Raw genomic sequence first — 57,253 nt, forward strand, 5'->3', positions numbered from 1 at the left:
GCGAGGCCGAACACCCGCTGCCCGACCGAGAGACCCGTCGTGCCGTAGCCGAGAGCGGTGACCACTCCGGCCAGCTCGTGACCGGGGATCGACGGTGTCTTGTCACGGCCGGCGCGATCGGCCCAGGTGGACGGCCACTCCATCTCTGTGGGGACGAAGCCCGATGCATGGATCCGAACGATGACGTCATTGATCGCCGGGAGCGGCTCAGGCCGCTCCGTCAGCGTCATTCCGGCCGTTCCCGCGGCCTGGTCGGTGACCACAATGGCTTTCATCGAAATGACTCTTCCTCGTAGGTGTGCGGGATATTGGTTACCGGGTGGGTTTTCAAATGAAGGTGAACAAGCTGGTACGCGTCGAAGCGCGAGACCCGGGCCGGGGCGGCCGAGGGTCGGAAGCACCGTTTCACCGATGACAGGCGTGGAGGACCGCAGCAGCAGCTGAAGGGTATCCTCCGGAATGGCCTTGCTGGGGTGGAAGTACCTGGCAGTGCTTTCTCAGCCTATCGAAATTCATGTCGATCTGCCTTCTTCTTGCGGCTGGACAAGACGACGGCGCTGCGCCCTTCGGGAAGGTGAGTTCACGGCGGCGCAGCCTGTCTGTTCCGCCCGGATGGACGACTGCCAGGTCCCCGGGTTGGACGCGACGCCCGTCCGAGCTCCGTGGCCCGCGCTGCCGGGCCGACATCGTTGCTGCCGCATTCAGCCCGCAGCGCTGAGATGTCCGCCGGCCATCAGCCGAGCCCGCAGTTTCCTACGGGCGTCGAACATCGTCTTGTAAAGCGCGTTGCGGTTCGTCTTCAGCTCACTGGCCAGCGTATCCAGGGGAACCCCGTTGATGACGGCGGTGAAGACCCGCCGCTGGCGAGCGGTCAGTACTGTCTCGACCGCGTCCCGCGTGGCTTCGACCAGCTCTCTCGCCTGCCAGTGGCCCGCGGGGTCGATACCGGAGCGGTCGGACACTTGCGCCAATTCGTCAAAGTCGAGCTGGGTGTTTGAAACACGCCAGAAGTGGCGGCCCAGCGCGTTGGAAACTTCGAGTACCACGAATCGGAATGCCCATGTGGTGAACCTGGCGTCGCCTCGAAATTGCTGAATTTTTTTCGTAATTCTCATCAGTGCGTCGGCTGCCGCCTGGTAGGCGAGATCGTTCAGCTCGGGCCCGCCAATTCGGTATCGGGGCCCCCGGTGGAACATTTCGTCCATGGCAATCCGCACCAGCAGTTCGTGAAGCCGCGTGCAGGCCTGTTCGTACTGCGGCCCGCGACCGCCATCGAGCGCGTCCACCCATGCGGCGGACTCCGGGTCGAGTTGCCCTCGGCTCATGGCGAGTCCCGCTGCCGGGGCGCTGCCGCTGCTTCCGGCTTGTGCGTCCGGAGCAGGGTGGCACGATTTTTCAATGCCTGCACAGTGCATGGTCCTCAGTCCCCAGGTCCTCTTGTGCGGACAAGCCAATCACGTGACCATCTACGGGCCGTCTACGCGAAATCGCTGTTTTTTCTCTCGCCACACCCGTATCCCAAGTATTCAGGACGGGGTTACGGCGTATTTCGACGAGCGACTCGCGCGCAGCGTGGGACACGTTTTCCCGTACTGTCGAGACTGGCTACAGCCGTGGAGGTCTTCGACCCTCCAGGCCGGTAGCGGGCGGTCACGCTGCGCGTAGCGGGCGTGAGCGGCGGTAGTCGCCAGCCGAGTTGCCAGGCTCCCTGCGGATGCAGGACATCACGGCGCCCATGTTGTCCCAATCGTCTCCGCGATCTCGCGGTGAAAGAGACCCTCGGAACTGGTGTGGGCGATGCCCTGCTCACGCAGCCAGGTGCGGATGGCCCGGGATCCATAGCCCTTGTCGCCGATGACGTGCGAGGGCAGGATCCGGGGCCGACCTGGTCCGATCCGGGGCACGCGGATGGCTTGCATCAGGGCGGTGAACTGGGTGCAGTCGTTGGTGTTGCCGCCGCTGATCGTGAAGCCGAGGGGGCGGTCCAGGCCATCGTAAGTAAGGTGGATTTTGCTGGTCAGGCCGCCTCTCGACCGTCCAAGTCCCGGGCTGCGGAGCCCAATTTTCGGGGCCCGGCGGCCTGCTGGTGCGCTTGCACGATGGTGGAGTCGACCGACGCCATCCAGTCGACGGCACCGGCAACATCCGTCGTCGCCTGGAGGGCTCTTAGCATCCGATCGAAGGTGCCGTCGGCCGCCCACCCACGGAACCGCGTATGCAAGGTGGCCCAGGACCGATATCGCTCGGACACGTCCCGCCAGGCGGACCGTCGGAACTTCCACACGATCCCTTTCAGGATCATCCGGTCGTCCCGCCGCTTCCGCCTCGACTCAGCATGCGGTAGCGGCTGCCGTACGAACTCCCGCTCGGCATCGGACAGTTTATGGCTTCGCATGCCCCAACCATGATCTACCAGGCACGATCGTTTGACGACACGCTCCAGCTGGCCCAGCAGTCACTCAGGAGCCCCTCGGGTGTCGGGCACCACGTGGATGGCCGCCTCCTCGGCGGAGGCGGCGCCGTTGTCAATGCCCACATCCCGCGCCCAGTAGTCGTCGCCGTCGTATCCTGCAGCGAGAACGTCCGTGTCCCGGCCGAGGAGACGTCCCGCGCGCTCGTCGCCGACCTGGTCGTCGATGAGCTCTCCGTCCGTGCCGATCGTGTCGCCCAGCCCGTCACCCTCGTCCGATGAGCTGACTTCCGGCACCTCGCGCCTAAGTCGATGCGCGAGATCCTCGTGGGAGGCGCCCTCCCGCGCGGTGACGCCCCAGTCGTAGACGGCGAGGGGCCTGTCGGCGGGTGAATAGCCCCGGTCCAGGACGTCCTCGTCCAGCTCGTCCTCGTCGTACTCCTCCTGCGAGCGCAGGGGGTTGGAGGCGGCAAGGTCTTCGTAGGGCGGGGGGTTGTCTGGTGAAGTCATTACGGCCTCCATGCCGTCGGAGCCCCGTGACGGCTCGGTGTCGGCGCCTCGGTGTCGGCGCGGCGGGAGAAGACTATTCAAGCGGCCCGGTATCGACGCGGCGTCTATCCGGCATGGTCACCCGGGCGGCAAGCCGGCGGCCCCTCCGATGCAAGCGCCTGCTCGACCTGCCGACGGGGCGCGTCCTCGGGGGCCGCGGCCAGGGCGCGGCTTGTGGCCTTCAGCCACGGTGCACGAGGAAAGGCGGCGAGGTCGGGGCTGCCTGGGATCAGGTCGTGGCAAGGGTCGCCGGATCGATCGGGCGGTCGAGCCCGCGAAGCTCGGCCGCGTGATCATCCTGTCTGCCACGAGTGCGCCCGAGCCTCCGCGGCCGGTTAAGCCATCCCCCGGCGACGAGGTCGGCATAGACGTCGGCCACGGTGTTGCAGGTGCGGCCGAGGTCGGTGGCGAGCTGGCGGGAGGAAGGCACCGTGTCGCTGGGGCGAGGTGGCCGGTGCGACAGCTTCGCGCACGGCTTCGCCCAGTGGGCGGCGCAGATCGCTGGCCTCTACTACGGACGCCGTCTCAGCCTCCACCGTCGCCGAAGCGCTCGGTACGCACTCGCTCAGGTGCATGACCCAGGAGCACCAAGTAGGCAGCCGCCTTCTCGACGAACCCCGTGGGCCCGCAGACATAACAGGTCGGCTCGAAGTCGGGGGGCCAGCCGCCGCGGACCAAGTCCTCGGGGGCGATGCGCCCCGGCGGGCGCGGTGAGTCTTCCGGGACCTCTCTGCTGTACAGGTACGTCGTATCCAGCCCAGGCGCCCCCTGGCGGAGCTCCGAACGGTACAGCAGGTCCGACGGGGTCCGCACTGCGTACAGCAACCGGAACGGGGCCCGGCTGCCGGTCGCCTCCCGTGCGCGGACCATGCACATGAGAGGCACGAGTCCCGATCCGCCCGCTACCAGCAGAATTGGCTCCGTCTGCCGCTGCCTCCAGATGAACCACCCGCCGACAGGCCCGCGCAGCTCCAGCCGGTCACCGGGCACGAGCTCGTCCACGAGGTAGGGCGACACTTCCCCGCCGGGCGTGCGCTGGACTGTCAGGTCGAGGATCCGGCCGTTGGGGGCCGAGGCGATCGAGTAACTGCGCTGGGTGCTGTAGCCGTCCTCTGCCGTCAGCCTGACGTCCACATGCTGGCCGGCCAGGTGCCCGAGCCAACCTGGCACATCCAGTGTCAGGGTGACGGCCGTCGCCGACTCCACGCGCCGACCCGTTACCTCGGCGGTCCGCCAACGGAGTCGGTCGCCTAGTCTCCCTGGTACCGCTGTTCTCGCCATGGGTCTCCGTAGTTGTGGTACCCGGCGCTTTCCCAGAAGCCGGGCACGTCGCTCTGCCGCAGCTGGATCTCGCGGACCCACTTCGCGGACTTCCACAGGTACAAGTGCGGGACCAGCAGCCGCGCGGGGCCACCGTGTTCGGGGGTCAAGTCCCTGCCTCCGTAGCCGTAGACGACCCATGCTTTGCCGTCGACCAGGTCGGCGAGGGGGATGTTCGTGGTGTAGCCGCCGTAAGAGGTGACGAGAACGTGCTCTGCCGCCGTCTCCATGTCCGCGAGCAGAACGTCCAGCGACACGCCCTGCCATTGGGTACCAAACTTCGACCACTTCGTCACACAGTGCAGATCGACGGTAGGAGACTCCGCCGGCAGTGCCATCAGGCCTGCCCAGTCCCACACGTGCTGCTTCCCGGCCTCCGTGGTCACGGACAGCTTCCAATCGTCTTGCCGGATCCGGGGAGTGGGCCCGGCAGACAGCACCGGAAAGCCAGTCGTCTCGTACTGCCCGGGCGGCAACTTCGTGCCCGCCGACGGCCTTCGCCCATGGAAGCCACGCGATATCAACGCCATACTCTTCACCGTCCCTGTTTCGTCCAGTGGGCCCCTACGGGTCCCATCGGAGGTAAGCGCCCGGCGGAGGGGACTTCCTACCTGTACCGGCGCGGAGAAAGATGGCCATTCAAGCGGCGGTCTCGTCGGTCACGCTTCTCAGATCGCCTGCCATACGGCTCCTTCGTGCGCGGGCAGCCTTCATCGACGCCTTTTGGCCGCCCCGCCCGGGTAGGTATCAGGTGGCCGCCCCGGGCGGGGCGTGAGAGATACATCTAGTAGCGGCCTGCCATGACTCCGCCGTCGACGTTGAGGATGGCGCCTGTGATCCAGCTAGAGGCCGACGAAAGGAGGAAGACGATCGCGGAGGCCACGTCCTGCGGGGTGCCGACCCGGCCAAGCGGGTGCAAGCCGCTCAGCTGGTCCATCGCATCCTCCAACTGGTCCGCGGGAAAGACCTTCTCGAACAGGGGCGTCCTAGTGACAGCAGGAGCCACGGCGTTCACACGGATGCCCTCGCTGGCGAGCTCGATGGCCAGGTTGTGCGTAAGGGCGTGCAGGCCGGCCTTGGCCATCGAATAGGCCGATGACGGTGTCACGGCGAGGGCCTGGTGCGCCCACATGCTCCCCACGTTCACGATGGCGCCGCCCTGACCGCCGGCGACCATGGCCCGAACGACGGTCTGAGTCAAGAAGAACGTCGCCCTGTTGAGGTCGTGGTAAGAGTCGTAATGCGCGACCTCGTAGTCGAGGAAGAGCTTGGGCAGGAAAAACCCTGCCGAGTTGACGAGGAGGGTGGCGTCGGGGTGGTCCTCTGCCAACTGCTTCTGCGCCTCGACGACCTGGTCCCAGTCCGCCAGGTCGGCCTCGATCGACCATGCGCTGCCGGAGCGCGACAGGCTTGCGACGGCGTCATTGAGCTTCCGACCCGGGCGGCCGACGATCACCGCGCTGCCGCCCGCCGCCATCACGTCCTCGGCGGCCTTGAGGCCCATGCCGCTGGCGCCACCGATCACGACGATCTTCTTACCTTCGAAGTCCGTGGCCATACGAATCACTCTCCACTGAGCGGCGAACACTACTTGCCTGTGTGCTTGCCTGTGTGCACTCGAGCCTGCCAGGACAGGATCTACAGCAGCTCTACAAGGCATCTACGGCGCCAATCGCAGCCGGCCCCGCGGTCCGGCAAACGGGAGCTGCGTAGCCCCGTCCTGCCGGCCGCCTCTGGTCTTCTGCGTTCTACCGCGCGGAAGCAGTGACGCCGGTGCCGATCACCACGGCCTGCGAGACCACCCGGTGGTTGACCCGGGCCTTGTAGTAGGTGGCTTCGGGAACACATACGGAAAGGTGGTGTGGCCCAGCGGCCGCTCGCGGAACATCCGGACTTCCTCGTCCAGGCCCGCGCAGATCCGTGAGACCTCCGACTTGGAGATGCCGCTGTCCGCGCCGAGCGCCTTGACCAGGTCGTCCACGCTGCGGGTGGACACCCCGTGCAGGTGGGCCTCCATCACCACGGCGAACAGGGCCTGATCGATGCGGCGACGGCGCTCGAGCAGGGAGGGGAAGAACGAGCCGGCCCGCAGTTTCGGGATCTGCAGTTCGATGTCGCCGACTGCGGTGGTCAGCAGCCTGTCGCGGTGGCCGTTGAGCTGCGTCTGATGCGGGGCCGCCCCGATCACCGCGGTGGCCCCCGCCTCAATCAAAACCTTCAGCACGGCCTGCAAGGCACACGGCGGATCACGTCATCGCTGTCCGATGCGCGCAGTGACTCCAGTAACTCCAACAGGGCAGACCGGTCGAGAGCCATCGTGTGGTCCTTCGCGTCGAGAACCTTGGTCGGATCTCGCTGACCGTCACACGATGGCTCGCCCCCACGCCAGGGGCCTCACCAAGACCATCCCGGAGTTACACCACGCCAAGGGACTCGATCCACGCCACCCGCCGGGCGGCGTATGACGGCGCCGACCGACAGGGCATGCCCCCACTTCGGGAACTGCTCGGTCCCGGCTACTGACCGTGGCGTCGTCTCCGCAGGGTGCCTGTGACAACAACCTGGATGCCGGCCCCGGCTCGCCCTACAAACGGGCCAGCTTGCCCTGTTCGAATAACCCTCGCCCTGCCTGCTCCGCTGCGTACGCGGCAACAAGCCGGTTCCAGCAGTACCGGCCCGGGCCGATCTCCGAGACGAGGTGCGCTCGAATGAGGCGCGACAGAACCTGGCGGACCCTGCCCTCGGGCCGTCCGCCCAGGTCTGCGACCTGCGATGCCGTGAACATGGGGTTTGGGTGGGCGCTCAGATCGCGGAAGAGTGCGGCTGTCTCCGTGTCGAGCAGGCGGTACGAGCGGGTGATGGACGCGCGCACGTCGAGCGCCTGGTCCTCGTCGGTCGCAAAGGCGTCCAGGGTGTTGTGCTCCGGTGCCTCGTACTCGTCGGCCAGGCTCGCCAGACGCAGCTGCGGCCGATATGCCGCGCGGGCGGCGACGTTGGCCAGGGCCAAGGGGAGCTGCCCTGCCAGCCGGATGATGCGGTCGACGGCCTCTGGCTCAGCCGCTGTCCTCGCTGCGCCGAGTCGGAGCGCGAGGAGGGTGTGTGCGTCCTTCAGGCTCAGGGGCATGAGTGTCAGGGGAAGTGCCTGGTAGGCAGCGACGAGCGCGTGCAATTGCATGCGGCTGGTGACCAGGGCCATGGAGCCGGCGCTTCCGGGGAGGAGATGCTTCAGCTGGTCGGTGTTCCAGGCGTTGTCGAGCACGACGAGGACTCGCCGGTTGGCCAGCAGGCCACGGAACACGAGCCCTCGTGCCTGCGCGGTATCGGGCATGTCCTCGAGGCGGACCCCGAGGGACTGCAGGAAGCCCCCCAGTACGTGCGCGGGGTCCCGCGGCTCCGCCTCTGGTCCGGCTCCCTGTAGGTCCGCGAAGAGCTGGCCATCCGGGAACCGGTCAGCCAGACGGTGGGCGACGGTGATGGCGAAAGCCGTCTTGCCCACGCCGGCCAGTCCGCCGACCGCGCAGATGGCCACAGAGGACGACTCCTCCGCATTGGCGAACAAACATTCGACCTGCTCCTGCTCACTCTCGCGACCGACGAGGCTCGGCAAGGCAGCCGGGAGCTGAGCCGGGACGTGAGGACGCGGCGTCCGTGTCGCGCCCTTCGGGCGCTCGGCGCTTGGTACCAGCTGAATTCGGCCGGAGAGGATGCGCTCGTGGACGTGCTGGAGTTCTGGCGACGGGCTGACGCCGAGGCGCTGACGCAGCAGATGGCTGGTCGAGTGGTAGATCGTCAAGGCCTCGGACTGCCGCCCGGCACCGTAGAGCGCAGTCATCAGGAGGCCGCATACGCGCTCTCGAAGCGGGTGCTCCACATGCAGGGCAGACAGTTCTGTGACGGCCTCGGTGTAGCGCCCTCTCTCCACGTCGCAGGCGAGCTGCTCCTCCGAACAGGCGAGACGCAGCTCGCCGAGGACGCTGCGCTGCTGGTCCGCGAACGGCCCGGGGACCCCCGCGAGGGGCACTCCTTTCCACATCTCGAGGCCCTCCGTCAGCAGGCTCGCCGCGGACGCCAGGTCGCCGGTGCCGCGGGCCTCCCTCGCCCTTGCCATCGTTGCCTTGAACCTATTCAGGTCCAGAGCGTCCGGTTGGATGCGCAGCAGGTAGCCCCCGTCGACCCGACTCACGGAGCTGTCGGCGTGCTCCCCCAGTGCCTGCCTGAGCCGGTAGACGTACGTGCGCACGGAGCCCACGGCCGACGGTGGGGCGTCATCGCCCCACACGTCCTCCACCAGTCTCGAAAGGCTTACAGGCCTGCCCGCCCGGAACAACAGCGAAGCCAGCACGGCGCACTGCCTCGGCTGGCCGGCTCCGGCCTCGACCCCCTCTTTGTGCAGCCGGACTGGGCCGAGCACTGAGAACTCGACGCCTGCATGCATGGTGACTACCGCCCTGGAGATCCTTGTGAGGCTTCGCTGCTTGGCCGTCCGCAGGGAACCGCCTTCCTCAAACCTACCGCAGATCGGCCATTTTTTCGGACCAAATGGTCCTCTAAGATCAGGCGGGCATGGGCTTCTATACAGGTGGGCCCGCATGAGGAGACTGGGGCCCGGGAACCAATGGACGAAAGCGTTCTCCATCGGTGACGCACCCCGCCGGGCCCCCTTCGCCCGCCGGGAGAAGTCTGGTCCCGCACGGAGTCCGCGACGAAACCCCGTGCGGCGCGTACCGGGACTTGGCGCCGCCCCGCCCAGATGATCGATTCCAAGGGCTACTGGTCGTAGGCGGTCAGCGGGCGCAGGATCGGCTGGCCGGTGTGGTGGTTGTGTCAAACGGCGTCGGTCAGGGCGAGGAGTCGCTGCAGGATACGCACGGCCACGCCGCCGGGTGTGCGACAGCCGTGTCGTTCCAGTTCAGCTGGTCCTTGAGTGTGCCGCTGACCGACTCGATCACCTGCCGTAGCGGCCTCAACAGGTGCACTCCGACCCCTTCGGGTTCGCCCTTGCGGGCCGGGCCGCGGTAAGCGCACCCGGCCCGTCGACGCCACCTCCCGTGCTGCGGCCAATGTGCCGCGCGCTTCGGATGCAGTCACAGGCAACCACGTCCGAACAACGGAGAGCTAGGCCAGATCGCGCTCAATCGCGGTGAGCTCGTCGTCGTCGCTGCCTTCCGCGGGTTCGCGCTTGGGGTAGGCGCCGGCGCCGGGATGGACCTTATCGATGAGGTCGGCATACTCGGGGTTGCGGTCGATGAACTCACCCACCACCGGGCAGATGATGGTGATCTTCTTCCCGCTCCCGCGAATTTCGTCCAGCACCCGAGAGATGAGCTCCGTGGCCACCCGATTCTTGCGGTAGGCGGGGGCGACCCAGGTCGTCAACAGCACGACGCGGCCGCCCACGAACCGGTACGAGAGCTCGGCAATCCCGTCATCACCGAGAGCGGCGATCCAGCGACCGTGCTCCGCGTCGTTGAGGACATCGAGCACCCAGCTGGACTCCACCTCGCTAGGACTTGCCTCGTCCAAAGCAGCGATGAGCGCAGCGTTGTTCTCTTCACGGGCGGACGCCTCGGCCCCAAAATTGAACGTCATTGTCACACTTTCTGTCGAAGAACCCGGTAGGTGGGTTCGGACACACACGTGCGGCCCTTGGTCACTCATAGGTTCGGGTCGCCTGCGAGGAAATCGGCATACTCCCGGTTGTTCTCCACAGCAGTCACCGCGCGAGCCAGTCCCGGTAGGCGGTCTTGCCGATGACGGCGCCGGCCTTGGCAATCAGAACGTCACTCGAGGCGGCGGCGTATATGCCGGCGTTGTTGTCGGTGACGACGGCTCGCCGGTCGCCACGGGCGGCCAGGGTGATCCGGCCCAGTTCGTCGAACGGGAAGACCTCAGGGCCGGCGATGTCGCGGGGGCCGCACCGGGGCTCCCACGCAGACCTCCGCCACGGCCTGCGCTACGTCGGCCGAGGCCATGGGCTGGATGCGCGTGGCGGGCAGGCGGACGGTCTTGTCGTCGGAGCTCCACGACATCACAGCGTCCGTGAACTCGGAGAAGTGCGCGGCGCGGACGATCGAGTACGGCACGGGACCGGCCTTGAGGACGTCCTCCTGCAGCACCTTGACACGGTAGTACACCAGGTCCGGCACCAGGTCGGCGCCGACAATCGAGAGCACTACCGCGTGGCCGACGCTCGCCGACTCGGCAGCCGGCCGGAGGTTGTCCATCGTCGTCTGGAAGAACGCCGTCGATGGTCGGCGAGTCCGTCAGGTTCACGACGACATCGGCTCCCGCCCACCGCTCCGACAGGCCTTTCCCACCCAACAAGTCCGGTCCGGTGGGCGGCGAGTGTGCCACCGTGTCGCACCCGCCCGCCTTCAGGATCTGCACCACCTGCGATCCGATGAGTCCGGTCCCGCCGATGACAGCGATCTTCATGCATTCGGCCTTCAATCTGTTCTGCCGGTAGTGATCGGAGTGCTGTGTCAGTTCTCGATCCTGACCTGGCGTACATCGAAGGCGACATAACCGCTGAAGTCGCGACCGACACGGGCCGCCGCCGACTCCTTGATGTCCGGGTAAGACCAGGCCCCGTCCTTGAGCACCATCTCACCGACCACGACGTCGTGGTACTGCGCCCGCCCCTTCCACGGGCAGGTATACGGGGTTGCGCTCTCGCGAAGCGCGCCGACCGCAAGTGAGGCCGGCGGGAAGTAGACATTTCCCTCGATGCTGATTACCGCCTCGCTCGCGGCCTCGGCCACGACGGTGTCCCCAACCACTGCCTTCATCAGTTTTCCCCTCATCGATCCCTCTGCTCGGGCCACATCAGCCCTCGTGTCCGCCCGCGTCAGCCCAAACGCACCATCCCTTGCGCGATGGCCCTCCAAGTCGCGATCACCGGTTGAGATAGCGGGCAGTCGGATGTCACGTTGGTGCAGTCACCGCCAGCTCGCGCATTCGTCCGGAGGTTCGCGTCGGGCGGACACCGCTTCTTACTCATGTCCTGACGCTACAAGCGATCAGGGCGACGTGAGCTCATCGACGTCGGCCGGCCGCGCCGAATCACCTGGCCAGCGGCTGGGCCGCTGTACGCCGCCACCAGGAGCACGGGGCAGCGTCCTCTCCAGGGCGAGCATGATCGTCATCGCTTCGGCCTCCACGCTGCCCCGCGCTCGCTCCACATCGGTGACCAGCTCTTTCGCGTTGCCCTCCCCCCTCTTTGTGGAGGATCTGGGCCTTGGCGATGAGGTCGGCACAGACAGCCGTCCACGTCAGGACAAACGCGCCGCGGCCGGATCCGGAGATGTAACAGCGGTGGGCCTCACGGACAAACGCAGGTCCGGTCCGGATTGAACACGTGGTTCACGCGCTCTTCAAGATCGATCATGTTGCCCTCCCGCCTCGTCCGTCCCATTGCCCCGGAGCATGATCCCGTCTCGCCCGTTCGAGGCGCACGAGCCCCCGGACCCGAATCCCGGTCTGCTATGCGCTGGTACCACCGCATAGCTATAGTGTGGGTATGGGAAAGCAGACGAATATCCGACTGGACGAAGCCGTCAAAGCGGCCGCTGAGGACCGGGCCAAACGCCGCGGCTTGAGCCTGCAGGGGTATGTGGCCGACCTGATCGAGGCCGATGTGAACCAGTCACGCGCTGCCTTCATGGCCGGCGCCGCGGCGTTCCTGGCTGCGTACACGGAAAAGTTCGAAGCGGAGGTCGGTGAGGACCGGTACCCCGGCCTCCCTGACAAGTCGACAAAGTCACGGGATGCCGCGTGAACCTTCGCATCGATCTTGCTTGGATCTTGGCAGTCGCACAGCAGATCCCGGGAGACCCCCAGGTCGTCGATTACGGCGTTCCGGTCGCGGCGGAAGCACGTCATCGGGCGGAGATCCTTGACCACGAGGTCTACCCCGAGCCCCATCACAAGGCAGCGGCGCTGCTGTGCGAGCTGGCAAGAAACCCCAGCCTGGAGGTGAGGAACCTGCTGTTCGCGGCCACCGTGACCGCGGCCTACCTGTCGGCATGCGGCCTGCCGGTCAGCCCTGGCCTGGACACCGTTCTCCCGCTGGCCCGCGCCGCCCGGGACGGGCTCCCGGTACGGGAAGTCGCCACTCAGATCAAGACCTGGACAAGCTGACTCACTCGTCGGGTGAGACCCCTCCGGAAGCCTGAGCCGAACTGGCGGTGACGTCGGATCGCCATAGCCCGACGAGATTCAGGGCAGGGTGCAGTCGAGGGTGAAGGCTGCCACGGATGCGCCCTTGAGCGCCCGCTGTGTGCGGGCTTGTTCCTGCTGGTGGCGGTCCGCTGATTCGAACGTGTGATGGGTCGCGGGGCACGACCGGCGTTTACCCGCCGAGGGAGAGCAGGGCCTGAGGTTCTTCGAGCGCCCGGACGCGTGACCCGTCGACGGTCCAGTCGCCGGCGTGCCACCTCGAAAGACAGGCCGGACACGGCTCCGCGCGCCAAAGCACCAGCGGATGGTCGTCCCGGTTGGCCAGGGCCTGGTGCGGTAGGTCCGGCCGCAGCGGTGAGAAGGCTGGGCGCCGACGGCGGATCGCCGTCACCCTCGTCCGCCGCCTGCTCCGACCACCCGCTACCGGACCCGCCCGGATTGCCCGCAAGCCGCGTCCGCCACCACCGCCGAACCCGCCACCGAATGCGTGCGCTGACCACCGCCCACCCGGCCCAGCACCTCCACAGGACCGGGCGCCAGCCCTACCCCGCCTTCACCCATCTGACGGGCCGGCACCCCACTGTGGCGCGCGCCTCGTTCCTCTTCCCCGACCCGGCACCCGCGGCCGAGCTCGTGGACCGTGCGGCTTCATGACGACCGCGGTCTTCGGCTCAGGGGCGGCTGGAGGCAGGCGGCCACCGCAGCCGCAGCGCAGGGAACGACCGCTGCGCTTGGGCCGCGCCGGGCCCACGAGACATCCGTGATCACCGGCCCGGAGCATCAGCCCGCGCGCCGCACCGCCTCGGGTTCCACGCTGGTGTCATGCGCGCTACGTGGACCAGCCATGTGAGCCGCCACCAGCACGCGGACACCCGGATACGGAATCGGAGATATCGGTGAGTAGACAACGGGCGCGGCAGCTTCCTGTGACCACGTGGCCAAAGCAGCGGCGGATGGCGCTCGATGGTGGCAGGCGGTGGTGGGGTGCGGGTACCGCTACGGCCCTGTGCATGGCGATGTCCGGACTCGTACCGGTCCCGGCGACTGCGGCTACGGCTACGCCGAAGGCACCTCGTGTGGTCACGCTGACACGGACGTTCACCTTCACCGGTGCCCCGGAGAGTTTCACCCTTCCGGCGAACGCGACGGCGACGATCACCGCGGACGGCGCCGGCGGCGGCAGCTCGCGCACCCCCCTCTGCGGCCTGGGCGGCAACACGGTCGGAGGGACAGGGGCACGGGTCGTCACCACCCTTCCGGCATCCGCGACTGCGACAACCCTCACCGTCAACGTGGGCGGAACCGGACACAAAGGCTGCGGCGGTGACGGTGCCGGGGGGTACAACGGCGGCGGCAACGGCGGCAGCGCCAACACCTCCTCAGCGGGTGGCGGCGGGGCTTCGAGCGTCGCGGCAGGCGGCAGCCTGCTGGTCGTGGCGGGCGGCGGGGGCGGAGCCCAAGGCCGCGCCGGCATCAACCCCACCTCCGGTGACGGAGGCAACGGCGGAACCCCGGACGCCACCCCCGGCGCCCACGGCACCAACAACGGCCCCAACACCAGCGAGGGACAGGGCGGCGGCGGAGGCAGCACCAGCACCGGCACCGCAGGTCCCGGCGGAGCGCCCGGGACCATCGCGCCGTGCCTGGCCACCGCCGGCAACGCCGGAGGCAGCTTCTCCGGCTCGACCGTGGGCAACGGAGGCACCGGAGGCAACACCGCGGGCTGCGCCGGTGACTTCAGCGGTGGCGGCGGAGGCGGAGGCGGCTACTACGGCGGGGGCGGGGGAGGCTCTGCCGCCGCCACCGTCAACTACGCCACCGGCGGCAGCGGCGGAGGCGGCAGCAGCTACGCCTCCCCGACAGGCACCGGCACCGCCTTCAGCCTCTCGCCCGTAGGCACCTTCGACGCGAACGGCCAAGTGACGATCAGTTACCAGGTTGCGGACCTGGCGTTCACCACGACCAGCCCGCTGCCCGACGCGACCCGGCACACCTCCTACTCCACCACCCTTCAGACCACCGGCGGCACCGGCAACCCCACCTTCGCCGTCTCCGGCGGCGCCCTGCCCCCCGGCCTCACCCTCAACCCCACCACCGGCGCCATCACCGGCACCCCGACCGCGACCGGCACCTTCACCTTCACCGTGACAGCCACCGACCCCGACGCCGGCGTCCCCGCGGCCGTACGGCAGTTCACCCTCACCGTGCTGGCCGCCACCTGCGCCACCGCCACCCCGACCATCACCGGCAACGACCGCGCCAACGTGCTCATCGGCACCCCCGGTGACGACGTCATCCTCGGCCTCGGCGGCAACGACTACATCGACGGCCGCGGCGGCAACGACATCCTGTGCGGCGGCAACGGCAGCGACAGCGTCACCGGCGGCGACGGCGACGACCGCCTCGAAGGCCAGGACGGCGCCGACGTTCTCACCGGCGGCAACGGCAACGACACCCTCTTCGGCGGCAACGGATCCGACGTCCTGGACGGAGGACCAGGCACCAACACCAACGACGGCGGCACCGGCCTCAACATCTGCGTACGTCCCGCCACCGGACCCGGCTGCACCCCCTGAGGTAGCTGACTGCCGTACAGCGGCGAAAGGACAAGCACCCCAACCGCAGCGCCGATCGCGGCGAACCGCGGCAACCCGACATCCCCCGCCGGCGCCGGCGTGATGCACAGTGACAGCGGCGGCGCCGGCCGTCTCGGTACGGGAACTGAGCGCCTGGGCCGCTCTCGGGGCGGATTCACCGCCATGATCCGACACCCAGGCCGCCCGCCTGCGCACAGGCTCACAGGGGCGGACAGCCAGTGACGTTCGACGAAGAGCGGCACAACCAACGCGACACCCTCGAACGAGGAAGGCGGCCGGTCAGCCGCGGGGGCCGCGCGCGTCGCGGTAGCCGAGTTCGAGGTAGCGGGTGCGACTGCTCCAGGACCCGCACGGCGGCCCTCGCCGCACCCGGGTGGAACTGCGTGCTGAAAGTGTCGGGCCACAGCAGCACGGTGCGGGCCCCGCCAGGCTCCGGCCGCGCTATACCGCGCGCGGCCCACCATTCGGTGATCGACTCCCGGGGGAAGGGCGGCGCGTCACGCTCCGCCGCCCACTCCGGCGAGTACCCTGCCCACCTGGGCCAGGCCCGGGGCGGTCAGTGCGGCGTTGACCAGCCGCGGCGCCAGCCGCGGCTGGCCGGGCCCACAGGGGCAGCCAGCCCATCGAGTAGTGGGCGGCTGGCCGGAACCTGGTAGTGGTGCGCCAGGAACTCCGCCTTGTAGGTGGCCACGTCGACCCCGACCGGACAGTCCGACTTGCAGCCCTTGCAGGCCTTGCACAGGTGGAGCGCGTCCCCGACCTCCGTGGAGCGCCAGCCGTCGGCCATCGCCGAGTCGGCGCGCCCGTGCAGCATCCCCCGCAAGGCTTGAGTCCTCCAGCCGGCTCGGCCGGCACCGCTGGACGATCGAGCGCACGATGTCCCGGCTGGGACACCGGCACATCGAACCGTCGCGGAGAGCCTGTGCCGACGAGGGCCTCGCGGCCTCGACTTCAACCCGATTTGCAGGAGCGCGCCCGAACACCCCAACCGCTTCGCGGCATGAGCCAAGACGGGGCCAGGCCGCCGGAAATTGTCGTCCGTTGCGGTGACCGCCATCTGCCGTTCATACCTGTCTCACCGCTCCGGTCGACCGTGCTTCCTAGCGTCCGTGAGTGGCGCACCGCCGACCTGCCGCAGCCCGCTGTCAGGTTCGGAGCGCGCTGTCCGGTCGGTGTGCGACTGCACCCGACGACGCGAAAGGCCCCTGGAATGTCGGAAGAACCCAAGCAAACCAGAATCTCTCGTCGCAACGCGCTCGGCCTGTTCGGCGCGACAGCGTTAGGCGCGCTCGTCTGCGTTACGCCGCTGGGTGGTCTTCGTCGGAGGCTTGCGGATGATGTCTTTGTCACCCGGCCCACGAGGTATGTAGGAGAAGCCGTCTGCCGTGTCCGGGTCATAGTGGACGACCGCGCCTTGCGTCTCGAGCATGGCGCGCCATGACTCCAGACGTTTGGCCTTGTCCTCGTCGAGTGGCAGGCCGGCTCGCCGACGGGCTTCTACGCGCAGCATGATCACCGGGTACAGCTGACGATGCTCCCTCTTCACGGCCCACGGAATCAGCTCGTCATCGCGCGCGATCCTGCGATCGAGTCCTCTCCTGTGCCGAAAGTTCCCCCACATCGAGGACACCGTGTCGATGCCGTACTTCCGCCGATACTCGTCAATCATTTCCTGATAGGTCCAGCCATCCTCGAACCATCGGATGACCTCTCCCTCGTCAACGATCTTCCTCTTCGGCACGGATCCCCTCCCTGAGCTGCAGTTGTGCACGATACATCGACCCCTGCAACCGCTACTTGGCCGGTCGAGGCGGCTCCGCCTGCCGCCACACCGGATGCTCGCGCCGACGGCCGGAGACCCAGCCGTCACCTGTCTCCGCCACCCGGTCGAGGAACGGAACCGGGCGGGCCGGACCCGCGGGGCCGGGCACACTGTGCGAAGAGCCGGTCGTGCAGTTCTTGGTCGCGTGCCACATGCGTCTACTGCGAGTACGGCAGCCAAGTCCGGCCACGAACGGCTCGGTCACCAAGGTCTGGCAGGCCCCGCAGAGTGCTGTCAACGGCTAGGGTCTGTGACGTGAGTGACCACTACGACCTGTTCCTAGCGGTTCACCTGCCGCCAGACCTGCCCGAACCGGTGCTTTCGGAACTGAGGTGGCTCCTGGGGCAGGCGGACATGCCGACCGAGTTGAAGCGGACCTCCTGGGAGGGCTCATCGCACGAGCCCTGGCCGGCGTTCGACGGTGGGTCGGCGAGCCTCTTCTTCGACGGGGCCGATGTGTCCCTGCTGGTCCGTGACGTGGACAGACCGAACCAACCGTGGGCCTTGACCGTCCGAACGTGCGTCCACGAGGACGACTTCGAGGTGACGATGAACATCGTCGGATGGCTTCTTCGACACGCGACAACGCAAGGATGGGTCGGATTCGTCCGTGACAACGGCCTGGGCCAGGTACACCATGTCGTGCGCCACGAGGACGGGTTCCATCTTGTAGAGGTTCGTCCGGCCAGCCAGCCGAGTGTTTCGTGGTCATCGCGGTAGCCCGCCTCAGGCGGCGCATGCCACTGGCGGTGTTCTCGACCCCGGCACACAGTGACGGCGACCGTTCCATGGGGCGCTCGCGGCGCCGGGGGGCGATCGCGCCCGGGGATTCCTAGTCGCCGTCGCCGCCCGTCCGGCTCATGCTCCGGCGCCGGCTCCTGTCCGATTGACGGACCAACCCGCCCGCAGCAAGCGTCACGGTCGCAACGACACGAACCCAGCGCGGCCCGCCGCGCTCCGCCCACACCACGCATACGCAGCCGCCGACGACGAGCGCCAGTACGCCGAGCAACACCACAACGAACATGTTCTCCATCTCCGCAAACAGAGGGTCCCCCCGAGCCATCATCTGGCCGGACGCACCTCACGAGCTGCCGGTTCCCGATCGCGCTCCGTCCGCGGCCCACCGCCACCAGGATCAGTGGTGGCGCACCACAGCATGAGGGGCAAGGTTACGTACTCGTGCGCATTCTGAGGCTGAGAACAGCACCGAGGAGCAGGCAGTGCCAAGGGGGGCTTGCGGGATACTCTCCCCCGCGCGTACGCGGGAGAACTTCGCCGGCCCCCAATTCCCCCGCACCTGCGGGGGCACCCCGGGGCAGCAGCAGGCGCAGGCGGCGGCTGCCGCGCAACAGGCTTCGGGCGCCGAGTGGGACGTTTCCCCCTGCCAGAGGGCTGGATCGCCCTCGTGCGGGCCATCAAGGAGACATCGGAGACGGAGCTGCGGGCTGCGGCGGTGGCGGTGACCGCAGCCGCCGGTGTGCCCAGGAGCTGGTGTACCGGCTGGGGCTGGCTGCGCTGCTCGACGAGCCTGCGCCACGGACCGGGCTGGGCTTGCCCATCGGCCCCGACACGCTGCCCGTCATGCTCGCCGACCCGATGTGGGCCGACTGCGGCCGCCACATCCCGCTGGAACTGAGCAGCGCCGCCGCGCCCGCGGTGCTCGGCTTCCAGGTCGCGCTCGCGGTGTGCCTGCCCGGGCGCACCGCTGGTAGGGCTGACTGCTGTGACGGCGTCTCAACCCAACGCGCCTCGGCTCGCCCAAGGCGGCAATGGGGTGTCGGCAAGCAGTGCGACGATGGTGTGTTTCTAGCGGGGAAGGGGTGGGGCCGTGGCCATCGAGTGGGACCGGATCGGGCAGCCGGTGTTCGACCGGGTGGTGGAGGCGCTGGTGCACCCGCCTGTACGACCAGACCGCGCGGGGTGCGCACGGTCAACGGGCGTGGCGGGGACGGCGGGATCGACATCGAGGTCGTCAGCGGCGGGCGGCTGCGGATCTTACACTGCGCGGTTCCACGACCCCGGAGGCGGACGGAGGGCGGCCCGGGCCCGTGGGGCACAGGCCGCCCTCAGTGGCATCCTCCATGCTCAAAGAAGCATGCGGTGGCTCCGGGAGGTGCCGTGGGCGGCGCCGAAGACCTCATCCCACCAGCGGTGGTCCCAGGGGCGCCCCTCGGGACGGCCGCCTTCGCAGCCGCCGTGGTCACGGTCCTTGCACGGGGTGCAGGCCACGACGGTGAGCCGGTTGCTGGTGGCGGTGACGGTGGGGCCACCGGGACCGCCCGCGATGGCGGTAGCGGTCGCGACGTCAGTGATCCTTCCCGCGGCGACGTCGGCCGCGGTCGTGGTGTAGGTGGCGGTGCAGACGAAGGTCGCACCCGGTGCCAGAGTGGTGGCCGGGCAGGTCACCGCCGGAGTGCCAGGGCCGTCGTCGGTGACGCTGAGGCCGGTCAGCGGCGCGTTGCCGGTGTTCGTGACCGTGAAGGTGTAGTGCAACTCCTGCCCCGCGGCGGAGAACGCGGTCTCCTCCACGCCCTTGACGACCTTCAGGCCGGCGAACGGGACGGTGACCCTGTTGCTGGTCGCCCTGACGGTGACGTTGCCGGGAGTCGTGGCGGTAGCGGTGGCGACGTCGGTGACCCTACCCGCGGCGACGTCCGCCGCGGTCGTGGCGTACGTGGCGGTGCAGACGAAGGACGCACCCGGTGCCAGAGCGGTGGCCGGGCAGGTCACGGCCGGAGTGCCAGGGCCGTCGTCGGTAACTCCGACACCGTTCAGCTGCACCCGACCGGTGTTGGTCACCGTGTACGTGTAGTTGATGGTCTGCCCGGCGGCGGTGAACAGGGAAGGCGTGGCATTCTTGGTGATGGACAGGGCCGCCAGGGGGACGGTCACCTCGTTGCTCGTCGCGGGTACGACCGGTCGTCCGTTGGCATCGTCGGCGTTGACGGTGCCCTCGTCGGTGACCTGTCCGGCCGCGACGTCCGCTGCGGTGGTGAGGTAGGTGGCCTCGCACGTGGTCACCCCGTCGGGAGCGAGTTCGGTGACGGGGCAGGAGACCTGGACGCCCGGGAGGGAATCGGTCACCACCATGGCGGTGATGGATTCCGGCCCGTTGTTGCGCACGGTGTACGTGAAGTGGAGCGTTTGACCCGCGGCCTGGAAACTCGACTCCTGAGCCGCCTTGGTGATCACCAGTTCTGCCTGGAGCAGCATCGTCGCGGAGCTGTCCCGGATACTGGAGGCGGCCAGGTCAAGGCGCCGGTCGCCATTGAAGTCGGCCACCGCGAGCGTCTCTGGGCCCGAGGTGACGGGAAGTTCGGTCTTGGCCGCGAACCTTCCGTACCCGTTGCCCAGCACTGCTGTCGCCGTGCCGGCGTCGTCCCCGTCGAAGTCACCCGGCGCCACCGCCATCGCCGGTGGGCCGGCGGCGATAGGACGGGCGACGTGCGAGGCGGAACCGGCGGAGCCCACGGCGACCTGCGCCGGGCCTGCGGCGACCAGGGCCAGCGGCAGCGCGGCCGCGGCAACCGCCAGGACAAGCCCGGGGCGTCGTGCCCTTTCGGGGCGGATCCGGCTGTATCTCGTTACGAACTGGGGCGGTATCATGATCGTCTCCATGGCGGTGGTGATGGGCGCATGACAGGTCCGGTTGCGGTCGCTGGCGACCTCGTGCCTCATGGGTTCACCCCGGGCAGGCAGCCCCACAGGCCGGATCCGCGGGCGCGTCGCTCCGTCATGGAGGGCGCGATCGGTCCTGCTTGCGGTTCAAGGGCGTACCGCTCGAAGCGAAATGCGGAGATCAGCAGATAACCGCAGATGAAACCGGGTTTCCGTTGATCCCGAACTCAGTACAAGCGCAGCCGCGACCCAGGGCAAACTGATGGCCGCCAGTCGTGGACCGCCCGTATGCGCCAGATCCGAAAAGGTGCGGCGGAAGGCCGGTCGGCGCCGGAGAATCACAGGCATGGGAAAGACCTGCGAACGCGTCGACGCGGCGTCTGCGCGCCTTCATCGAGGAGCAGAAGGTCTTCTTCACCGCCACCGTGCCCCTCGTTGGTGACGGACACGTCAATGTGTCACCCGAGGGCCTCGACGGGTCCTTCGCCGTCCTGGACGACCGCACCTTCACCCATGCCGACCTCAGCGGCTGCGGGGGCGTGCGGGTGCGGGAATCAGCTCGTATTGCCCGTCGATGGGCATCACCAGGCCGGGATTATCCCCGCGCGTGCGGGGAGCAGACTGCATGATCTGCGGCAGCGCCACTTGAGCAGCTGTTGTCTTTGCGACCTTCAGGAGTGCGCCAGGCGGCAGCTCGGCCGCCGCAAGCCCTTCCTGCGGGTAGCCGCGTGAAACAGCCCGCGGCTGAGGTGGAGAAACCTGTAACACCTTGCCCTCTGGGGTCCACGTCTTGTCTCGGTTGATGGTTGAGAGCCGTCTCTTGCAGGCATCGAAGCGGCGCAACAGCGCCCGGTGGGTGATCGCGCTCGCCCTCGGGCTACGACAGGGAGAGGCCCTGGGTCTGCACCGGAAGGACATCGGCCTGGAGACCGGATACCTCCGCATCCGCAAGAACCGCCTTCGCCCGAATTGCCCGCACGGCTGCAGCGGCGACTTCGGCAGGAAAGCCGGGTACGGGGCGAGCGCGAGGGATGCAGCGACCGCCCGTCCACCGCCGCTTGTGTATTCCGGGTCCGTGCCCGGCTCAGTCACTGTCGGCGGTGCCCGGAGGCCGAACGGCTTCCGGGCACCACGGTCGTACCGTTATCAGTTGCTACGGGCCAGCCTGAGGGTCACCATCTGGAAGGGGCGGAGCAGGAGTTCTACGGCGCCGTCGACCAACTCCGGACCGGCCGCCCCGGCCAACGGCCGCTCCAGCAGGTCGGTCGCGGTGACGTCGGCCGCCGTGAAGTCCGGCCGCAGCCGTGCGGTCGCCCTCCCGCCCCGGGACTCGTACACCCGGACGATCACATCGCCGCTCTCGTCGTCCGCGAGCTTGACCGCGCTCACGACCACCGCGTCGTCGTCCACGGTGACCAGAGGCTCGACCGCTGCGGTGCCCGGCACGCGGCGCTCGGGCAGGTTGATGCCGTAGCCCTCGGCGACCGCGTCGCCGATCGAGGCCCCGGGCGCCAGGGCGTGCCGGAAGCGGTGCACCCCCTGGTCGGTCTCCGGGTCGGGGAAGCGCGGAGCGCGCAGCAGCGAGACCCGCACGGTGGTGGTGGTCCCGCCGTCCTCGCTACGCACGGTGCGCGTCACGTCGTGCCCGTAGGTGGAGTCGTTGACCAGGGCGATCCCCCAGCCCGGCTCCTCGACGTGGACGAAGCGGTGGTTGCACGCCTCGAATTTGGCCGCGTCCCAGCTGGTGTTGGTGTGTGTGGACCGGAAGACGTGTCCGAACTGGGTCTCGGAGGCGTACCGCTCGGCGTGCACGTCCAGAGGGAAGGCGGCCTTGAGGAACTTCTCCGTCTCGTGCCAGTCCACCTCCGTGTCGATGTCGAGGCGCTTGGCGCCCGGAGCCAAGGACAGCAGCTGGGTGACCGAGGAGGAGCCGAAGCGGCGCACCACTCGTACCGACGCGGTGCCGTCGCCGGCCGGGGCCAGCTCCTCCAGGTCGGTCAGGTCGGTGACGGTGTTCCGGTAGAACTCGTCGACGTCCCAGGCATCCCACTGGTTGGGGAAGTCGGGGTGCAACTGCAGCAGGTTGGCCGGCGTTCCGGGGGCCACGGCCTCTCGGCGTGCGCTGAGGTCGAACGCGGAGACGACCAGGCCGCGCCCGTCGATCTCCACCCGCAGCAGGCCGTTGTCGAGGACGAATCCGCCGCCGTCCCGGGGCAGCGGTGCCGTGGCCACAGCCGCGGCCACGGGGGCGGCGCCGCCGGCGGACACGCCGGCACGGGTGTGCGGCGCGGCGTTGAAGACCAGTTCGCCGCCCGTGGCCGGGCCCGCCAGGGCACGCTGCGCGGCGTCGATGATGCCGAGCAGTTCCTCGGCGACGGCGGCATACGTGGCGCGGGCCTCGCGGTGCACCCAGGCGATCGACGAGCCGGGCAGGATGTCGTGGAACTGGTGCAGCAGCACCGTCTTCCAGAGCCGGTCCAACTGCTCGTACGGGTAGCTGAAGCCGGTCCGCACGGTGGCGGTGGCCGCCCACAGTTCGGCCTCGCGCAGCAGGTGTTCGCTGCGCCGGTTGCCCTGCTTGGTCTGGGCCTGGCTGGTCAGCGTGGCACGGTGCAGTTCGAGGTAGAGCTCGCCCACCCACACCGGCGGGTCGGGGTACTCGGCCTCGGCCTTGGTGAAGAACTCGCGGGGGGTCTCCCAGTGGACCGTCGCCGAACCGTCGAGGTCGCGCATCCGGGCGGCCTTGGCGATCATCTCGCGGGTGGTGCCGCCGCCCCCGTCTCCCCAGCCCGTCGGTGCGAGGGAGTGCCGGGCCCTGCCCTTCTCCTTGAAGTTCCGCGCGGCGTGCGCGATCTCGCTGCCCTTCATCGAGCAGTTGTAGGTGTCGACGGGCGGGAAGTGCGTGAAGATCCGCGTGCCGTCGATGCCTTCCCAGGTGAAGGTGTGGTGCGGGAACTTGTTGATGGTGCTCCAGGAGATCTTCTGGGTGAGCAGCCACTTCGACCCGGCGGCCTTGATGATCTGAGGCAGGCCGGCGGCGAAGCCGAAGGTGTCGGGCAGCCACGCCTCTTCATTCTCGATGCCGAATTCCTCGAGGAAGAATCGCTTGCCGTGAACGAACTGGCGGGCCATCGCCTCGGAGCCGGGCATGTTGGTGTCGGACTCCACCCACATGCCGCCCGCCGGGATGAATCGTCCCTCCGCGACGGCCTTCTTGACCTTCGCGTACACCTCGGGGCGGTGCTCCTTGATCCACGCGTACTGCTGGGCCTGGGACATGGTGTAGACGAAGTCGCCCTCGTCCTCGAGCAGGGCGGTCATGTTCGACGTCGTGCGGGCGACCTTCCGCACGGTCTCGCGCAGCGGCCACAGCCAGGCGGAGTCGATGTGCGCGTGCCCGACCGCGCTGATGCGGTGCGCGGTGGGCCGCGCGGGTACGGCGAGGACGCCGGCCAGCCGCTCGCGAGCTGCGGCCGCGGTGCTGTTGACGTCCTGCAGGTCGATCGCGTCCAGGGCGCGGCTGACCGCGCGCAGGATGTCGTGGCGGCGGTCGGAGTCCTCCGGGAGCTCGACCATGAGCTCGCCGAGCACCTCCAGGTCCTGCACCAGCTCCCAGACCGTCTCGTCGAGAACGGCCAGGTCCATGCGGGTCAGGGTGTACTGGGGGTCGTCCCCGGCGGTGTCCTTGTCGCCGAGCTGCGTCGGCAGGAAGGGGTGGTAGTCGAGCAGGACCGGGTTGGAGGCAGCCTCGATGTGGAGCAGCACCTCCTCACCGCCGGTGGCCGGGGAGGCGATCCGCACCCACTGGTTGCGGGGGTTGAGGCCCTTCACCGGGCTGCCGTCGGGCCGGTAGACCAGGCCCTCGCACTGGAAACCCGGCATGTTCTCGTCGAAGCCGAGGTCCAGGACCGCCTCGACGGTCCGCCCGGCCCACGCCTCGGGCACGGTTCCGGACACACGGAACCAGCTGGTGCCCCAGGGAGCGCCCCAGCGATCGCCGACGTCGACCGGCTCCACGGGGGCGGTCAGGCCCTCGGCAACGGGTACCGGCTCTCCGGGGGCGGTCCACACGGACACCTCGAGCGGTGTCGACTCCGGGTAGAGGGCGGGCCGGATGCGTTCGTCGAGTACGCGCTTGAGGCGGGCTTCGACCAGCTTGCGGTCGTCGTGCATGGGATGGCTCCTGTGCGGGTGGGGCGGAAGGGATTGACGTGAGGTGGGACGCGAAGCGGCTCAGCGCACCTGATCGGGCCGGACGACCTCGGTGATGCCGCGTGCGGCGAGGTGGGCGGCGTCGTCGGCGCGGGATGCGAGCACCGCGGCGGGGCGGACACCGTCGGCGGTAAGCCGGACGAACGCCTCGTAGAACGCGCCTCCGGGCGCGCACACGGAGCGGTCGGGGGCCGCATCGTCGTCGCCGACGTCGACGGCGAGCGCGGTGGTCCGGGGCGCCGGCCGGCGCGGTTCGGCACGGCGCTCCCCCACGATCCTCCGGATGGCCTCGCCGGCCGGCTTGACCTTGCCCTCGTTGCTCAGCAGGCCGAGGGAGTACTCGAGTTCGGGGAAGTCGGCGAGGTCGCGGGAGACATCGTGCGAGCACCACCAGGTGATGCCCCACACGTCCTCGCAGTCCAGGGCGTTCGCGACGGTGGCCTCGGTGAAGTCCGCGGCATGCTCGGCGGGTATCAGGGGTGCGGGCGCGCCGACCTCCTGGAGCCAGACCGGGCGGTGCGGGTCGCCGGCCCATGCCTTGGACAGCTCGATGAGGTAGGCGGCGTGGTGTTCGGTGGCCGTTCCGGTGCGGCCGTGCCGCTGGGCCGTACCGTTGAAGACCCACGAGTGCACGGCGGTCATCGCCCCCAGGTTCGCCGCGTGCGCGGGGGTGAAGGGGTGCCCGTCCAGGTACCAGGCGGCGTCGTAGGCGGCGTGCAGGTGCTGCCTGCCGGGGGCGGCGTCCTCGCATGCGGCGAGCACGGTCCGCAGCCAGGCGGCGGCCTGGGCCGGCGTGATCGGGTCGGGGTCGGGGTGGGGCGGCCCGGAGAACTGGTTGATCTCGTTGCCGATGGTCATGCCGATGAAGTTGGGCAGGTTGTCGAGGGCGGCGGCCAGCGTGCCCAGGTAGGCGGCCTGGCCGGCGATGACGTCGGGGTCGGTGAAGATGTTGCGCCGGTGCCAGGTCTGGGTCCACGCGGGCAGGAAGTCGAAGCTGGACAGATGCCCCTGCAGTCCGTCCACGTTGACGTCGAGCCCGCGTTCGCCGGCGGCCTCGGCGAGCGCGACGAGCTGCTCGACGGCCCGGGGCCGGATCAGGGAGCGGTTGGGCTGGAAGACCGGCCACAGCGGGAAGACCCGGACGTGGTCCAGGCCGAGGTCCGCGATCGCGTCGAGGTCCCTGCGCACCGCATCGAGGTCGAAGTCGAGCCAGTGGTGGAACCAGCCCTGGCTGGGCGTGTAGTTGGCGCCGAAGCGCGGTCCTTGGGCGGGCATCGGTACGGGTGTCCTGACTCTCGTGGGGACCTGTTCCGCCGGGGGCGGCAGCAGGCGGATGGTCGTGCCGGTGGGCTGTGCGGGGCCATACGGTCAGCCCTTGACGGCTCCCTCCCCGACGCCGCGGAAGAAGTACCGCTGCAGGGCGCCGAAGAGCACGATCAGGGGGGCCACCGCGATGATGGTCCCGGCGGCCACCAGGCGTTCGTCGTTGGCGAAGGTGCCGTGCAGGTAGTTCAGGCCGACCGTCAGGGTGTACTTCGAGGGGTCGCTCAGCACCACCAGGGGCCACAGGAAGTCGTCCCAGGCGCCCATGAAGGCGAAGATCGCCACGACGGCCAGGGTGCCCCGCGCGGACGGGAGGGCGATGCTCCAGAAGCGCTGCCAGACGTTGGCGCCGTCCATGTATGCGGCTTCCTCCACCTCGTTGGGCAGGTTGCGGAACGCGTTGCGCATCAGCAGCACGTTCAGCGCGCCGACAGAGCCGGGGAGCAGCACGCCGATCAAGGTGTTGTTCAGGCCGAGGTCGCGTACGAAGGTGAACTGGGCGATGATCAGGCCCTCCACTGGCACCAGCATCGCCAGCACGAACGCCAGGAGGAGCGCGCGCCGTCCGCGGTGCTGCAGCCGAGCCAGGGCGTAACCCGCGAGCGCCGCGCCGACGCAGTTGGTGACGACGCTGGACACCGCCACGGTGAGCGAGTTGAGCGCGTAGTCCCACACCGGGATGGTCTCGGAGACGCGCCCGAAGTTGTGCAGTGTGGGCTGCTGCGGCAGGAACGAAGGGGGCGTACTGAAGATGTCCTCGTGGGGGCCCTTCAGCGAGGTCGACAGCTGCCATAGGAACGGTCCCACGCTGATGGCGAGGACGGCGAGCAGCAGCAGGTAGCGCAGAACGAGTTCGGGGACCCGCACGCGGCGGCCGTCGGCGTCCAGCACTCCGCGTCGCGGCCGGCGCCCTTCGGCCGGTGCGGTGGCGGGAACGGTGGGGGTGTCGGTGGCGCTGGTCACGCGTCCTCCTTCCGGTCGGCGCGCAGGGTCAGCAGCATCAGCGCGACCACCACCACGAAGATGACGACGGAGATGGCCGAGGAGTACCCGACCCGCCCGGTCAGTCCGGTGCCGGTGCGCTGGACGAGCATCACCAGCGTGGTGTCCTCGCCTGCGGGGCCGCCGTTCGGCCCGGCGAGGACGTACACCTCGGTGAAGACCTTGAAGGCGGAGACCGCGGAGAGTGCCGCGACCAGCACCATCGTGGAGCGGACGGCCGGAATGGTGACGGTGAGGAAGCGGCGCAGCGCTCCCGCGCCGTCGACCGCGGCCGCCTCGTGCAGCTCGCGCGGGACGTCGGCGAGCGCCGCCAAGTAGATGATCATGTAGTAGCCCAGACCCTTCCAGATCGTCAGGGCCATGGCGCTCAGCAGCAGGGTCCACTGCTCGCCCAGGAAGTTGACCGGGCTCCCGCCTACCGCCGTGACGATGGAGTTGAGCAGGCCGCGGTCGTCGAGCAGCCACACCCAGATCAGGCCGACCACGACCACCGAGGCGACGACAGGCGTGTAGAAGGCGGCGCGGAAGAAGGTGATGCCGGGGATGCGCCGCTGTACGAGCAGGGCCAGCAGCAGTGGCAGGATCACCAGCGCCGGGACCACGCCCGCCACGTACAGGGAGCTGTTGCGCAGCCCGATCCAGAACGCGTCGTCGTGGAGCAGGGCCCGGTAGTTCTCGAACCCGACGAAGCTGCCGCCGACGAGCGTCCGGCGGTCGGTCAGCGAGTTGTACAGGGTGCTGCAGAACGGCCAGAGGCTGAACGCGCACACCACGATCAGGCCCGGCGCGGCGAACAGCCACGGGCTCCACCAGCGGTGGCGGCGGATCCCGCGGGAACGCGGCCGTCCGGAGCCGGAGCTCCGGACGGCCGCGGTCCGCGGACCGCCGGCGATCGTTCCAGGGGCGGTCGAGGACGTCATGGCGTATCCCGGTCAGCTCTGGGCGAGGAGCTGATTGGCTTCCTTGACAGCGTTGTCAAGCGCTTCCTTGGGGCTCTCCTTGCCCTGCAGCGCCTTGGCAACCTGGTTGCCGAGGGCGGTCTTCATCTGGTCGCTGAACTGCACCGGGGTGTAGTTCACGGCGTTGGCGAGGGAGCTGGCCGCCGCGATCCGCACCCGGGTCTCGTCCGTGCCGTCCTCCTTCGTGAAGTACGGGTCCTTCAGAGCTCCGGCCGTGCTCGGGAAGATCGCGACCTGCTTGGCGAAGGCCATCTGCCGTGTGTTGTCGGTGACGAAGTGGGCGAAGGCGATGGAGGCGGCCTTCTGCTTGGCCTTGGAGTTCACCATCATGCTCTGCACGTAGACGTTGACCTTGCCGGTGTTGGTGATCTGGTCGGTGATCCCTATGTTCTTGTAGAGCGTCGGCGCCTGTGTCTTGAAGTTCTTGAGGTCCAGCGCGCTACCGGGGTTCATGGCGACCGCGCCGGTGAGGAACTTGTGGCCGGCCGACTCGGGGGTAGCGGTCAGGGCCTGCGGGTCCAGTGCGTGCGCGTCGTACAGCTTCTTGTAGTGCGTGAGCAGTTCGACGCCCTTGGCGTCGTTGAAGGTGAACGCGGTGCCGTCCTTGTTGACCAGTTGGGCCCCGTAGCGGCCGAAGTCCTCGATGGTGGGGACGTTGGACAAGGTGGCCACCTTGCCCTTGCTGTTCTCCGAAATGGCGAGGGCGTCGGCGAACAGGTCGTCGTAGGTCTTCGGCGGCTTCTCCGGATCCAGCCCGGCCTCCTTGAACAGCGCCTTGTTGTAGAACAGCGGGCCGGTGTTGAGATACCACGGGAAGGCGTAGGTGCCCTCCAGGCCCGGGACGGCGTCGGCGGACCAGGCGCCGGCCAGGTACTCGGCCTTGTACTGCGCGGCGTCCTTGTCGAGGTCCAGGGCCAGACCGGCCTTGGCGAGCGGCGCCAGCAGGTCGGGGGTGACGTTGACGACGTCGGGGAGAGTCCCGCCCGACGCGTCGGCACTGAGCTTCTCCGCATAGCCGTCGGCCGGTTGGTCGACCCACTTGACGTGGGTGCCCGGGTACTTCTTCTCGAAGTCGGCGATGACGCCGTTGAAGTAGCCCGCGAAGTTGGCCTTCAGGTTCCAGGTCTGGAAGGTGATCGTGCCCGTCACCTTGCCTGACGAGTCGGTGGACGCATCTGCCCCGCCGCTCCCGCAGGCGGCGAGGGAGAACGTCGCAGCGGCGACGACGGCGGTGGCTACCGCCTTGTAGGAAGAACGCACGGTGGACGGCTCCTTTGCTCGGACCTTGCGCGTGGATGACGACCCGGGGCTGGGCCGGCCGGGTGCGCACGTGGAGGAGACCATTCCAGCCGCTGGGGGGAAAGTCAACGAATTCCCTGGAGGTTTCTTCTCGGTCGCAGCATATGAGCAGGTCAGAGCGGGTGCGAGAGGCGTCTTGCACTCGCAACTAATGCGCTTTAGGGCAGGTCCACTGAAGCGCTTTAGTTCCGTCCGCCGGTTCTGGGTCGGAAAAGCACGCGCGGGGCCGTACGATGTGCTCACGTGCAGGGAAGGGGACCACTCGCGGTGGCAGACGAGCAGCAGGGCAGAGGCGTGGCCGATGCGCCGGGGCACGGCCGTCCGGCCGGGCGCCGCCGTCCCACGATCAAGAACATCGCCCAGCGGGCGGGGGTGTCCGAGAGCGCTGCTTCGTTTGCGCTCAACGGCCGTCCCGGCGTCTCCGAGGCCACGCGCGACCGCGTACGCCGCGTCGCCGAGCAGCTCGGCTGGCGACCCAGCGCCGCGGCACGGGCCCTGTCCGGCGAGGGGGCCGCGACGGTGGGCCTCGTACTGGCCCGGCCCGCCAAGACCCTGGGCGTCGACTCGTTCTTCCTGCAACTGGTCTCGGGTATCCAGGAGGTGCTGGCCCCGCGTCATCTGGGCCTGCTGCTCCAGGTGGTGGAGGACACCGAAGCCGAGTGCGGTGCCTACCGTCGCTGGTGGGCCGAGCACCGCGTCGACGGGGTACTGGTCGTCGACCCGCGCACTGACGATCCGCGCCCAGCCCTGCTCGATGAACTCGGCCTCCCCGGCGTGGTGATCGGCGCCCTTCCGGAGTCCGACCCCGGTGCGCACCACCGTCTGTCACAGGTGCGGGTCGAGGACGCGCAGGCCATGGCCGCCGTGGTCGGCCGCCTGCACGCCCTTGGCCACCGGCGCATCGCCCATGTCGCGGGTCTTCCGACCCTGGCTCACACCGCTCGCCGCATCGAGTCGCTCACGAGGGAGGCGGCACGCCAAGGGCTGGATACGGCACGGTCCGTGGTGACGGACTACTCCGACGCCGAGGGCGCCGCCGTCACACGCCGGATGCTACAGGAGCCCGATCCGCCTACGGCGATCATCTATGACAACGACGTGATGGCGGCAGCGGGTTGGGGGGCGGCTGTCGGCCTGGGCCGCGACGTGCCCGGCGACGTCTCCATCGTCTCCTGGGAGGACTCGGCTGTGTGCCGCCTGGTCCAGCCATGGCTGACCGCGCTGTCCCGCGACGCGGTGGCCTTCGGCCGGACCGCGGCCGAGGAACTGACCGCCCTCCTCGACGGCGGCGTGGCCCGCGAGGTGAGTCTGCCGCTGCCCCGGCTCATCGAACGCGGCAGCACCGCCGCCGCGCCGTCCCGCGCCCTAATCGAGGGGTCGCCCGCAACGTGACTCCCTTGCGCGGCCGGCCCCCGACCAACGCGAGGAGATCGAAGTGGCGCGCGCGGTCCTGCGAAAGGTCCACGCCAGCCGGGACCACGAGCTGCTGCCGCTGACCGTGATCCGCAAGGACACCCCGGATGCTGGCTGAGATGTCCGCGGAGCCCTTCCAGGGGGCGCCCGCAGAGGTCCTCCTGCCACACGTCAACGAGACAGCACTCGTCAAGCACGGACGCGTCCTCACGGCCGTTCAGGGCATGCCCGCGACAACTGGCGCATCGCCTTCGCCGCCGTGGCCCGCGAAGCGGACGTCTCCAGCTGGCTCGCCCATGCCTCAGCCTGTGCGAACGCCTTGACCAGGCGCAGGCCCGCCAGGCCGCCCAGAGCTATGAGAGACAACGGCTCCGAACCGAGTACGGCCAGGTGTAGCCGCAGGCCAGCGTTCACGTCGGGCAACAGGTCGCACTCGGCGGCCAGGCCCGGGCAACCACATCAACCATCACCGAAGAGAACCTGCGGCTCTACGGCGGACTTGAGGTGCTGTAGATCGACGGACTGGACAATTCGAAGATCGGTCCAAAGGAGCCTGTCGGATGGTGATGACCCGATGACCTGGACCCGGGAGCGCTACGACTGGCACCCCCACCCCATACGGGGCGAGCCGGCGTGCTCAGGCGGTCAGCCGCTGAAGGGTGTCATGGAAAGAGGCCCCGTTCTTGGGGGCCCGGTTGTAAGGGAGCCGAGACAGAAGTGCGGCCATGCCGCAGGTGTTGGTCACCCCGGAGAAGACAAGTCCGGCACCGACAGCGCCGGAGATCCAGTGTGCAGGCGGCCAGGCCAGTCCGGTGAAGAAACCGATGGCGACTAGGGATCCGGCGACCAGGCGGACCTGGCGGTCCATGGGCCAGGTGGCACGTGCTCCGACGGTTCGCTCGACGCTGTGGCCTGCCGCCTGCCAGGCGCTCGTGCCGCCGTCCAAGGTGGCCGCCTCGATGTCCAAGCAGGCGAGCTTCCCGCAGGCCTTGGCCGAGCGGTTCCCGGAGGCGCACACGATCAGCAGCGGGGTGCGGGCCGCGGCGGTCTTCAGCGCGTCGGTGGCTTCCTCCAGGCGGTCCAGGGGGATGTTGTGGGCGCCGGGGAGGTGGCCGGTGGCGAACTCGCCGGGGGTGCGCACGTCGATGACGGTGAACTCGCCGTACCAGGCGGTGGCCTGGGCTGGGGAGACGGAAGTAGGAGTGATCACGGAACCATGCCTTTCAATGAGCGTTAACATACGGGTGGGGGTATTTGGGAGGTTGCGTGGAACTCGACATGAGCGCCGACGAGCTGAAGTCGGCGCTGAACCGGTTGCGGCGGGCCCAGGGCCAGCTCGCGGGGGTCATCAAGATGATTGAGGAGGGCCGGGACTGCGAGGACGTCATCACGCAGCTGGCTGCCGTCTCGCGTGCTCTGGACCGGGCCGGTTTCTCGCTCATCGCGACGGGCCTGCAGCAGTGCATGACCAGTGAGGACCCGGCGGTGCGGGACTCCGCGCAGGTGCGGGCCCGGCTGGAGAAACTCTTTCTGTCGCTGGCCTGAGCCCGCGGCCTGCCGTGGCCCGGGTTCCTGGGCGCCGGCGGCAGGCCGCGTGCGGCGGTCATCGCAGGGCTCCGATCCCCATGGCCACGGCAACGGTCATCAGCAGGCAGCCGAAGGCGCGTTGCAGTGTCGCCGGTGAGACCTTGCTGCTGAGCCTCTTGCCGTCCCAGGCGCCCAGGACCGCGGCCGCGATGAACGGCATCACCAGGGCCCAGTCCAAAGTGACGGCGGTGGCCGCCCGGGCCAGCAGGGCCGCCAGCGCGTTGGCGACGATGACCAGCAAGCTGGTGCCCACGGCCGCGCTCATCGGTACCGCCAGGACGGTCACCAGTGCCGGGACAGCGAGGAATCCGCCGCCGACGCCGAGGATTCCAGTCACCGCGCCCAGCCCGGCCCCGGCTGTCGCCGCGCGGCGTGCCGACACCGTCCCGTTCACCCGTGGCGTCCGGCGGCGCAGTATGCGCAGCGCGGCCAGCACCGCAAGGACGGCGAAAGCCAGCGTCAGCACGGGGGCGGGAACACGTGCGGACACCGCCCCGGCGGCTGCCGCGGGCAGCAGACCGGCCGCGGCGAACAGCAGGCCTGCCCGCCAGCGCACCGCCCCTGCGCGGGCGTGGGCCAGCAGTGCGGTGAGCGAGGTGACGACCACGATGATCAAGCTGGCGGTGGTCGCCTCGGCAGGGGTGAACCCCAGCAGGTAGATCAGTGCCGGGACGGTGAGGATACTGCCGCCCGCGCCGAGCGAGCCCATCACCAGGCCGACCGTGGCCCCGGCTGCCAGGGCGAGGATCAGCGCGGTCATATGACGGTGCCCGCCGCCGGGCATGCGCGGAGCGGGTAGGGGGCCGGTGCGGGGGGAATGCGGCCGGGGCCGCGTCGGCAGAAGAGCATGGCGGTGGTCCTTTGGTGCTCCTGCTCTGCCGTCCGTTCAAGACGATGGCAGGCAGGCCGTGCGGTCAGGTCCGGGCAGGGGTGAGGAGTGGGAGGCCTGCGTCGGCGGCGGCCGCGTAGCCGTCGTCGATGGCCACCACGGCCCGGCCTGCGGCGTCGAGAACGGACGCGGCGATCGCCGCGCGCATGCCCCCCGCACAGTGCACCCACACCGTGCCCGCGGGCACGGTGTGCAGGCGCTGGTGGATTTGGTGGATGGGGATGTGCACACTGCCCTTGATCCATCCACCGGCCCGCTCGCTGTCCCGGCGCACGTCCAGGACCACCACGTGCTCGCCGCGCTCACGTGCGGCGGCCAGGTCGGCGAACGTCGCCCGCGGGAACGACACCGGCTCGTCGTGCCCGGTGACCCAGTCGGCCGGTGAGCCGACGGCGGCCGCGGCGGGGCGGTCGATGCCCACGCGTGCCAGCTCCCGCTGGGCGCGGGCAAGGGCGTCGGCGCTGCCGGCCAGGAGCGTTACCGGCTTGCCCCACGGGATCATCCACGCCAGATAGGTCGCCAGCTGCCCTTCGACCTCGAAGTTGTACGACCCGGCCAGGTGACCGTCGGCGAAGGCCGTCCGGCTGCGGAGGTCGACGACCCACTCCCCCGCCGCGAGGCGCCGCGCGATCTCGCCGGCGTCGGCGTGCTGCGGCGCGGTCAGGTCCACCGGCGCGGGACCGGCGGCGTTGGCCGGACCCATGTGTGCGTAGTAGGCCGGCACGTCATCCAGTGAGGCCAGCAGTGCGGCCACGAACCTGTCCACGTCCTGGACCAGCGCCGGGTTGGAGGCCTTCTCGCCGCCGATGGTGCTGTGGTCGCCCCGCGCGGGGGTGGAGGAGCAGAAACTGCCGAACCCGTGGGTGGGCAGCACCGCCACCTCATCGTCCAGCTCTGCGGCGAGCCGGTGCACCGAGGCGTGCTGGGCGCGCGCGAGTTGCCCGGTCAGCCGCGGCTCCACCAGGTCGGGCCGTCCCACACTGCCGATCAGCAGCGACCCGCCCGTGAAGGCGGCCACCGCCTGACCATCTTCCTCCAGCACATAGGAGGTGTGGTGCGGGGTGTGGCCCGGGGTGGCCACGGCCCGCAGCACAAGCCCGTCGTCGATGTGCTCCACATCCCCGTCGATCACCGGGACCCTCGTGTAGGCCACCGACGCCCGCGCGGGCACCAGGTAGCGGGCGCCGGTCAGACGGGCCAGTTCCAGGCCGCCGGTGATGTAGTCGTTGTGCACGTGCGTCTCGGCGACTGCCGTGATCCGCACCCCTCGCCGGGCGGCCGCGGCAATCACCCGGTCGATGTCCCGCGGCGGGTCCACCACGACCGCAAAGCGGGCCCCGCCCACCAGGTAGCTGCGGTTGCCCAACCCTTCGGTCTCCAGGATGTCGGCAAAGAACACGGCCCTCTCCCTCCTCGCATTTTTACCCCCGGGGGTATCTGCAGCCACCGTAACAGATACCCGGGGGGGTATTTTTCGGAGCGCACGAGCAGGAGCACACGGTTGCAGTGGTGATCCGCCATGGCGTCGATGAGCTCGTATAGGCGCTCGACGGTGGCTGTCGGACTGGGGTCCCAGGGGATACCGCGCCCACCGCGCTGCGGCCTCGCCGCCCGGACCGGGCTTGAGGAGCCGGAGAAGAGAAGATCGGCATGACCGGCGGCGGCAGCGACGCTGAGCTTGGTAGTGCCGGTCCTTTCCGTGGTCACCGTGTGACGTCGAGCTCGGTGTACATCCCGGCGGCGTAGTGGCCGGGGAGGTTGCACACCAGCTCGTAGCGGCCGGGCTGGAGCCTCAGCGTGGTCCAGGCCATGGTGCCGGAGGTGATGCCGTCGCCTTCCCCTGCACCGCAGCTGCGTGAGGCTTCACCCAGGCTGCCCGTTTCGGCGATGCGCCCCTGGGCACCGATGGGCCACTCTCCGACGGCTTGGCTAGCCGGCAGCGGGAGCACGACAGCCTCATGCGTGAGGGCTCCGGCGTTGAACACGCTGCGGCAGGAGAGCCGGGACATCCGCGTCACTGTCATCAGTCCCGGCTTCACACAGAGCGAGCTCACACACCGGGGTGGCTCGACCGAGGCCCAGGCCGCCGCCCGCACGGCCGCCGAGCAACTGGCGATCCCCGCCTCGGCCATCGCGGACGCGATCGCCTTCGCCACCGACCAGCCCGCCAACGTCGACGTCAACGAACTGATCGTGCGCCCCACCGCTCAGGGCCGACATCCGAAGCGGCTGGCAACAACACGCTTCGCCTGGTCGTCGAGACATAGGCGCGCGCCAGACACGAAGGCGGCTTCGGGGGCGTCGCGGGGCCGGGTATCAGCGCATGTCGCGACCAGTAGTACTGCCCGGTTGCGCCAGTGCCCCAGATCGCCCGGTCAATAGCCGCCGGTCGGCACGTGATCACCACGGCCCCGCCATGGGCGTGTCCGGTCGTGCGTTGCGTGACCCGAAGATGCCGCCAATCTCCATTCCATGGCCCCGTGGAGGACCGCGGGTCAGCCTGCGGAGGGACGCGGGGCGCGCAGGTGCGCCCGTTCCTTCAGTTCCCCCTCGTCGACCAATGTGAGCATCGGCTGACCCGGCGCGCACACCATGGTCACCAGGAACTTGGTCGGTGCGTCCGGCAGGGCGTTGCCGTCCTGGTAGTGGATCACGTCACCGCCTGGCTCCCAAAACGTCCCACCGGCCTTGATCACATGCTCCGGCTCGCCCTCGAGTTCGAACCGGATCGCGCCCTCCATCACATAGCCGAACGACGGCCCCGAGTGGCGGTGCGGAGGCAGCCCGGGGTGACCGGGAGGCCAATCGACGAGGATGGTCATTCCCGAACCACCTTCGGGGAAAAAGGGCGGAGTGACGTCCTGCAGCAACTTGACTTCGGGCGGCAGCGAGACCTCGGGCCCCTCCGCAGAGGTCGCATGCACTGGGTTCTTCTCTGACATGTACGACACCTCCGTAAGCCCGTCCAAATGGACGATCTTGCGTCGGCCACCGCTTTCCAGACCGGTGTACGACCCACCCGTTCGGCGGCGATCGACTTCGTCAGCTCCAGGCTCACACACTTCACGATGAGGACAAGCCCCAGCCGCATCCGTGGCCCCTCGAGACCACCCTGCCTCTTGCGGGCAGCCGTCACAAGCCCGCGCATCAGACCCCCGCATCGCGCAGGTTTACCTCCCTCACGGTCAAGGACATAGCCGACATGCGCGTCCCCGTCGACCAGTTCCCCACCCAACTGGTTCACCTTCGACCCCGCGTCTCAGCCTCCTCACTGCACCAAGCGAGGATCTGCGCACGCGAGCTATCACCGTCCGTGACCATGACGCCGGGGACGCGGGACTGTCCCTGGCGAACAGGCCCTGGAGAAGGCCCGACCGATGCCGCCCGCTTGCGTTCGTCATCACGCCCGGCCAGGCCGGTGATGCCCCCGCATTCGAGCAGGTCATGGCCCGGTTGCGAGTGCCCCGGCGGATCGGCCGTCCCAGGGTCACGCCGGACGTGGTCCTGGCCGACAAGGCATACTCGTCCCGGGCGATCCGCCACCTGCGACGACGCGGCATCCGGGCAGTGATCCCGCAGCCCGCCGACCAGGCCGCCAACCGCAAACGCCTCGGCAGCCGCGGCGGACGTCCGCCGGCCTTCGACCGCGAGGCATACAAACGGCGCAACACCGTCGAGCGTTGCATCAACAAGCTCAAGCAGTGGCGCGGCCTGGCCACTCGATACGACAAGACCGCCACCATCTACCTCGCCGGACTCCACCTCGCCGCAATCTTCATCTGGTGAGCGAGGTGATCCGAAGGAAACGGCCTAGCGTCTACTCCTACGGGCGATCGCCATCGAACGACTCAAGGTCTTGCCCCTGGGTGATGCCGTCTACGGCATCACCCAGGCGCACTCAACGCGGGCATGGCTGCTATGCGGTAGCGCCCAAAGCCCCCGTAGGAACTCTCAATCTCGGCGGCGCAAGATCGTCTCGGTTTGCTCGTCGGCGGGGAAGAACAACTCGATTGACAGATCGGACAGGGTGACGTCCATTGGGGTTCCGAATGTGCTGAGGATGCTGAACATCGACAGTTCCTCGCCCTTGAGCTCTAGCCGCCATGACAGGACCGGGTCGTCCGCTTCGTCCGCAAAAAGATGGCTCCAAGTGTGGCGTTCCGGGATGGCTGGCCAGGTCGCGATCTCGTCGGCGAGCGCGGTGAGGCTGGGGTCTTGGGTCCGCACGACGGCCCGGTCGAGCTGGCGCAGCAGGTAAGCGGACCACTGCGGAAAGTTGAGGGTGCGGCCGGCGAGTCCGGCAGGGTGCAGGGCCGTACGGAAAAGGTTGGTCGGCGTGCCGCCCACGTCCTCTGGGATTCCGGAGACCAGTCGGCGCGCAGCGCGGTTGCTGAGCTGCACATTCCACCGCGGGTCGATTGCAACGCCGGGGAACGGGTCGTGCGTGTCCAGTAGCGCCTGCAACGAGGCCCGGACCCGGGAAAGCGCCGGTCCTGTCAGGGGTGTCTCCGGATAGCGGGGAGCGTATCCGGCCGCCAGCAGCCAGTCGTTCCGCTCCCGCAGCGGCACGTCCAGATGCTGGGCGATCTTCATCAGCAAGCCGCGACTCGGTTTCGACTTGCCCAGTTCGACGAAGCTCAGGTGGCGGGGTGAGATGCCGATCTCATGCGCCAGGTGCATCTGGCTGCGGCGGGCGAGTCCACGTTGCCGGCGGATCAGGTATCCGACGTTCGCATCTGTCACGAGACGTCACGATAGCCGGGCGGCATGTGTCGTATCGAGTACCTCCCAGGTAATCGCATCCGCGCCCCCCAACGGGCAGTATGGCGACGTTCCGCCAGGTTGTGAAAGGAACCGAGAATGTCGCTCTTGGACGCCGCGCACGGAATGTGTCCTGTTACGCGGACGCGGGGGCCGCTGAGGGAGGTTCGGTGGGTCCTCCTCGAAGGTGCCGAAATCGGCGCCATAGTTATCGAACGGGCGACCGTAGGTGATCTGCTATCGGTCAATGAGATGCACCGTCGTTGCTCACCGGCTAGCCGTCGAGCTCGCTATCACCGGCCGCGCGAGTCGCTCACGCCCACCGAGTGGAGAACGCTGTGCGGTTCCGGGACCGGTTGGACCTGGCTGGCACGTCCAGCCGCCGATTACGGTCTTGTTCTGGGCATGGTCAGCGTGCTTCCGTATTCCAACCGTTCATCGTGGGACCTCTCGATTCTGATCGATGATGCCTGGCAGGGCCGCAGACTCGGTACGGTAATGGCCAGTCACGCCGTCGCGTCGACCCAAGCAGCGGGCATCGATTCCGTAGAGGCACTTACCGAACGCGACAACGTCAGGTCACTCAAGCTGCTGCGGCGACTGGGCGCGTCCATCCGTACCTGCGACGCATCCACTGTCGAGGCGCACATCCGCCTATCCCGCGACACCGTCGTGGTCGCCAACGCTACAGCGCGCAACGGCGAAATGTGGCATTGAAAGCGGCCATTCGCCCGCCTCTCGGCAGCACCCCGATCGGCCACACCGAGCGACGCCCGGGCCCGCTTCGTAAGGCTGTTGCCACAAGCCGCCAGACGGCGAGCCGCTGGTGACGGGCTGAAGCAACGCATCACGGGCTCGAAACGGGGAGCGCGCCAACTGGCATCACCACCCGTCTCGTCCTGCAAGCAGTCTTACCTACTTTCGTCGACGAAAGGCCAAACATGTTCACCTTCAGGATCGCGCTCGTGGGCGCGTGGGCCGTGATCATGGTGATAAGCGTCAATGCCATCTCCACTCTCGGTTTGGCAGACGGCAGAGTGTTCTTCACGGATTTCTCGAACGGATGGCGGGCGCAGATCAACGGTGACTTTGTTATATATCTTCTAATCACGATGGCATGGATCGCGCACCGGGAGCGAACTTTCCCACGTGTGCTGCTCGCCTTGCCGGCAGTCCTCGGCAGCGTTTACCTATTGCCGTACATCTTCATTGCCACCTACAGGTCACGGGGCCGGTTCGGCGCACTCGTTCTCGGGGACGAGCGTCCAGGGCCAGGCGTCAACTGAGGGCTGGCTGCCGCAGTTCGGAGCAGGACAGCGTTGTCGAGGTTTGTGTCGATTGACATTGCCAATCGCCGATTTCGTTGACGAGCTGGCAAGTCACACGATTGCCGTCAGGACTCGGAAAGCCGGTTGAAGGTTGGCTCGGTCTCGGAGGGTGCCGTGGAGGGCAATCATTGCGCGGCAAGCGCTCGCGTGCAACAGGAAACGCAGTCGTATCGTAACCCTATTAAATTGGCGCCCTGTGGAGCAGCAAGTGAAGGTTGCTGCGACGTCACACCTCCAAAGAGGGGAGTTCGCTAATGCCATCCACGTCGAACGAGCAGGAACTCGGCCGGGTCGATATCCCGCAGGGGACGATCACCTACCGAGTTGCTGGTCCTGCCGGCAACCGCTATCCGCCGGTGGTTTTCGTGCACGGCCTTCTGGTCGACAACAGGCTTTGGACCAAGGTCGCGGACCGGCTGGCTGAACAGGGAATCCGCAGTTACGCACCCAACTGGCCGCTGGGCTCGCACCGCATCCCGATGGCCGCGGATGCCGACTTGAGTCCGCGTGGAATGGCTGATGTCATCAACGGATTCCTTGCCGCCTTGGACCTTGATGACGTGACGCTCGTCGGCAACGACACCGGTGGAGGACTGTGCCAGTTCGCAATCGACATTGACCGCAGTCGAATTGGCAGGTTGGTGCTCACCAACTGCGATGCGTTCGAGCTCTTCCCACCCCCAGGCTTCAAGATGGCCGTGAAGGTGGGTCGGCACCCGACGCTGCTGTGGATACTGATGTGGGCGCTCACGCTTACGCCGGTTCGGCAGAGCAGTCGCGGCTACGGCCTGGTGTTCAGCGGGAAACCGAATGCCAGCGTGACCCGCCGCTGGATTGAGCCTGCGCTGAAGGATAGGCGCATCCGCCGGGATGTCGCGAAGGTAATGGTCGCAATCCGACCGGAAAACTTGCTTGATGTGGGCTCACGTTTCGGCGAGTTCACAAAGCCGGTTCACCTGGTGTGGGGTGGCGACGATACGTTCTTCCCGCTCGAGGTCGCTAAACGGCTTCAGACGGCGTTCCCGCATGCCACATTGGTGACTATCCCGGGCGGGCGGACGTTCATCTCGATGGACCACCCGGATGTGGTGGCCGAGGTGGTGGCGACAGCTAGCGGCATCGCATCCTGACGGGCAGAGATGCAAGGGAAGGTGCAGTAGATCCAGCAAGGATGACATTGCGAGTCGAGCGGAAAGGGCTGACAGTTTGCGTAGTTTCTGGAAACCATCGAAAGCGCATCCGTCAGGTCAATGCTCGGAGGCCATTTTCGCAGGGCGGTCCAGAATTGCCATTCGAGCACTCCTCTCTTCAAATACACGAAAAACTCTCACTAGAGGGAATCGAAAAATGATCAGCAGGCGATCCGTTAACAAGGTAATAGCTGCAGGGGCAGCCGCTGCTTCAGTGCCGCTGACATCCTTTCCGGCAGCGGCAGCTAACTGGGGTGATGCCTCAAGGCCCGAGAAGACGGCTGATCCCCTGCCCGAACTGGGCCCGCTCCGTCACGTCCGCACTGAACTGCTTGAGATCGGCTACCACGAGGCTGAACCGGCTCGAGTCCCTCGACCCCGACGGCGTCGGCCGCCTGGTGCGCATCGCCGTCGACGAGGGACGCGCCACCCGCCCGGGGCTGACGACCGGCGTCTGCGGAGAACACGGCGGCGACCCGGCATCGGTGCACTTCTTCCACCAAGCGGGGCCCGACTACGTCCCCTGCTCCCCCTACCGCGTCCCCACAGCCCGCCTCGAAGCCGGCCGCGCAGCCCAGACCACCGTCAGTTCGGAGGAGCCAGAGCTGAGCGGAGCTGTCGGCGATTGCTGACCCCGAGCTTGGCGAAGATGTTGCCGAGGTGCCACTCCACCGTGCGCGGGCTGATGAAGAGCTGGGCGGCGATCTCGGCATTGGTGTGGCCGGCCCTGGCCAGCCTGGCAATCTGGGCCTCCTGGCCAGTCAGTTCGGAGTCAGCGCCGGCCGTCCGCTTGCGTACGGTCGCCCCGGTCGCCAGAAGTTCCCTGCGGGCACGCTCGGAGAATCCTTCGGCTCCGAAACGGCTGAACATCTCGTACGCAGCCTTCAGTTGGGTACGGGCCTCCTGGCGGCGGTTCTGACGTCGCAGCCACTCGCCGTACAGCAGGCGGGCTCGGGCCAGGTGGACGGTGACCCGGCAGCGTTCCAACCGCTCTATTGCCTCCTGGTAGAGCGCGTCGGCTATCGCGCCCTCGCTCAGGAGAGCGTGTGAGCAGGCTTCCGTGCCCAGGGCCCAGTCGGTGCTACTCGCGCGAGTGCGTTCGGTGAGCTTCTCCAGCGCCGACACGGCGGCCTCCGTTTGCCCGCTGCGGGCGGCGGCCTCGATCTTTTCGACCAATGCCCAGCCGAAGAAGCCCAGATCCTCGTACTGGCACGCCCGCGTCGCGGCGGCCAGCGCATCGTCATAGCGGCCAAGGCTGTTGTACAAGACCGCGGTCGCGTACTCGGCGAGGCTGAGTACGCGCCCCTCACCGCGAGCGCGTACCTCTTCGATGGTGGTGTCGATGAGGTCCCGTGCCTGGGACTCCTGGCCTCGCCACGCGGCGAGCACCAGGGACGCGTACATCATGGGTACGCCGCCGACCGCTTCCGAGATCGCCGTCGCCTCGTCGATGAGAGCCGCCGCGGTGTCGAACTCTCCGGCATGCACATGGGAGCACGCCTGGTAGGTCAGCGTCATAGGGAGGACGGCGAGCGCGCCGGCTGCCCGGGCGATGCCGACGGCGTCGGTGGCCAGCTCGTGCCACGCCTCGTCGTCCCATAGCTCCGGTGCGAGAGGTTCGGGTGTCACGCGGAACGCAAGCCACAGCCAGCGCCTGTCTGCGTCCGCCGCTGCAGAGCGCTGCCTCTTCCGGACGGCCTGCAGAGCGCGTCTGAGACCATCGATGCCGGCAGTCGGTCCGTCGATGATCAGGTCGGCTATGCCGTCCAGGACGACATCGACCATCCGCGGCGGCGTCGACGGCGCGGGCCCGTCGCGGGTCGCCTCGGCCACCTCCCGCTGCCCGGGCCCCTCGCTGAGCCGGCCAGCGAAGATTGCCGCGCCTACCGCTTCCAGCAGAGTGTCACGGGCCAGGGCGGCGTCGCGCGGCACCAGCCTGTGTGCGGCGTCGAGGAGAAGCCGAGGCGCGTCACCGCCGCGCATTTGCGCGAAGACCAGTCGAGCCCGCAGTCGCTCCAGTTGGGCGCGCTGAAGGTCGTCGAGCGGACCGGCCTCTGCGGTCGCCAGCATGGTGTGGGTGTGGTCGGCTCCGCCGGCGTCGATATCGGCCTGAGCGGCGGCCAGCGCACGGCCGACCCGGCGTGCGGGATCGGGCGTCAGCTCCGCTGCCCGCCGCAGGAACGAGGCCGCCGCCGCCACTCCGCCGCGGCGTCGAGCCCGGTCGGCCGAGCACTCCAGCTCGACGGCGATACTCTCGTCGGGCTTGGCCGCGGCGTGGGCGCGATGCCACGCCCGGTGATCAGGATCAAGGCGTGGATCGGTGGCTTCCGCCAGCGCCCGGTGCGCCGCCCGGCGGTCTGGCGCGGACGCCCTCCGGTAGACGGCCGAGCGCACCAGGGGGTGGCGGAACCGCACCCGGCTGCCGAACTCGACCAACCCTCCTGCCTCGGCTGGCCCTGCGGCGTCCACCGTTATCTCCCGCAGACCGGCCGCGCGCCACAGCAGATCCAGGTCTCCCGTCGGCTCGGCAGCGGCGGTCAGTACAAGCTGCCGACTATCCTCGGGAAGCGACTGGATCCGCTGGTGGAAGGCGTCCTCAATGCAGCGAGGAACTGCACGGGCGCCGGGGAGACCGAAGCCTCCCGCAAGCTCCGCTGGCCTGAGCGCCTGCGGCACCTGTAGGAGGGCCATGGGGTTGCCACGGGCCTCGGCAACGATCCGATCCCGTACGAGCGGGTCGAGCGGCACGCGGACTGCCGAAGCCAGCAGCGCACGCGCGTCGGGCTCGCTGAGTCCCGCGACAATCAGCTCGGGCAGGCCGGCCAGTTCGCGATCGTTGTCGGAGTCCCGCAGGGCGAAGACCACGGCTATCGATTCGGCCTTCAACCGCCTGGCGACGAAGGCCAGCAACTGCAGGGACCCCTCGTCGAGCCATTGGGCGTCGTCGACGAGGCAGGCCAGCGGCTGACGCTCGGCAGCGCAGGCCAAGAGACCGAGTACCGCCAAGCCCACCAGGAAGCGGTTGGATACCTCGCCCTCCTGCAGTCCGAACGCGACGGACAGTGCATCGCGCTGGGGTACGGGCAGCCGGTCAAGCCGGCCGAGAAGGGGAGCGCAGAGCTGGTGAAGGCCCGCGTACGGGAGCTCCATCTCGGCCTCGATGCCCGCTACGGAGATGATGCGGAACCCGGCGGCGCGGCCTGCCGCGTAGTCCAGCAACGCGGTCTTGCCGATCCCCGCCTGGCCGCGCAAGACCAAGACCGCGCTGCTGCCCGCCTGCGCCGTGGCCACCACCCGCTCCAAGGCGGCCAGCTCCCGGCCCCGGCCCCGCAATGCGATCTGCGAATCGATGGCGGACACCCCCATGAGTCGATCTTCCTAACCTCGCGTTCCGCATTCACCTATTTTATTCCCATTTTTCGATTCGGGTGGCTGTGCGAGCTCAGTTGCGTCCGCGGGCCAACCCCCGGGGGTTACCCCTGGGGCGACCGCGCGCCAAACCGGCCGCGCAGCCCTGACCACCGAACACCCTGACTAGAAGACAGCCATACGGGGAGCCGAGGCCTCGGGCCAACGCCTTCTGCCGTACGCGCCCTTCGAGGACGGGCCGTCCGGCGAAGTCGAGGGGCCGGCACGGTGAACGACGACGGCATGACGGACGCCTCACCGAACAGTGTGCTGCGAGTCATCGGGGCTGGTGCCGCAGGCATGCCAGCGGCGGAAGGAATACGGCACGGGTCTGGGGCAGCGTTCCTGCGTTCGCTGGCCGACGTCACAGACGACTGCGGTGCGGGGCCTGCCCCGGAGAGGTATCGACCTCTTCCCGTAGCCGCATCCATTTCAAGATTGCGGTCTGACCTGGAGAGACAGCCCGTGCGGTAAGCGCCCCGCCTTGCGTCTCGAGGCAGGGGGGAGGCTGGACTCGAGAACCGACTGCGCCGACGTCGCGGTGCCGCAGTGGTACGGCTGGCGGACGACATTACGGAGGCGCAGACCATGTCGGACAACAAATCAAAGGACAGGACCGACGAGCAGCCGCGCTCGGAGGTGTGGAAGTCACAGTTGAAGACGCTGCAAGACGTCAAGCCGCCATTCATCCCAGAGGACGCTTCTACGATGACCATCGTCGTCTGGCGGGAACCCGGCGATCCCGGGGCGCCTCCGCACCGGCACCCTGGGCCGGCTTTCGGGTACGTCGTCGAGGGCGCGGTCCTCTTCGAACTCGAGGGCGAGCCTGAACTCGTGATCAAGGACGGTGACGCGTTCTGGGAGCCTGGAGGGGACGTGATCCACTACCAGGATGGCAACGCCCTGCCGGACGCACGCACCGAATTCGTCGTGACCATGCTCTGCGCGCCGGGACAGCCGATGCTCACTGTGGTCGATGAGCACGAACTGGCACCTTCACCGCCCCTGCTCGGCCCGGCCCAGGCCAACAACATGCTCTGGCACTTCCCCTTCAACCGGCTCGACGACGTCAACGAACGTCTTGTGGCAGGCCGGGAAGACATCTACTTCGGCTGGCAGCTCGACATGAAAGCCGCGCGAAAGCTGCCCGCCTACGCCATTCGCTACTACATCGAATCCCTCTCCTCGCACCGCCAGGCCCTGAGCGGCAGTTTCGGCTGGTACCGCGACCTCGACACCACGTTCACGCAGAACGCCGACCGGGTGAAGCGACACCTGACCATCCCCATTCTCGCGATCGGCGGAGCCGAAAGCGTCGGGGAGAGCATCGCGAACACGATGAAACTCGCAGCCGACGACGTACAGCCCCTGGTCATCCCCGGCAGCGGCCACTGGGTAGCCGAAGAAGCCCCTCAGGACCTGCTGGCGGCACTCATCCCGTTCCTGGCCCCCCACCGCGCTACCGCCAGTTCCAGGACACGCCGATAGGCGATCGTGAGTAGCCCAACCCTCCTCAGCTCAAGTTGCGGTAGGAGATGGCGCGGCCGCCGGCGAGGATGCTTTTCACAACCACGGCCCAGAACCTTGTCCCCTGTGCAGGGCATCGGCGTGGCTCCGACGCTGTGATCATCCCTTTGCCTGCTACCACGTCCACTTCCGCATCCCACCGCTTGAGCTAGAACATGGGTGTCTGACACCGGAGAGCGCGGAACCGCCTACGGGGAACCACCCCGCCAGCAGGTTCCCGCGGGGTGCCGGTCATATCGTGCTCCACGGAGTTTCGGGACTGGGCAGGTAGAGTAGGCCCCCGTTGTGTCGGGCGTAGGCGCTCTTGGATTTGAAGCGGGCGATCCCGGCGGTCTCGCCAATGATCTTTGCCGCGGTGAGAACGCCGCAACCGGGTATCTCCAGGAGAGCTGGGGCAAGGCGGCTGATGAGGGCGCTGATCTCGGCCTCCAACTCCCGTACGGTCGGGCCCACGTGCGGTGTTCACCGAACCGACGTGCCCAGCAAAGTAGGCGCACGTGGTCGGCGCTGGTGGTGCCGGTTGTGTGGCTGTCGAGTTCGCGTCCTCGTTCATCAACAGCGACTGCCGAGTGATTGCGCTTGTGGATGTCGACACCGAAGATCACCATTTCTCATGTCCTCCGTGCTGGGTGGAAACGGCAGGACCGGTCGACGGGCACCCTTTCGAGCTCTGGCTTTGGTTTGCACCCTCAGCGCTTCCGCACGACCTCCGGCTCCGCCGGGGCCGCGGCACGAGCAAGGTCGTGGAACAGGTCACGCCTCGCCTCGTCCGCGGAGTCGTCGACGTGGCGATGGGCGACCACGCGCATGGGGACGTGTGAGTCTGGTTCACCCTTACCTGGGCGGATCTTCAACAAGCCCGGAGTCCGGGTTGCTGGCACTCCCGCCCGGCCTCGCATGATCCTTCGTGCCGATGCCGCCGCAGCGATCACGGGTTGAGCCTTGCGCGGCCATCCGACGTGACGCCCCGCACCGGCACATCGAACCGTCGCGGAGACGCTGTGCCGACGGGATGGCGCGCGGGCCTCGCGGCGTCGACTTCATCACGATTGACGGGAGCTCGCCCGAACACCCCAACCGCTCCGAGCCATTAGCCAAGACAGGGCGAGGCCGCCGCGGGAATTGCCGTCCGTTGCGGTGACCGCCATCTGGCGTTCACACCTGTCTCACCGCTCCGGTCGACCGTGCTTCCTAGCGTCCGTGAGTGGCGCACCGCCGACCTGCCGCAGCCCGCTGTCAGGTTCGGAGCGCGCTGTCCGGTCGGTGTGCGACTGCACCCGACGACGCGAAAGGCCCCTGGAATGTCCGAAGAACCCAAGCAAACCAGAATCTCTCGTCGCAACGCGCTCGGCCTGTTCGGCGCGACAGTGTCCGGCGCCGCCGCCGGGCCACTGGTCCTCGGCGCCGGAACCGCCGAGGCGGTCCCGGCGAAGTCGGAGGTCACCGGTCTCACCACCGGCTCGGCCACCACCCCCGTCCAGGGCCTGCACCTCACCTTCGGCGCCGACCCACGCAGCCAGATGGTCGTCTCGTGGGTCACCGACGCGGCCGTCAAGAACCCCCGGGTCGTCTACGGCACGCTAAGTGGCGGCTTCGGCTCCACAGTGCACGCGACGACGAAGACCTACGTGGACGGCACCTCCGGGCGGACCGTCTGGGTCCATCACGCGCTGATCAGCAAGCTCAAGGCCGACACCGACTACCTGTACGCGGCCCAGCACGACGGCGCCACCCCCGACGCCGGCACCTTCCACACGGCGCCGTCCGGCCGGGCTCCGTTCACCTTCACCAGCTTCGGCGACCAGGGTGCGCCGAGTGTGACGTGGAAGACGGGGGCGAACCCGGCCGACGCCTCGGGCCGGGACTTCGAGCCCAACGCCACCCCGGCCGCTGCCGACATCGTCACCGGCGTCGAGAAGGTCGGCCCGCTGTTCCACCTCCTCAACGGTGACCTCTGCTACGCCAACACCGGGCCCGACCGCATTCGCGTCTGGCGCGACTTCCTCACCAACAACAGCCGCTCAGCGCGATTCCGTCCGTGGATGCCGTGCGCGGGCAACCATGAGATCGAGCTGGCCAACGGCAAGCTCGGTCTCGACGCGTACCAGACCTACTTCGAGCTGCCCTCGACCGAGAACCAGCCCGAGCTCGACAACCTCTGGTACTCCTTCACGGTCGGCGGCGTGAAGGTGATCGCCCTGCAGAACGACGACATCGCCCTGCAGGAGGGCGGTGACATCTACATCAACGGCTACTCCGGCGGTCGGCAGCTCGCCTGGCTGGAGAAGGAGCTCAAGTCGGCACGGGCTTCGAAGGACATCGACTGGATCGTCGTCTGCATGCACCAGGTGATGATCAGCTCGGCGACCGCCGCGAACGGCCCCGATGTCGCGCTGCGCGCGGCGTACGGCCCGCTGTTCGACAAGTACGGCGTCGATCTGGTGGTCTGTGGCCACGAGCACGACTACGAGCGCTCGTTGGCGGTGCGTGGCGTCGTCCCCGGGAGCGTCACCCTCACACCCAACCCGAGTCAGACCGCACTCGACGTGATCGACAGTGCACACGGCACGACGCACATGGTCCTCGGCGGCGGCGGCGTGTCCGGCATCACCAACAACAGCTTCACCACCGACGACGCCGACGGTCACGGGCATCACTCGGCATACGTCCAGATGGAGCACATCGGCAAGTACAACTCGGTCAAGGAGAAGGAGACGGCGGTCTGGATCGGCGTCCGCGACGCGGAGCATCCGTACGGCTTCGCCGAGTTCTCCGTCGACCCGGGCCGTCACCCCGGTGACATGACCCGCATCCACGTCACCTACTACAACATCATCACGCCCACAGGTGAGCTGTCGGTCTTCGAGAAGTTCACGCTCCAACGCCGTCGTAGTGACGGCGGCCACGGCCAGCACTGACCCACCGCGACTAGCAGCAGTAGTCGGCAACGCCTGGGGCCGGGACGACGTCCCGGCCCCAGGCGTTGCGCTCGGGATTCTCCGTGCATCGACTTCCGCGAAACCTCGCGTGTGGAGTGCGAGTCGGCCGCACCAGGCCGGACCGTCTCCACCCCAGCTGCCGCGGCGGCCGGGGTTCCAGTACCCGCTGATACGGCTTGGTTCCCAGTCCGCACGTGATCACTGGCACCAGCTTCGTCGCCTGGCCAACCGCAGCAGCCACGAGACTTCGGCGAGCTCGGGTCCCGTGGACGTTGTCCATAGCGGCCGGACTGAGGCATCGGCCAGTGCGCCGCGGACGGGCACGAAGGGAGCCGGGCGGCCGGCGGGATCAGCGGTCCGCCCACGCCTCCACCGCGGTCGTCACCGGCACCCCCGTACGTGCCGACTCCTCGATGGCCAACGCCAGCAGATGGTCCTGACAGCCCTCGGCCAGCGGATACGGTTGCGGGCCGGCGTCCCGGACCCATGCGCCCGTACGACACAGCAGGTCCACCACGGCGAGGTCGTCCTCGGACAGGCTCGCGCCCAGATAGTCGTTGCGCCACACCACCCGTCCGTCGAACGAGATGTGGTGCACCTCCGCCCCTTCGAGGTTGAGGTCGGTGCCGGTACGGCGACGCACCAACGGGGACTCCACCGGCGTGCGCGGGTCGGCCATCCGCACCACCGTGTCGTCCACGATCTCGCCGAGCGAGCCTCGCACCACGATCCGGCGGGCGCGCAGCGGATTCCACCACTGGTTGTCCGTGAAGTCGTACACGCCCGTGCGGGCCCCGCCGAAGTCCAGGAGAGCAAGGGTGGTGACGGCGTCCTTGGGCGTCAGGTCGTCCGACCAGCCGCCGGGCGACAACGGGTCGGCGAGCGGAGCGGTGAACGCCCGGGCCGTCACGGTCACGGGCCCGCAACCGACGTCCAGCGTGTGCCGGATCAGCGACATCGCGTGATACATGTGGGTCGAGGACACCTGGACGGACGTGACCTCGCCGATCACCCCTTCTCGTACGAGGGCGATACGCGCGGCGTGGCCGGGCATCAGTGTGTACTGCTCCGCGACCTGGACGAGTCCGCCGCCCCCGGCGCGCGTCGCGCCTCCCACGGCATCCCACAACTCCCGCAGCCCGTCCACGCCGGGCGCCGGCGGCGTCTCCGCGAGGACCGGCACCTCGAGCTCGACGAGTTCCCGTACGACCTGGGGCGTAACCTCCCACGGCACCGACGGGATCACGAACTCCGGTTTGCTGCCGCACAGTTCACCGACCGTCCGGAAGGCGGGCACCCCCCACTCCGCCTCCACCTGGGCGGCACGTTCGGCCGAGCGCGTCACCACGCCGGCCACCGCCAGCCGTTCGGGCAGCGCCCTCGCCAGCCGGGCGAAGAACTCGGCCCGCCAGCCACTGCCCACGATGCCGAACCGTATGGGTGCTGCGCTCACGTGTCCGCTCCTTCCCACAGCCGGGCCGCGAGTCTAACCCGGCGACCTGTGCCGCACACCGCCGGCCGGCCGGCCGCAGCGCCCGCTGCCCGCCCGTCATCGTGGTCAGCTGCGCAAGTAGGAAGCCCCGTTGACGTCGATGATGGTGCCGCTGGCGAACACCGCCTCCGGCGAGGCCAGCCACAGCACCGCGGCCGCGACCTCCTCCGGGCGGGCCACCCGCCCGAACGGCGACTGCCGGCGCACCGCCTCGCCCTCCGGGCCGTCGAGGACCGAGCGGACCATGTCGGTGTCCACGAATCCCGGCGCCACCGTGGCCACGCTGATGTTCCGGCCGGCCAGCGCCACGGCCATCGACTGGCCGAAGGCGTTCAGCGCCGCTTTGGACGCGCCGTACGCCGGGCAGTCTGGTTCGCCGCGGAACGCCCCGCGGCTGGAAACGTTGACGACCGCCCCGCCGCCCGCCGCCACCAGGTGCGGCACCGCGCAGAACGTCGCGTTGGCCGCGCCGGTGAGATTGGTGCCGAGCGTCGCCGACCAGACCGCCTGCCACTGTTCGTACGAGGTACTCAACGGCGGGTGCGCCAGGAACACGCCGGCGTTGTTGACCAGCACGTCCAGGCGCCCCAGATCCGCGGCGGCCGTGTCCACGGCACGCCGCACCGCCTCCGCGTCGGCCATGTCCGCCCGGACGGTGACGTGCCCCTCGCCCGGAAGCGACGCAGCCACCTGCTCGGCCTCCCGCGCAGACCTGTTGCAGTGCACCGCGACCCGGTCCCCGGCCTGCGCGAACGCCTCGGCGACGGCCCGGCCGATGCCCCGGGAAGCGCCCGTGACCAGCACTGCGCGGTTCACCTGGCCACCTCCGCGACACCGTCGATCAGCCGCTGCACGTCCTCCCCGTCGACATACGGGGCGAGCCCGGCACGCACAGCGCCGGTGTCGCCGAGCCCCAGCAGCCGCGATGCCTCCAGCGCGTAGAAGTTGCCCGCGGGGACGTTCACACCACGCCGAGCCAGCCGCTCATAGACCTCCCGGCCGGGCACTCCCTCCACGGAGAAGAACACCGTCGGCGTACGGCGCGCCGGCGCGCCGTAGAACCGCACACCGCCGATGCCCGACAGCCCCTCCAGCAGCCGCTCCAGCAGCTTCTGCTCGTATGCCTCGACCGCTCGCATCGACTCCAGCACCCGGCTGCGCCGGTCGCCCGCGGAGGACGCCAGTGCGGCGATGTAGTCCACGGCCGCTGTGGTGCCGGCGAGCATCTCGTACGGCAGGGTGCCCAGCTCGAAGCGTTCCGGCACGTCGTCGGCGGAGGGCAGCAGCTTGTCCGGGTGCAACTCCTCCCACAGTCCGGGATCGGCGACAACGACACCATGATGGGGGCCGAAGAACTTGTAGGGCGAACACGAGAAGAAGTCGGCGCCCAGGGTGGCCAGGTCGACCGGCGCGTGCGGCGTCAGGTGCACCCCGTCCACGTACAGCAGGGCTCCGACCTCGTGGACGGCCGCGGCGATCGCCGCCACGTCGGGGCGTGTGCCCAGCACGTTCGACGCCCCGGTGACCGCCACCAGCCGGGTCCGGCCGGACAGCTGTTCCCGGACGGCGTCGACGCTCAACTCACCGCTCGCGGGATCGAACGCGGCCCACCGCACCGTCGCACCGGCGGATTGCGCGGCCTGGATCCACGGTCGGATGTTGGCATCGTGGTCAAGGCGGGTGACGACGACCTCGTCACCGGCTGTCCACTGCCGCGCCAGGGCGCGGGAGACGTCGTACGCCGCCTGCGTCGCCGACCGGGTGAAGACGACGCCGCGCGGCTCGCAGCCGAGCAGGTCCGCCATGGCCTGCCGCGCCTCCTTGACGACGTGCTCGGCACGGCGCTCGGCGGCTGTCACCGCGCCCCGGTTGGAGATGCCCGAGCACATCACCGCGGCCATCGCCTCGGCGACCTGGCGTGGCACCTGTGAGCCACCCGGCCCGTCGAAGTGGGCCACCTTTTCCTTCAGCGCGGGGAAGTCGTCACGGATTCGCAGGACATCGAGATGCATGTACCTATCCTGCCGGAGCGCGGATTCCGCGCGGGCCGGGTCACACAGGACGGATCCGACCCCGCGGCAACCGGCTACCCCTACGCCTGGCGCGTACGCGCCTGGGACTCCAAAGTGGGGCTCACGCCCTCCGGTGTCAGCCGCGCCTTCGGCGCCAAGGAAGTCCTCGCCGTCGGGGAGCTCACCGGCCGCCGTCCCGCAGCAGTCGAGATCAGCGATCACAACCCCAACCTCTTCCCCGGTGACGACAGCCGGCAGCGCTGCACCTGGGGAGGCAGCAAGAAGAACCCCTGCACCGACGATCCCAAGTACCCCGTCACCGACAAATCCGGCTCCAAGTGGGCCTGCTGCGACGGCCACCTACCCGGTTACCTCCGCTCCCGCCCCGGCGCCTGAGCCGAACCTCACGCCCCACCGCCGAGTGGGGCCAGGTCTTCGGCGACGAAGTCCTGGCCACGGCGATCCTCGACCGCCTCCTGCACCCCTGCGAGGTCGTCCCGATCAACGGCAACAGCAGGGTCTGTGCGCACTGTCGCGAACGGCCGGCCGCGGCCCACGGTGAGCGCGAAGGAGGCGACCGACCGGCCGTGCGCGTCGGCGCCGTCCGCACCGTGCACGAACTTGAACGGGCCCGCACGTGGGCGTCGATCTCGGCTTGCGTGACGTCGACTTCGTGTGCGAGTTGGCGTTCTTTGTCGCCATTGTCCACGACGCGGATGTGGTCCAAGTCGCCGAGGTTGTCGGGGCGGCGAGGTGGACGTTGAGTTTTGCGCGGCCGCCGCCCGCGTCTTCGAGGTCACGTCGAGCTGGGGGGTCAGGTCGGCATGCCGGCGGTCGCGATCGATACGAGCAACCGTCGTCGCGGCTGCGGCGCTGAGGCCGGCGTTCCAGTGAATGTCCACGAGGCGCACAGTAGGGCCACACGCGGACATTAACGGCGGAATCGGTGGTTCCTTTGTGCGTGCGCTGGTCACTGGCCCGGAGCAGCACCCCGCGCGGAGAACCGCCCCGGGCCGCACGCTGGCGGTATGCGCGCCGTCTCGGACGCGAGTCCGGCCGCCGCCGGCTCCCTATCGGAAAGGAGCGGTTCATGAGCTGGGAACCGTCCTGCGAAGGCATCGTCCGAAGCACTCCGGGCGTGGATGCGGTGTTCCTCGCTGATCTCGGCGGGAACCTCTATGGCACCAGCGACGCCGCGCATTGGCGCCCCTCGCCCCAGGAGACCAAGGAGATCGTGCAGACGGTCCGCGATCCCGAAGCCACTCCGCGCCTGGCGGTTCAGGGCGAGAATTACGCGCTTACAGCCCGACAGGACGACACCGTCATCGGCAAGAAGGCCGACAAGGCACTCGTCGCGGTCGCCACCAGCAAAATCGTCATCGTCGCCCGCGTCGACGAGGACGCCGCGCCTCAAGCCCTGCGCAAGCTCCAGACCTACGCCGCCGAGAACGCCAGTTGACGATCAGCGGCAAGGAGTAGTCCACCGCGCGTCCGACCGCCCCGGGTTGCATGCTGTCTGTATGGCGCGCGATGGGGCCGCGGCGACTTCTGAAGGCCGCGACGGGCACGGCCGATTCCGGGCCGCCCCGCCGAGGTGATCCGGCAGCGGTGCCGGAGGACCGCGTTCCTGCGCGGTTTCCGGAACCGACTGCCGGATCTCCCCGCCCGGGGTGGCCCGGTGGACGTCCGCGGATCGAAAGGACGTCACCAGTCCGAGTTGGTCGCCCCCAGACTCAGCAGGACCTGGTCGAAGGTGTTGCCGTCGTTGTCATCGGTGTACGACATGGAGAGTGTGCCGAACGGGGAGGAAGCCAGCGAGAGCTGCTCCTGCCGACCGGTCGTGACCTGGCTGACGGACTGGGCCGGCAACCGGCCGGCGAAGGTGCCGTCGGGGTTGAGGCCCCGGGCCCAGACCGCTGGATCGGTGCCGGCGACGCTCCAGCCGACCACGGCGTCACGCTGGTCGTCGATGCCGACGGTGGGGTTGCCCGCTCCGGTTCCGCTGGAGACCTCGACCTCGGCCGAGCCGGCGGTGCCGGTCGCGGTGAACGATCGGGCCCAGACACCACGGGTCCCGGTGTGATCGGACTCCCATGCCACGGCGAAGTCGCCGTTGAAGTCGGCGGCCACGGCCGGGCGCTGCTGCTGCCCGTCGCCGAGGCTGTTGGCGCTGCGGCGGCTGAGCGTGACCGCTCCGTTCGCCTTGGCCAGCTTCACCAGACCGATCTGGTAGACGCCGTTGTTGTCGGTGTCCTCGTCCCAGACGACGACGGCGTCGCCCGAGGCGGAGGTCGCGACGTCGGGGTTGTGGTGCGCGCCGCCGGCCGCGTTGACCGTCACCTCGTAGGCCTTGGTCGTGGTCCCGGTGAACCCTGCTGCCTTCACCGTCGCCGCCGCTGTGCCCTGGATGTCCTCCCACACCACGGAGAACGCGACCGCCGTGGTGCTGTTGGGCGCGCCGTCCGGATCGACCGCGACGCGCGGATGGATCTGCTGGCCGTCGGCGCTCGCGTTGGCCTGGCCGGAGCCGAGGAGCGCGCCGGCCGGGGAGAGTACACGGTAGGTGATGTTGTAGAACCCGTTGCCGTCCGGGTCCTCCGCCCACACGACGACGGCGTTGCCCCGGTCGTCGAGTCCCACGTCGGGTTGCAGATGCCGCCAGGCCACGCCCGCGGTCCCGCCGGCCGAGAGCTTCTTCTCGTAGGCCGAGACGCCGTTGCGGTACATCCGCACCCACACGTCGCTGTGCGCGTTGTCGCCCGGGTTGGTCGAGTCGCGGTCGTCCTCCCACACCGCCGCGACGTCGCCGAGGCGGTTGGCCGCGATCGATGAGGTGTCCTGGTCACCGGCGGAGTCGCTGTTCGCGGTCACCCAGGACGAGGGACCCGCCGCCGAGGCCGGGGCGACCATGGCGAGGACGGCGACCAGGCCGGCGACGGCTGCGCCGAGTACGGAGAGCTTACGCATCGGCCAACCCCGGCTTTCCGTCGTGGATGACAAAGGTCCGGGCGGTGGTCGCCGGCGCGCCGTGTTCGGTCACCGTCGCCACCGACCGGAAGTCGGCTGTGAGCTGCGACGACGTGATGTGCGTGCGGACGTAGCCGCGCCGGTCGGAGTAGAAGCGCAGATGCGGGTTGAGCGATCCGTTGGGGATCGCCGTGCTGCCGCTTCCGTTGCCGGTGCTGGTGATGGAGGTGCAGACGAGCTCGGAGCCGATCGTCGCCGACGACGGATTGGCATAGTCGGCCTTGAGGTCGTTGCCCCACGACGCGTGCACGTCACCGGTGAGGACGACCGGGTTGCGTACGCCGCGGTCGATGATGCCCTGCTGGATCCGCGCCCGGCTGCCCCGGTACCCGTCCCAGGCATCCATGTTCATCGCGCCGGCCGAATTCACGTTGCGGGCGAAGAAGACCTGCTGGCCTATGAGGTCCCAGGTGCTCAGGCGCTGGCCCAGTCCGTCGAGCAGCCATGCCTCCTGAGCCGCGCCGGTGATCGAACGGGCCGGCAGATCGGCGTCGGCGCAGACCTTCGTCCCGTCGCCGCAGGCCTGGTCGTCGCGGAACTGGCGGGTGTCGAGCATGTGGAACGTGGCAAGGGTGCCCCAGCGGACCCGGCGGTAGAGCTGGATGCTGTTGCCGGAGGGGGTCGCGGCGGCCCGCAGCGGCATGTTCTCGAAGTAGGCCTGGTACGCGGCGGTGCGACGCGCGGTCCACTGGGCCGCCGTCAACACCGGGCTGCTGTCGGCGCGCACCATGTTGGCGTAGTTGTTCTCCACCTCGTGGTCGTCCGGCACGACCAGCCACGGCGCGATCGCGTGCGCGGCCTGCAGGTCGGGGTCACTGCGGTAGAGCGCGTAGCGGCGGCGGTAGTCGGCCAGCGACACGATCTCGCTGCCGAGGTGCTGGCGCACGGCGCCGGCGGTGGCGCCGCCCTCGTATATGTAGTCGCCCAGGTGCAGGATGAGGTCGGGGCGGTCGTCGGCCATGCGTCGGTAGGCGGTGTAGTAGCCCTGCTCGTAGTGGGCGCACGAGGCAAAGGCCATCGTGAAGTCTCGCCCGACCGTGTTCGGAGCCGGCGCGGTGCGGGTCCGGCCCACCGGGGAGACGAATCCCTGGGCCCGGAACCGGTAGTAGTACTCCGAGTCCGGGGTGAGTCCACCGGCCAGCACGTGCACCGCGTGGGCCTGTGCGTAGCGTGCGGTGAACGTGCCGGAGCTGACGAGGGTGGTGAAGTTCTGGTTGGTCGACACCTGCCAGTCGACGGCGACGTCGGCGTTGGGCATGCCGCCCTGACCGTCCGCGTTGGTCGGTGTGGGAGCCAGACGCGTCCAGAGAACCACGCTGTTGTCGTCCGGTTCGCCGGAGGCGACACCGAGCGTGAAGGGGAAGGGAGTGGACGCGGCGGCCGACGGCTGGGCCATCGCCCCGAGTTGGAGCGCTGCGACGCTCGCGGTGGTGAGCCCGCCTAGGATGAAGATGCGGCGACTGAGGTTGCTCATGGCCGCAGATGCTCGCGAACGCAGGTAAACTTCCCGCCCTGCGATGAGGACGGTCAAGTGACATGACCAGACCGCGAGTTGGTGGGTTTTTGTACGGCTATCGCGGGCGCCGGAGCCGGCGCTCAGCCGCTGACCAGCCGTTGCTGTTCAGCCCCACTGTTCACTTCCTCGGCGTCCGTTAACCGCCCGTCCAAAGACGGCCCGCACACGCAACCCGTCCTTCATCTGCTGACATGCTTCGACCAACCAGCCGCACGTCCTGACGGGCCGGCATGTCGCTCACCGGAGGGCCCAGCAGGTCCCGTAGTCCGCGGTGCTCAGCTCGGCCCAGGTCAGCCACGTGGTCCCATGCACATCGCGAGGGCCGCCGTAGCCTGCGAACACACCTCGCAGCCCATCCGAGGCGTCATCCGGAAAGCCGTGGCTTTCCGCCAGGGGACGGAAGCCGAAGGAGTTTCGGACTCCAAAGAGGCAAGCCAGGCCGTCGTAGGCGTTGCCCCTGTTGAGGAGGAAGAGATCGATGGCGACCTCCCACACGGAGTCTTCGTCGTCGGGGCCCCATAGACGGGCCCCAGGCCGACATTCGATCATTCCGCTGACATCGGTCGACATGGAGCGATCCTGCCTGTGCAGGTCAGGGGACAGCATCTCCATTTCCCGCACGCAGGAGTCCTTGATCTCGAGACAACTCGCGCACGCGTTCGATATTACCTCGTGGCTCGAATCGCAACGAGAGCAACGAACCAGACCACGGATGTCAGCCGCTGCGTAGGAGCCGGCGCTTAGAAGGCACTCTGTGGCTGCGTCCCGTTCCTCTTGACCTGTGCCTTTTCCTCAGCTGAGCTGCTCGCCGGTAGAACTTCGACACGGATTCGACACGCAGTGTCCTGGCGGATCTGTACGGTGCGAACGAC

The 57,253-nt window shown here is 68.6% G+C and carries 46 protein-coding genes and 11 pseudogenes; 19 read left to right on the top strand and 38 right to left on the bottom strand.

What is annotated here, in order from left to right; all coding sequences use genetic code 11:
* The 15 genes and pseudogenes from ACFV3E_RS37015 to ACFV3E_RS37085 all read right to left on the bottom strand — a co-directional run.
* A partial coding sequence (locus ACFV3E_RS37015) for an alcohol dehydrogenase catalytic domain-containing protein (RefSeq protein ID WP_500539425.1) occupies positions 1–275 on the bottom strand: 275 nt, incomplete at its 3' end.
* 426 nt (positions 276–701) lie between these two features.
* Positions 702–1,325 carry an RNA polymerase sigma factor gene (locus ACFV3E_RS37020; RefSeq protein WP_500539427.1) on the bottom strand — a complete coding sequence of 208 codons (624 nt, stop codon included), beginning with the start codon at positions 1,323–1,325 and terminating at the stop codon, positions 702–704.
* Between the two features lie 399 nt (positions 1,326–1,724).
* Complete coding sequence (locus ACFV3E_RS37025) at positions 1,725–2,126, bottom strand: transposase (RefSeq protein ID WP_500539518.1); 402 nt, start codon at positions 2,124–2,126, stop codon at positions 1,725–1,727.
* A complete protein-coding gene (locus tag ACFV3E_RS37030; RefSeq protein WP_500539429.1) occupies positions 2,018–2,395 on the bottom strand; it encodes a transposase in 378 nt (125 codons plus the stop codon). The genes ACFV3E_RS37025 and ACFV3E_RS37030 overlap by 109 nt, the downstream gene beginning before the upstream one ends.
* 60 nt (positions 2,396–2,455) lie before the next feature.
* Complete coding sequence (locus ACFV3E_RS37035) at positions 2,456–2,920, bottom strand: DUF5709 domain-containing protein (protein WP_500539431.1); 465 nt, start codon at positions 2,918–2,920, stop codon at positions 2,456–2,458.
* 179 nt (positions 2,921–3,099) lie between these two features.
* Positions 3,100–3,495: pseudogene (locus ACFV3E_RS37040) on the bottom strand (GntR family transcriptional regulator); the annotation flags it as partial.
* Complete coding sequence (locus tag ACFV3E_RS37045) at positions 3,485–4,240, bottom strand: ferredoxin reductase (protein ID WP_500539432.1); 756 nt, start codon at positions 4,238–4,240, stop codon at positions 3,485–3,487. The gene ACFV3E_RS37045 and the pseudogene ACFV3E_RS37040, both read right to left, overlap by 11 nt.
* A complete protein-coding gene (locus ACFV3E_RS37050) occupies positions 4,210–4,809 on the bottom strand; it encodes a molybdopterin-dependent oxidoreductase (protein ID WP_500539433.1) in 600 nt (199 codons plus the stop codon). Before ACFV3E_RS37050 ends, ACFV3E_RS37045 begins: the two co-directional genes overlap by 31 nt.
* Before the next feature lie 254 nt (positions 4,810–5,063).
* Positions 5,064–5,837, bottom strand: a complete 774-nt coding sequence (locus ACFV3E_RS37055) for an SDR family NAD(P)-dependent oxidoreductase (RefSeq protein WP_500539434.1) — start codon at positions 5,835–5,837, stop codon at positions 5,064–5,066.
* 193 nt (positions 5,838–6,030) lie between these two features.
* Positions 6,031–6,595 (bottom strand): annotated as a pseudogene (locus ACFV3E_RS37060) (transposase); the annotation flags it as partial.
* Between the two features lie 268 nt (positions 6,596–6,863).
* Positions 6,864–8,621 carry an AfsR/SARP family transcriptional regulator gene (locus ACFV3E_RS37065; RefSeq protein WP_500539435.1) on the bottom strand — a complete coding sequence of 586 codons (1,758 nt, stop codon included), beginning with the start codon at positions 8,619–8,621 and terminating at the stop codon, positions 6,864–6,866.
* A gap of 482 nt (positions 8,622–9,103) precedes the next feature.
* Positions 9,104–9,288: pseudogene (locus tag ACFV3E_RS37070) on the bottom strand (IS982 family transposase); the annotation flags it as partial.
* Positions 9,289–9,394: 106 nt separating this feature from the next.
* Positions 9,395–9,868, bottom strand: coding sequence for a GNAT family N-acetyltransferase (locus ACFV3E_RS37075; RefSeq protein WP_500539436.1), 474 nt, complete (start codon positions 9,866–9,868; stop codon positions 9,395–9,397).
* A gap of 124 nt (positions 9,869–9,992) precedes the next feature.
* Positions 9,993–10,714, bottom strand: a pseudogene (locus ACFV3E_RS37080) (SDR family oxidoreductase).
* Positions 10,715–10,761: 47 nt separating this feature from the next.
* Positions 10,762–11,082 (bottom strand): DUF427 domain-containing protein, encoded by a 321-nt coding sequence (locus ACFV3E_RS37085; protein WP_500539437.1) that lies wholly within the window; start codon positions 11,080–11,082, stop codon positions 10,762–10,764.
* Between the two features lie 716 nt (positions 11,083–11,798).
* On the opposite strand from ACFV3E_RS37085, the gene ACFV3E_RS37090 reads away from it, so the two are divergent.
* From ACFV3E_RS37090 to ACFV3E_RS37105, 4 genes are all read left to right on the top strand, one after another.
* Positions 11,799–12,056: a hypothetical protein gene (locus tag ACFV3E_RS37090; RefSeq protein ID WP_500539438.1), complete on the top strand. Its 258-nt coding sequence runs from the start codon at positions 11,799–11,801 to the stop codon at positions 12,054–12,056.
* Positions 12,057–12,082: 26 nt separating this feature from the next.
* Positions 12,083–12,418, top strand: coding sequence for a hypothetical protein (locus ACFV3E_RS37095; protein ID WP_500539439.1), 336 nt, complete (start codon positions 12,083–12,085; stop codon positions 12,416–12,418).
* A 522-nt stretch (positions 12,419–12,940) separates the two neighbouring features.
* On the top strand, positions 12,941–13,111 hold the full coding sequence (locus ACFV3E_RS37100) for a hypothetical protein (protein WP_500539440.1): 171 nt from the start codon (positions 12,941–12,943) through the stop codon (positions 13,109–13,111).
* 422 nt (positions 13,112–13,533) lie between these two features.
* The gene (locus ACFV3E_RS37105) at positions 13,534–15,033 is read left to right on the top strand and encodes a calcium-binding protein (protein WP_500539441.1); all 1,500 of its coding nucleotides are present in this window, start codon (positions 13,534–13,536) and stop codon (positions 15,031–15,033) included.
* Positions 15,034–15,385: 352 nt separating this feature from the next.
* Here the strand turns inward: ACFV3E_RS37105 and ACFV3E_RS37110 are convergent.
* A pseudogene (locus ACFV3E_RS37110) lies at positions 15,386–15,877 on the bottom strand (FAD-binding oxidoreductase); the annotation flags it as partial.
* A gap of 456 nt (positions 15,878–16,333) precedes the next feature.
* The gene (locus ACFV3E_RS37115; RefSeq protein WP_500539443.1) at positions 16,334–16,795 is read right to left on the bottom strand and encodes a hypothetical protein; all 462 of its coding nucleotides are present in this window, start codon (positions 16,793–16,795) and stop codon (positions 16,334–16,336) included.
* Between the two features lie 336 nt (positions 16,796–17,131).
* Between ACFV3E_RS37115 and ACFV3E_RS37120 the strand changes: the two genes are divergently transcribed.
* Positions 17,132–17,596, top strand: coding sequence for a hypothetical protein (locus ACFV3E_RS37120; RefSeq protein WP_500539445.1), 465 nt, complete (start codon positions 17,132–17,134; stop codon positions 17,594–17,596).
* A gap of 112 nt (positions 17,597–17,708) precedes the next feature.
* Here the strand turns inward: ACFV3E_RS37120 and ACFV3E_RS37125 are convergent, their stop codons facing one another.
* A complete protein-coding gene (locus ACFV3E_RS37125; RefSeq protein WP_500362411.1) occupies positions 17,709–17,912 on the bottom strand; it encodes a hypothetical protein in 204 nt (67 codons plus the stop codon).
* 1,052 nt (positions 17,913–18,964) lie between these two features.
* Positions 18,965–20,557 carry a CLIPPER-2 domain-containing protein gene (locus tag ACFV3E_RS37130; protein WP_500539447.1) on the bottom strand — a complete coding sequence of 531 codons (1,593 nt, stop codon included), beginning with the start codon at positions 20,555–20,557 and terminating at the stop codon, positions 18,965–18,967.
* A 286-nt stretch (positions 20,558–20,843) separates the two neighbouring features.
* Here ACFV3E_RS37130 and ACFV3E_RS37135 point away from each other — a divergent pair.
* Both ACFV3E_RS37135 and ACFV3E_RS37140 read left to right on the top strand, forming a co-directional pair.
* Positions 20,844–21,004, top strand: a pseudogene (locus tag ACFV3E_RS37135) (pyridoxamine 5'-phosphate oxidase family protein); the annotation flags it as partial.
* Between the two features lie 298 nt (positions 21,005–21,302).
* Positions 21,303–21,512, top strand: a pseudogene (locus ACFV3E_RS37140) (site-specific integrase); the annotation flags it as partial.
* Between the two features lie 131 nt (positions 21,513–21,643).
* Here the strand turns inward: ACFV3E_RS37140 and ACFV3E_RS37145 are convergent.
* The 5 genes from ACFV3E_RS37145 to ACFV3E_RS37165 form a co-directional block, all read right to left on the bottom strand.
* On the bottom strand, positions 21,644–24,670 hold the full coding sequence (locus ACFV3E_RS37145) for an alpha-mannosidase (RefSeq protein ID WP_500539449.1): 3,027 nt from the start codon (positions 24,668–24,670) through the stop codon (positions 21,644–21,646).
* 60 nt (positions 24,671–24,730) lie between these two features.
* Positions 24,731–25,984, bottom strand: a complete 1,254-nt coding sequence (locus ACFV3E_RS37150; RefSeq protein WP_500539451.1) for a glycoside hydrolase 5 family protein — start codon at positions 25,982–25,984, stop codon at positions 24,731–24,733.
* A 93-nt stretch (positions 25,985–26,077) separates the two neighbouring features.
* Entirely contained in the window at positions 26,078–26,923 is an 846-nt protein-coding gene (locus tag ACFV3E_RS37155; RefSeq protein ID WP_326581561.1) for a carbohydrate ABC transporter permease, read from the bottom strand.
* Between the two features lie 68 nt (positions 26,924–26,991).
* Positions 26,992–27,954, bottom strand: coding sequence for a carbohydrate ABC transporter permease (locus tag ACFV3E_RS37160; RefSeq protein ID WP_500539453.1), 963 nt, complete (start codon positions 27,952–27,954; stop codon positions 26,992–26,994).
* 12 nt (positions 27,955–27,966) lie between these two features.
* Entirely contained in the window at positions 27,967–29,253 is a 1,287-nt protein-coding gene (locus ACFV3E_RS37165) for an ABC transporter substrate-binding protein (protein ID WP_500539455.1), read from the bottom strand.
* A gap of 384 nt (positions 29,254–29,637) precedes the next feature.
* Between ACFV3E_RS37165 and ACFV3E_RS37170 the strand changes: the two genes are divergently transcribed.
* On the top strand, positions 29,638–30,684 hold the full coding sequence (locus ACFV3E_RS37170; RefSeq protein WP_500539520.1) for a LacI family DNA-binding transcriptional regulator: 1,047 nt from the start codon (positions 29,638–29,640) through the stop codon (positions 30,682–30,684).
* Between the two features lie 658 nt (positions 30,685–31,342).
* Here the strand turns inward: ACFV3E_RS37170 and ACFV3E_RS37175 are convergent.
* Positions 31,343–31,915 carry a rhodanese-like domain-containing protein gene (locus tag ACFV3E_RS37175; RefSeq protein ID WP_500539457.1) on the bottom strand — a complete coding sequence of 191 codons (573 nt, stop codon included), beginning with the start codon at positions 31,913–31,915 and terminating at the stop codon, positions 31,343–31,345.
* Between the two features lie 56 nt (positions 31,916–31,971).
* Between ACFV3E_RS37175 and ACFV3E_RS37180 the strand changes: the two genes are divergently transcribed.
* The gene (locus ACFV3E_RS37180; RefSeq protein WP_500539459.1) at positions 31,972–32,250 is read left to right on the top strand and encodes a metal-sensitive transcriptional regulator; all 279 of its coding nucleotides are present in this window, start codon (positions 31,972–31,974) and stop codon (positions 32,248–32,250) included.
* A 58-nt stretch (positions 32,251–32,308) separates the two neighbouring features.
* Here the strand turns inward: ACFV3E_RS37180 and ACFV3E_RS37185 are convergent, their stop codons facing one another.
* The 4 genes from ACFV3E_RS37185 to ACFV3E_RS37200 form a co-directional block, all read right to left on the bottom strand.
* The gene (locus ACFV3E_RS37185; protein WP_500539461.1) at positions 32,309–33,052 is read right to left on the bottom strand and encodes a sulfite exporter TauE/SafE family protein; all 744 of its coding nucleotides are present in this window, start codon (positions 33,050–33,052) and stop codon (positions 32,309–32,311) included.
* A gap of 154 nt (positions 33,053–33,206) precedes the next feature.
* A complete protein-coding gene (locus ACFV3E_RS37190) occupies positions 33,207–34,580 on the bottom strand; it encodes an MBL fold metallo-hydrolase (RefSeq protein ID WP_500539463.1) in 1,374 nt (457 codons plus the stop codon).
* 304 nt (positions 34,581–34,884) lie between these two features.
* On the bottom strand, positions 34,885–35,364 hold the full coding sequence (locus ACFV3E_RS37195; protein ID WP_500539465.1) for a sulfocyanin-like copper-binding protein: 480 nt from the start codon (positions 35,362–35,364) through the stop codon (positions 34,885–34,887).
* A gap of 312 nt (positions 35,365–35,676) precedes the next feature.
* Positions 35,677–36,123 (bottom strand): cupin domain-containing protein, encoded by a 447-nt coding sequence (locus tag ACFV3E_RS37200; RefSeq protein WP_500539467.1) that lies wholly within the window; start codon positions 36,121–36,123, stop codon positions 35,677–35,679.
* Positions 36,124–36,556: 433 nt separating this feature from the next.
* Between ACFV3E_RS37200 and ACFV3E_RS37205 the strand changes: the two are divergent.
* A pseudogene (locus ACFV3E_RS37205) lies at positions 36,557–36,967 on the top strand (IS5 family transposase); the annotation flags it as partial.
* A 165-nt stretch (positions 36,968–37,132) separates the two neighbouring features.
* Here ACFV3E_RS37205 and ACFV3E_RS37210 read toward each other — a convergent pair.
* A complete protein-coding gene (locus ACFV3E_RS37210; RefSeq protein WP_500539469.1) occupies positions 37,133–37,924 on the bottom strand; it encodes a helix-turn-helix domain-containing protein in 792 nt (263 codons plus the stop codon).
* A 270-nt stretch (positions 37,925–38,194) separates the two neighbouring features.
* Here ACFV3E_RS37210 and ACFV3E_RS37215 point away from each other — a divergent pair, with 270 nt between their 5' ends.
* The 4 genes and pseudogenes from ACFV3E_RS37215 to ACFV3E_RS37230 all read left to right on the top strand — a co-directional run.
* The gene (locus ACFV3E_RS37215) at positions 38,195–38,659 is read left to right on the top strand and encodes a GNAT family N-acetyltransferase (protein WP_500539522.1); all 465 of its coding nucleotides are present in this window, start codon (positions 38,195–38,197) and stop codon (positions 38,657–38,659) included.
* Between the two features lie 224 nt (positions 38,660–38,883).
* Positions 38,884–39,228 carry a hypothetical protein gene (locus ACFV3E_RS37220; RefSeq protein WP_500539471.1) on the top strand — a complete coding sequence of 115 codons (345 nt, stop codon included), beginning with the start codon at positions 38,884–38,886 and terminating at the stop codon, positions 39,226–39,228.
* Between the two features lie 296 nt (positions 39,229–39,524).
* Positions 39,525–40,400 carry an alpha/beta fold hydrolase gene (locus ACFV3E_RS37225; RefSeq protein ID WP_500539473.1) on the top strand — a complete coding sequence of 292 codons (876 nt, stop codon included), beginning with the start codon at positions 39,525–39,527 and terminating at the stop codon, positions 40,398–40,400.
* Between the two features lie 425 nt (positions 40,401–40,825).
* Positions 40,826–41,092 (top strand): annotated as a pseudogene (locus ACFV3E_RS37230) (putative PEP-binding protein); the annotation flags it as partial.
* Here ACFV3E_RS37230 and ACFV3E_RS37235 read toward each other — a convergent pair.
* Entirely contained in the window at positions 41,046–43,826 is a 2,781-nt protein-coding gene (locus tag ACFV3E_RS37235) for an ATP-binding protein (RefSeq protein WP_500539475.1), read from the bottom strand. The pseudogene ACFV3E_RS37230 and the gene ACFV3E_RS37235 sit on opposite strands and share 47 nt — an antisense overlap.
* A 630-nt stretch (positions 43,827–44,456) precedes the next feature.
* Between ACFV3E_RS37235 and ACFV3E_RS37240 the strand changes: the two are divergent.
* A pseudogene (locus ACFV3E_RS37240) lies at positions 44,457–44,885 on the top strand (cupin domain-containing protein); the annotation flags it as partial.
* 741 nt (positions 44,886–45,626) lie between these two features.
* On the opposite strand, the gene ACFV3E_RS37245 reads toward ACFV3E_RS37240, so the two are convergent.
* The gene (locus ACFV3E_RS37245; protein ID WP_500539477.1) at positions 45,627–45,848 is read right to left on the bottom strand and encodes a transposase; all 222 of its coding nucleotides are present in this window, start codon (positions 45,846–45,848) and stop codon (positions 45,627–45,629) included.
* Between the two features lie 848 nt (positions 45,849–46,696).
* Between ACFV3E_RS37245 and ACFV3E_RS37250 the strand changes: the two genes are divergently transcribed.
* Positions 46,697–48,313: a purple acid phosphatase family protein gene (locus ACFV3E_RS37250; protein ID WP_500539479.1), complete on the top strand. Its 1,617-nt coding sequence runs from the start codon at positions 46,697–46,699 to the stop codon at positions 48,311–48,313.
* Positions 48,314–48,683: 370 nt separating this feature from the next.
* Here the strand turns inward: ACFV3E_RS37250 and ACFV3E_RS37255 are convergent, their stop codons facing one another.
* From ACFV3E_RS37255 to ACFV3E_RS37265, 3 genes are all read right to left on the bottom strand, one after another.
* A complete protein-coding gene (locus ACFV3E_RS37255; RefSeq protein ID WP_500539481.1) occupies positions 48,684–49,787 on the bottom strand; it encodes a Gfo/Idh/MocA family protein in 1,104 nt (367 codons plus the stop codon).
* A gap of 105 nt (positions 49,788–49,892) precedes the next feature.
* The gene (locus ACFV3E_RS37260; RefSeq protein WP_500539483.1) at positions 49,893–50,642 is read right to left on the bottom strand and encodes an SDR family NAD(P)-dependent oxidoreductase; all 750 of its coding nucleotides are present in this window, start codon (positions 50,640–50,642) and stop codon (positions 49,893–49,895) included.
* Positions 50,639–51,838 carry a cysteine desulfurase-like protein gene (locus ACFV3E_RS37265; protein ID WP_500539485.1) on the bottom strand — a complete coding sequence of 400 codons (1,200 nt, stop codon included), beginning with the start codon at positions 51,836–51,838 and terminating at the stop codon, positions 50,639–50,641. Before ACFV3E_RS37265 ends, ACFV3E_RS37260 begins: the two co-directional genes overlap by 4 nt.
* On the opposite strand from ACFV3E_RS37265, the gene ACFV3E_RS37270 reads away from it, so the two are divergent.
* The 3 genes and pseudogenes from ACFV3E_RS37270 (at position 51,833) to ACFV3E_RS37280 (ending at position 53,297) form a co-directional block, all read left to right on the top strand.
* Positions 51,833–52,234, top strand: a complete 402-nt coding sequence (locus ACFV3E_RS37270; RefSeq protein ID WP_500539487.1) for a hypothetical protein — start codon at positions 51,833–51,835, stop codon at positions 52,232–52,234. The genes ACFV3E_RS37265 and ACFV3E_RS37270 overlap by 6 nt on opposite strands.
* Before the next feature lie 20 nt (positions 52,235–52,254).
* A pseudogene (locus ACFV3E_RS37275) lies at positions 52,255–52,353 on the top strand (ATP-binding protein); the annotation flags it as partial.
* A gap of 575 nt (positions 52,354–52,928) precedes the next feature.
* Positions 52,929–53,297, top strand: a complete 369-nt coding sequence (locus tag ACFV3E_RS37280; RefSeq protein ID WP_500539489.1) for a profilin family protein — start codon at positions 52,929–52,931, stop codon at positions 53,295–53,297.
* Positions 53,298–53,542: 245 nt separating this feature from the next.
* Here ACFV3E_RS37280 and ACFV3E_RS37285 read toward each other — a convergent pair whose 3' ends face one another.
* The 3 genes from ACFV3E_RS37285 to ACFV3E_RS37295 form a co-directional block, all read right to left on the bottom strand.
* Entirely contained in the window at positions 53,543–54,805 is a 1,263-nt protein-coding gene (locus ACFV3E_RS37285; protein ID WP_500539491.1) for a hypothetical protein, read from the bottom strand.
* Positions 54,798–56,339, bottom strand: a complete 1,542-nt coding sequence (locus ACFV3E_RS37290; protein ID WP_500539493.1) for an alkaline phosphatase D family protein — start codon at positions 56,337–56,339, stop codon at positions 54,798–54,800. The genes ACFV3E_RS37285 and ACFV3E_RS37290 overlap by 8 nt, the downstream gene beginning before the upstream one ends.
* A 279-nt stretch (positions 56,340–56,618) precedes the next feature.
* Positions 56,619–56,951, bottom strand: a complete 333-nt coding sequence (locus ACFV3E_RS37295; protein ID WP_500539496.1) for a hypothetical protein — start codon at positions 56,949–56,951, stop codon at positions 56,619–56,621.
* Positions 56,952–57,253 lie beyond the last annotated feature (302 nt).

Origin of the sequence: Streptomyces sp. NPDC059718 (assembly GCF_042733315.1) — a bacterium.
In the GTDB taxonomy this organism is placed as follows: domain Bacteria; phylum Actinomycetota; class Actinomycetes; order Streptomycetales; family Streptomycetaceae; genus Actinacidiphila.

Coding starts and splice junctions, on each gene's coding strand:
- ACFV3E_RS37020 (WP_500539427.1), bottom strand. CDS start 1,325: ATGAGCCGAGGGCAACTCGACCCGGAGTCCGCCGCATGGGTGGACGCG.
- ACFV3E_RS37030 (WP_500539429.1), bottom strand. CDS start 2,395: ATGCGAAGCCATAAACTGTCCGATGCCGAGCGGGAGTTCGTACGGCAG.
- ACFV3E_RS37035 (WP_500539431.1), bottom strand. CDS start 2,920: ATGACTTCACCAGACAACCCCCCGCCCTACGAAGACCTTGCCGCCTCC.
- ACFV3E_RS37045 (WP_500539432.1), bottom strand. CDS start 4,240: ATGGCGAGAACAGCGGTACCAGGGAGACTAGGCGACCGACTCCGTTGG.
- ACFV3E_RS37050 (WP_500539433.1), bottom strand. CDS start 4,809: ATGGCGTTGATATCGCGTGGCTTCCATGGGCGAAGGCCGTCGGCGGGC.
- ACFV3E_RS37055 (WP_500539434.1), bottom strand. CDS start 5,837: ATGGCCACGGACTTCGAAGGTAAGAAGATCGTCGTGATCGGTGGCGCC.
- ACFV3E_RS37075 (WP_500539436.1), bottom strand. CDS start 9,868: ATGACGTTCAATTTTGGGGCCGAGGCGTCCGCCCGTGAAGAGAACAAC.
- ACFV3E_RS37085 (WP_500539437.1), bottom strand. CDS start 11,082: ATGAGGGGAAAACTGATGAAGGCAGTGGTTGGGGACACCGTCGTGGCC.
- ACFV3E_RS37090 (WP_500539438.1), top strand. CDS start 11,799: ATGGGAAAGCAGACGAATATCCGACTGGACGAAGCCGTCAAAGCGGCC.
- ACFV3E_RS37100 (WP_500539440.1), top strand. CDS start 12,941: ATGCGTGCGCTGACCACCGCCCACCCGGCCCAGCACCTCCACAGGACC.
- ACFV3E_RS37125 (WP_500362411.1), bottom strand. CDS start 17,912: ATGGAGAACATGTTCGTTGTGGTGTTGCTCGGCGTACTGGCGCTCGTC.
- ACFV3E_RS37130 (WP_500539447.1), bottom strand. CDS start 20,557: ATGAGGCACGAGGTCGCCAGCGACCGCAACCGGACCTGTCATGCGCCC.
- ACFV3E_RS37145 (WP_500539449.1), bottom strand. CDS start 24,670: ATGCACGACGACCGCAAGCTGGTCGAAGCCCGCCTCAAGCGCGTACTC.
- ACFV3E_RS37150 (WP_500539451.1), bottom strand. CDS start 25,984: ATGCCCGCCCAAGGACCGCGCTTCGGCGCCAACTACACGCCCAGCCAG.
- ACFV3E_RS37160 (WP_500539453.1), bottom strand. CDS start 27,954: ATGACGTCCTCGACCGCCCCTGGAACGATCGCCGGCGGTCCGCGGACC.
- ACFV3E_RS37185 (WP_500539461.1), bottom strand. CDS start 33,052: ATGACCGCGCTGATCCTCGCCCTGGCAGCCGGGGCCACGGTCGGCCTG.
- ACFV3E_RS37200 (WP_500539467.1), bottom strand. CDS start 36,123: ATGTCAGAGAAGAACCCAGTGCATGCGACCTCTGCGGAGGGGCCCGAG.
- ACFV3E_RS37215 (WP_500539522.1), top strand. CDS start 38,195: ATGCACCGTCGTTGCTCACCGGCTAGCCGTCGAGCTCGCTATCACCGG.
- ACFV3E_RS37220 (WP_500539471.1), top strand. CDS start 38,884: ATGTTCACCTTCAGGATCGCGCTCGTGGGCGCGTGGGCCGTGATCATG.
- ACFV3E_RS37225 (WP_500539473.1), top strand. CDS start 39,525: ATGCCATCCACGTCGAACGAGCAGGAACTCGGCCGGGTCGATATCCCG.
- ACFV3E_RS37235 (WP_500539475.1), bottom strand. CDS start 43,826: ATGGGGGTGTCCGCCATCGATTCGCAGATCGCATTGCGGGGCCGGGGC.
- ACFV3E_RS37250 (WP_500539479.1), top strand. CDS start 46,697: ATGTCCGAAGAACCCAAGCAAACCAGAATCTCTCGTCGCAACGCGCTC.
- ACFV3E_RS37270 (WP_500539487.1), top strand. CDS start 51,833: ATGCATGTACCTATCCTGCCGGAGCGCGGATTCCGCGCGGGCCGGGTC.
- ACFV3E_RS37265 (WP_500539485.1), bottom strand. CDS start 51,838: ATGCATCTCGATGTCCTGCGAATCCGTGACGACTTCCCCGCGCTGAAG.
- ACFV3E_RS37280 (WP_500539489.1), top strand. CDS start 52,929: ATGAGCTGGGAACCGTCCTGCGAAGGCATCGTCCGAAGCACTCCGGGC.
- ACFV3E_RS37285 (WP_500539491.1), bottom strand. CDS start 54,805: ATGCGTAAGCTCTCCGTACTCGGCGCAGCCGTCGCCGGCCTGGTCGCC.
- ACFV3E_RS37290 (WP_500539493.1), bottom strand. CDS start 56,339: ATGAGCAACCTCAGTCGCCGCATCTTCATCCTAGGCGGGCTCACCACC.
- ACFV3E_RS37295 (WP_500539496.1), bottom strand. CDS start 56,951: ATGTCGACCGATGTCAGCGGAATGATCGAATGTCGGCCTGGGGCCCGT.